Below are 56,738 nucleotides of genomic sequence, written 5' to 3' on the forward strand. Positions count from 1 at the left end.
ATGTTAACATCTTCGTTTTTCGATGTCAACTAAGTTTTTCAATTTCTTTTTTGTCGTTTTCTGCGTTTCCGCATCAGCGACGTTTATTAATTTATCATATACTTATCCTTAACGTCAACACTTTTTAATAAAAAATTCTTTTTCTTACATAACGAATACATTCTTCTGTATTAGCAACTCTCCGAAATAAACAAAAAATGATTTTATATCTTTCTTCCATCGCCTTTTTTACAACGCTATGTATATGCTCATCTTCAAAATCAAATAAAAGTTCCTCTAGCTCTCTCTTCAATATGTATTCCATTTCTTTTTTCTCTTCTTTCGTCAACATAAGCCCAAGCAAATCATCACCCCAATAGTTCCTTACGTAATAATAAAAATTCCGCTCGTTTTCACTTATCAATAACACATCACTGAAAAACCAAAATACTATCATTCATTATATCCATCACTTACGATATTAATCCCTTGTTCTCTTTTTTTAATTTAAAGCATATATGTAACTGAAAAGGATTGGACAAAGGGGCGTAATATTATGTTTTTCTTTTTTATTACGAGTAAAAGAACATTTAAACACATTAGCTTAATAGTCGTACTTTCCTTATTTACAGCATGGCTACTCTTTTTAAAAACATATTCACATGAATCTGCTTTTTCAACTGCTACTGGCCCTAAAGTAATTTACAAAGGGGACACCGCTAAAAAACAAGTTGCATTCACGTTCGACATTAGTTGGGGAGACAAAAAAGCTATTCCAATCCTTGATACACTCAAAGAAAGAGAAATTAAGAATGCAACCTTCTTTCTCTCTGCTGCATGGGCTGAAAGACACCCTGATATTGTCGAACGCATCATGAAAGATGGACATGAGATTGGTAGTATGGGCTATAATTACACGTCCTACACTTCACTAGAAGCAAATGAAATACGAAGAGATCTTTTGCGGGCACAAGATGTTTTTACGAAGCTTGGTGTAAAACAAGTCAAGCTATTGCGTCCACCTAGTGGAGACTTTAACAAAACAACCCTTAAAATAGCAGAATCACTCGGATACACTATCGTCCATTGGAGTAACGATTCAAATGACTGGAAAAATCCCGGCGTAAATAACATCGTTTCCACCGTCTCTAGCAATTTGAAGGGCGGAGATATCGTCTTATTACACGCTTCCGATTCTGCCCTTCAAACAAATAAAGCTTTACCACTACTCTTACAAAAATTAAAGAGTGACGGTTATGAACAAACATCTGTATCACAACTTATATCAAACACTAGTACGAAAAGCGAAGATATAAAGTAGTTCACTTCCAAACAGTTCTTCACGCATAAAAAGCTCTACTATCTTACGTTAAGATAGTAGAGCTTTTTTATTCAGCCAATTAAAACTCTTCGTCCGCTCTTTGAATTAAACGGATTTACTCGTCTGTCCTATTAAACGATGTAATACAAGCAACTGATATGCATTACATAATAGAAGTGGTATAACCATTAAATATAACCAATCTGTATCATTAATCCGAAGCGCTGGTACCCACTCAAGAATTGTTACAACAACCATAAAAAACAGAGCGGGCACAAAAGCTTTTTTGTTCGTTTCTTTACTCTTTACGTAAGCAACAATCGCTCCAAATACAAATAACATGCCAGCAACAAGTATGTTATTCCCCAATGAAACTTCCCCATTTGCAATAAGTACTGACCTTAAATAAACAAAATCAAACAATACGAACGCAATAAAGAAAAGCTGTACTGCATTCCATAAAGAAGATGACCGGAACATCCCTAGTCCAAAACGATGGATTGTTAAATACGCAAAGAATCCCATTTGACTTATAACACTAAAAATAAATCCTATGCCCATCAACCAAAAAGAAATCGCTAAAATTTCTTTACCGTCTAAATTTTGAAAAAATTTAGCGTACTTGTCCCACTCCAAAACAAACCCAATAAAGACTGTGCTAATCCCACCAAGAAACAACGTCGTTAAAAATAGTCGTACCCACTTGCGGCTATTCACAACACATCCCCCATTATTCTTATATTTCTAATTAAATTGTATCAATGACAATTTCAAAAAGCTAGCCATGTTCATGTATAAATTCCTTAAAGATATTTATATTAAAAAAAGAGAACTGTGCTGAAAGGAGCTCCAACTTATGAAACGGATGCTGCTCGTTTCGATTTCTTCTCTTTTACTTTTCGCACTAGTAGCATGTGCACAAGGAAAAGACACGAAATCTGAACTAGATTACGATCAAACAAAGAAAATGATTGTTGATATTTTAAAAACCGATCAAGGAAAAAAAGCAATCCAAGATGTATTAAAGGATGAAAAAATGAAACAAGCACTCATACTAGATGAAACGGTAGTAAAGAAAACGATTGAAGATGCGATGGTATCCGACAAAGGACAACAATTCTGGGAAAAACTCTTTAAAGACCCTGAGTTCTCATCGAAATTTGCTAAAAGTATGGGAAAAGAACAAACAAACTTGATGAAAACTTTACTTAAAGATCCTGAATACCAATCAGGTGTTATAGAGATTATGAAGAATCCTGAAGTAGAAAAAATCATGTTACAAACAATGAAGAGTAAAGAATATCGTCAATATTTACAACAAGTACTAACCGAAACCGCCGAAAGTCCACTCTTCCAAGCTAAAATGATCGATATCATTAGTAAAGGTGTGCAAAAAGCCGAAAAAGGCGGATCTGCTAAAAAAGGCGGTGAAGGTGGTTCTCAAAGTGGGAGTAAAGAGCAAAAGTAAAAATAATAATTATAATAATGAGTGGACAATGTATGTATTGCCCACTCATTATTACTTTACTTTTGTGTAACGGCCGTTTTATCAATAACTGTCTCAGCTATCGCACGATAAATGAGACCCGTTGTATGTGTATCTTCATATACTGACGGCGCAAAGTCTTCTTTATTCCAATCAGGTTGCTGAAGTGGAATTCGGCCAAGTACATCCGTTTGGAGTTCCGTAGCTAGTTTGTCTCCTCCGCCTCTTCCAAACACATACTCTTTCTCACCAGTTGCTTTACTTTCAAAGTATGCCATATTTTCAACGACACCAAGAATGCTATGTTCTGTACGTAAAGCCATCGCTCCAGCGCGCGCTGCTACAAACGCTGCTGTTGGATGCGGCGTTGTTACAATAATCTCTTTACAAGACGGCAACATCGAATGCACATCTAACGCAACGTCACCCGTGCCTGGCGGTAGGTCTAATACTAAGTAATCTAAATCACCCCATTCTACTTCTGTGAAGAAGTGATTTAACATTTTTCCAAGCATAGGTCCTCTCCAAATAACAGGCGCATTATCTTCTACAAAGAATCCCATTGAGATTACTTTCACACCTAGACGCTCCACTGGAATTATCTTATCGCCTCTTACGATTGGACGTTTTTCTATACCCATCATATCCGGTACACTAAAACCGTAAATATCTGCATCAATGATACCGACTTTTTTCCCTAAACGAGCTAAAGCAATTGCAAGGTTAACGGAAACAGTCGATTTTCCTACCCCGCCTTTTCCACTTGCCACTGCTAAAAATGTTGTTTTTGAGTTTGGTGATAATAAAGATTCACTTTTCTCTTCTTCTTGCGGTGGTGCAAACTGAGCTAATTCCTCTTCTGTAAATTCTGCGAAACGAAGTCCAACTGTTGCTGCTCCAAGTTCTTTTACTAACTTTACAATTCCAGACTGCAACTGCATTTGTTCCGCTGTACCTGTTTTTACAATTGCAATTTTAACACTTACATGTTCCTTCTCAGGCTTGACTGTTACCTCTTTAATTGCATTTGTTTCTTTTAACGTTTTATGTAAAAACGGATCTACAATCCCTTCCAACGCTTCCACTACTTGCTCTTTTGTTACCATAATTAGCCCAGCCCCCTGTATGAAAAATAACGTAATGTTAATTGAATTTATCTCTCTTTATTTTTGAAATAAATGCGTTTACATTTCCAGTATAACATATTTTCGGAAAACTTCGTTAACGAGAGAAACTCGAAAAAATCCTCCTTATTCTGGAGGATTTCCCTTTTCCGTAAAATAACGTAATATACCACGATATATTGCAGCTGCTACTTTTTGCTGATATTTCTCCGAATTTAACATATATCTTTCATTCACATTCGATAAAAAGCCAGCCTCAATTAAAGCACCCGGTGTTTTAGCATACTTCAATAAGTACACGTGAGGAATTGTTTTAGCGGAACGATTCGTATTTTCTAAGCTTGTTCTCAATTCAGCTTGTATAAATTTCGCAGCCCGTTCATTTTCAATTAAAGAACGGTAATAGAACGTTTGTGCGCCTTTGGATCCACCACTAGTTAGAGCATTTAAATGGATACTTGCAAAAAAGTCTACATCAGGCTTATTAATGATCTCTACACGCCTTTTTAAATCCTCTGCTTTACGTCTACTATATGACTTTGTATCTTTGTTAGCTAAATCATAATCTCCCTCACGTGTTAAAATAACTAAAGCACCTTGTTCTTGTAAATAATCTTGTACCTTTTTTGTAATCTCAAGTGTAATATCTTTTTCTACAATATCCTTTCCACCAACAGCCCCTCCGTCTGGTCCACCATGTCCAGCATCCAATACAATTACTTTCCCTGATAAGGGTAAATTCCAAGCTCGCCACGATTTTGTAATTTGAAATTCTTGTTTGACTAAAAAAAACAAAACAACCGCAGCGAGCGCAAAAGAGATAATTCGAATTCTCTTCATACCTTTCCTCCTCCAGCTAGTCCCTCTAATTACTTATATGGGACAAGAGGAAAGTTTATGCTTGTCTTAGTGTAGCTTTAATCGATATCTTCTTTCACCTTTTTCATATCCTTCCTGCCACCACAAGCCGATAAACTGCTGGCAAGATTCATAAAGTAATTCCTCATCATTTAATTTAATTTCTCGTATAGTCATACTTGTTAAAAATTGAAATAGTGTTTCAGTTAATTGTTGTTCTTCCTCTAATGCTCTATATTTCACATCAAAGAATGATTCACCATAATAACCAAATTTACTGTATCTCGCTCCTAACAAATAAGATTCTATCCCTAATTCAATACAATAATCTTCATACTGACGATGAAGCTCTTGCATATGAAAAGCATCACGAATATTTGAACGTAATGTTTTTAATGATAATTCTCGCAGCATCTTCCGCTCGTATTTTAACTGCTTTTCTTTTTGTTTTTCTTGTAAGTTGACAATGACATTCATAGTACTTATAAACCTCCCTAATACGTATTAGTCTAAACCTCTAAAGAAGAAGCATACGTAGGACGATAGCACTAAAATATTCCAAACTACAAAAAATACAGAAGAGGAATTAAACATAAAAAACCCCAACCAAAATGGTTGGGGTTTGAAGTTCGCAAAAATTAACGTTTTGAGAACTGAGGTGCACGACGTGCGCCTTTAAGACCGTATTTTTTACGCTCTTTCATACGTGCGTCACGAGTTAATAGACCTGCACGTTTTAGTGTTAGACGGTATTCTGGATCAGCTTTTAATAAAGCGCGAGAAATACCGTGACGAATAGCACCAGCTTGACCAGTGTATCCACCACCATTTACGTTTACAAGTACATCGTAGTTACCTAAAGTTTCTGTTGCAACTAGAGGTTGTTTCACTACTTCACGTAATGCAGCAAATGGGATATAGTTTTCAAAATCACGACCGTTAATGATAACGCGTCCTTCGCCTGGAACTAGGCGTACGCGCGCTACTGAACTCTTACGACGTCCAGTGCCATAGTATTGAACCTGTGCCAAAGTAAGCCCTCCTTTAATTAATTATCCGCGAAGTTCGTAAACTTCTGGTTTTTGTGCTTGGTGTGGATGCTCTGCTCCAGCATACACGTTTAGTTTCTTAGAAACTTGACGTCCTAAACGTCCTTTTGGAAGCATGCCTTTAATTGCAAGCTCTAACATTTGTACAGGGTAGTTTGTACGCATTTCTAGAGCTGTTCTTTGCTTAAGTCCACCTGGGTGGTTAGTGTGACGGTAGTAAATTTTATCGTTTAATTTATTACCTGTTAAATGAATTTTCTCAGCGTTAATAATAATTACATGATCACCCGTGTCAACGTGTGGTGTAAATGTAGGTTTGTTTTTACCACGTAAAATGGATGCTACTTCACTAGCTAGGCGACCTAAAGTTTGACCTTCAGCGTCAACCACATACCATTTACGCTCAACTTCGTTAGCTTTTGCCATAAAAGTCGTACGCATGTGTTTCCCTCCTCGTTATCTTTTCCATAGAAAAAATCTATTGTTTATCTTAAACACGATTTCCTTCCGGGGCTAATCGTGGTTTTAGAAACAATACCATATGTTATGATATACTTTTGAGTTTCTAATGTCAAGCAAATGTTACACCAGGATTAGTTGTTATAGTTTACCTGCCATAAGTAAAGTCCATGACCTGGAGCCATCTTTCCAGCGAACTGGCGATTTTGTTTCGCTAAAATCTCTGGAATGCTACCAGGATCAAGCTTTTCTTGCCCTACGCTAAGTAACGTACCAACAATAATTCTGACCATATTATATAAAAATCCATTACCTACAAAACGAAAAATTAATTCATCGTCTTGCTCAATTAACTCGATTTCATAAATTGTTCGCACTTTATCTACTTTGTCAGTTTTTGCCGAACAAAAAGAAGTAAAATCATGAGTCCCGATAAAATAAGGAATTGCTTTTCTTATCGATTCTATTTCAAGTGGATATGGATATTGATATACGTAATTTCTACGGAATACATCCGCAGTCTTTGATAATAATACACGATAGCGATATTCTTTTTTCTCGACACCGTAACGTGCATGAAATTCTTCTGTTTTCTTCTCTACCTGCCTGATAACAATATCATCTGGCAACATTGTATTTAAAGCATTACTCCATTGCCACTCTTCAAGAGACAAAGGTGTATCAAAGTGTATAACTTGTCCTTTCGCGTGAACGGTAGAATCCGTTCTGCCTGATGCCTGAACACGAACAAGCTCTCCTTTATGCAACTTCTGCAATGCCTTCTCTATTTCTTGTTGAACAGTACGATGCTGTGGCTGAATTTGGTAACCACAAAAGTGAATGCCATCATATGCAACTGTACATTTTATTCTTTCCATTTCTCTATTCTCCATTACGATCGCACCCATGCCAAAATACAAGCTAAACAAAGTAAGCTTATAATCGTTACTGTATCGCTTGTTTTCCAGCGTAGTTGCCTAAATTTAGTGCGTCCTTCGCCATTTTGATATCCACGAGCCTCCATCGCAATCGCTAAGTCCTCAGCACGCTTAAAAGCACTAATAAAAAGTGGAACGAGTAATGAGATAATTGCTTTCATCCTATCTTTTATCGGACCTCCGGCAAAATCAATACCACGTGACGCTTGTGCTTTCATAATTTTACTCGTTTCATCCATTAATGTCGGGATAAAACGAAGAGAAATAGACATCATTAATGCGATTTCATGAACAGGAACCTTTATACGCTTCAATGGTTTTAATAACGTCTCCAAACCATCTGTAATCTCAATTGGTGTCGTTGTTAACGTTAATAATGTCGTCATTAAAATAATAACGAAGAATCGTATAGAAATGTATATCCCTTGCTCTAATCCTTTTTCATGTATTGAAAACCAACCAAGCTGGAATAGTACATCCCCTTCCTTATTTGTAAAAATATGCAGGAAAAATGTAAAAAGAAAAATCCATAAAATTGGTTTTAAGCCCGAAAGTACATAACGAATCGGCACTTTTGCAAAAAATAAAGCAATGAGTGCATATAAAAATAAAAATCCATATGAAATCGCATTATTTGCTAAGAAAACAACAAATACATATAAAAAGACAATCAACAGCTTCGTACGAGGATCAAGTTGATGAATGAGTGACTGACCTGGAATGTATCTCCCAATAATCAACTGCTGCATGATTCATGACCACCTTTTCGTAACACCTGTACAACTTCATGAGTAAGATCCTCTAAAGATAAGGTAGCCTTCGAAATTGAAATACCAAACTTCTCTTCAATTGCACGTTTATACTTTAAAGACATCGGAAGATCCACACCAATTTGTTCTAATTCATCAGCATGTGAAAATACTTCCTCCGCTCTTCCTTGCAAAAAGACCGTTCCTTTATGCATAACCACAATTTGATCTGCATACTTAGCGGCATCCTCCATATTATGGGTAACAAGAATGACTGTAAGCCCTTGTTCCTTATGCAAATTATAAAACATCTCCATAAGCTCGTGCTGTCCTTTCGGATCAAGCCCTGCTGTAGGTTCATCTAATACAAGCACTTCGGGTTCCATTGCAAGTACACCTGCTATTGCAACACGTCTCATTTGCCCACCGCTTAACTCAAATGGAGAACGTGCTAATAACTCTGTGTCCAATCCAACAAGCTGGATTGCATCTTTCGCCTTTTGTTTTGCCATTTCTTCAGACACACCGAAATTAGTGGGTCCAAAACAAATATCCTTCTCAACTGTCTCTTCAAATAGTTGATGTTCTGGGAACTGAAAGACCACCCCTACTTTTTTTCGTAGTGGCTTAAGCTTCTTCTCTTTCTTCCCTGCTGAGATTAAATGTTCACCAATTTGAACCGTACCATTTGTCGGCTGCAATAAACCATTTAAATGTTGAATCATCGTCGACTTACCTGAACCAGTATGACCGATAATGGCATAATAGCCCCCACTTGGAAACGACACGTCTACATCATAAAGTGCGCGTCTTTCAAATGGAGTTTTATATTGATAACGATGTTCTACTTTTTGGAATGTAATCTCCAAAGTTCGTTCACCAAGCTTTCCATTGTAAGATGCGTATTTTGCAAGAGAATTTCATTTCTTTTTAATAATTCTGCTATTTTTACTGAAAACGGTACATCTAATCCAATTTCTTGGAGCATATGAGAGGACCTGAAAATTTGTTCTGGAGTTCCTTCCTCTAATATTTCTCCCTTGTTTAAAATAATGACACGGTCTGACTGTGCCGCTTCTTCTAAATCGTGTGTAATTGATAACACAGTAATACCTTTTTGATTAACAAGTTGTCTAACCGTTTCTACTACTTCACGTCTCCCTTGAGGGTCTAGCATTGACGTTGCTTCATCTAATATTAAAATAGATGGCTGAAGTGCTAAAACGCCTGCTATTGCGACTCGTTGCTTTTGCCCACCAGATAACGAATGAGGTTCATCATTAAGAAAATCTTCCATACGGACAAGTTGCAGAGCCTGTTCTAATCTTTCTACCATCTGCTCTCTTGGCATTCCAATATTCTCTAAGCCAAATACAACATCATCTTGTACTGTCGTTCCAACAAATTGATTATCAGGATTTTGAAATACCATCCCAATTTGTTTTCGAACATCCCATACCGTGTCCTCCGATAAAACCATTGTATCATTTACAGTAATTGTCCCTGATTCCGGCAAAAACAAACCATTCAATAATTTTGCAAGTGTAGACTTCCCTGAACCGTTCTGTCCAATAACAGATACCCATTCTCCTTCATATAAGGAAAATGAAACATCTTTTAATGCATAAGAGGCTGCCCCAGGATATTGAAATGATATATTTTCTGTCCGAAGTTTCTCTTTTTTCAATACAAGGCACCCTTTCCTTCGCCAAGTTAGCCTATTTTTTTTATTTAAAAAAAAAGGGCCATGACCAGTTACTTGAAAAGAACTGTCCTGCCCTTTTAATCATCATTATACTAACTCGATAATTACCATTGGTGCTGCGTCTCCGCGACGTGGACCAATTTTTGCAATACGAGTGTATCCGCCTTGGCGCTCAGCATAGCGTGGAGCTACATCAGCGAATAATTTTTGAAGTGCATCTTGACCAGTCTCAGCGTTAGCAACTTCATTACGGATGAAAGCTGCTGCTTGACGACGAGCATGAAGATCTCCGCGTTTACCTAAAGTGATCATTTTTTCCACTACAGAACGAAGTTCTTTTGCACGAGTTTCTGTCGTTTGGATGCGCTCGTTGATAATTAAATCAGTAGCTAAGTCACGTAACATAGCTTTACGTTGCGCACTTGTACGGCCTAATTTTCTGTATGCCATTCGTAGTTCCCTCCTTTGTTGATGGGTTTAAATCCTCAGTCGTCTTTACGTAAACCTAAACCTAATTCCTCAAGTTTATGTTTAACTTCTTCTAAGGATTTACGTCCTAAGTTACGAACTTTCATCATATCTTCTTCTGTTTTGTTCGCAAGCTCTTGTACAGTATTAATTCCTGCACGTTTTAGGCAATTATAAGAACGAACAGAAAGATCTAGTTCTTCGATAGTCATCTCAAGAACTTTCTCTTTTTGATCTTCTTCCTTCTCGACCATAATCTCAGCATTTTGTGCTTCATCAGTTAAACCAACAAAGATATTTAAATGCTCAGTTAAGATTTTGGCACCTAAAGAGATAGCTTCTTTTGGCCCGATGCTTCCATCCGTCCATACATCAAGCGTAAGCTTATCATAATTAGCCACTTGTCCGACACGTGTCTTTTCCACTTGGTAAGTTACACGTGATACTGGAGTATAAATAGAATCAATAGGAATTACTCCTATTGGTTGATCTTCGCTTTTATTTGCATCAGCTGGCGTATACCCACGGCCACGCTTTGCAGTTAAACGCATGCGGAAATGCGCATTTTTTGCTAACGTCGCAATGTGTAAATCTGGATTTAAGATTTCTACATCACTATCGTGAGTAATATCAGCAGCTGTGACAATACCTTCGCCCTGTACATCGATTTCCAACGTCTTCTCTTCTTCAGAGTAGATTTTAAGAGCTAACTTTTTCAAGTTTAAGATGATCGTCGTAACGTCCTCTACTACGCCCTCAACTGTTGAAAATTCGTGTAAAACGCCATCGATTTGGATGGCAGTTACAGCGGCACCAGGGAGTGAGGATAAAAGAATACGACGTAAGGAGTTACCCAAAGTAGTACCATATCCACGCTCAAGCGGTTCAATCACGAATTTGCCATACTTAGCATCTTCGTTAAGTTCAACCGTTTCGATTTTCGGTTTTTCGATTTCAATCATTAACTAAACCCTCCTTCAAAACGTCGAAACCCCGGTTAAACAAAGGACAAACCCCTGTTTAACCGAAAGTCCCCCTTAGGCAGTTCCCGATTGTGCACAACAAGCGATGTTTCTGTACGAAATTTCTCGATAATGCATCATATCCATTATAGACAAAAGGGAAAATTCTATACAGAAAAATTACACACGACGACGTTTTGGTGGACGACATCCATTATGAGGAACTGGAGTAACATCTCTAATTGCTGTTACTTCTAGACCTGCAGCTTGAAGAGCACGAATTGCAGCTTCACGACCAGCACCAGGACCTTTAACAGTAACCTCTAAAGTTTTTAAACCGTGCTCCATTGCAACTTTAGCAGCAGCTTCAGCAGCCATTTGCGCAGCGAATGGAGTAGATTTACGAGATCCACGGAAACCAAGTGCACCAGCACTAGACCAAGAAAGTGCGTTACCGTGAGTATCTGTAAGTGTTACGATTGTGTTGTTGAAAGTAGAACGAATATGAGCTATACCAGCTTCAATATTCTTTTTCACACGTTTTTTACGAGTGTTTGTTTTACGTGCCATTGTTAGTTCAACCTCCTTTACTTATTATTTCTTTTTATTTGCTACTGTACGACGTGGACCTTTACGTGTACGAGCATTGTTTTTAGAGTTTTGACCACGAACTGGTAAGCCACGACGGTGACGAAGACCACGGTAAGAACCGATCTCCATTAGACGTTTAATGTTAAGAGATACTTCACGACGAAGGTCTCCCTCAACTTTAATACGATCGATGATATCACGGATACGTCCTAATTCGTCTTCCGTTAAGTCACGAACTCGTGTTTCTGAAGAAATACCAGCTTCAGTAAGAATTTTTTCAGCAGTTGTGCGACCAATGCCGAATACGTAAGTTAAAGAAATAACAACGCGCTTGTCACGAGGAATATCTACACCTGCGATACGTGCCATTCCGAATGCACCTCCTTCTGATTAACCTTGTTTTTGTTTATGTTTAGGGTTTTCACAAATAACCATTACTTTTCCACGTCTACGAATAACTTTACATTTTTCGCAGATTGGTTTAACTGACGGTCTTACTTTCATGTCTCGAACCTCCTTAAAGATTACGGAGTGCTATATTATTTAAAACGGTACGTAATACGACCACGATTTAAATCGTACGGAGATAATTCTACCGTAACTTTGTCTCCTGGTAAAATACGAATGAAGTTCATACGAATTTTACCAGAAACGTGAGCCAATACGACATGCCCATTCTCTAATTCTACTTTGAACATAGCATTTGGCAACGTTTCAAGAACGGTACCTTCGACTTCAATTACATCATCTTTAGCCATTCAATAGTTCTCCCTTCTTCAAATCAGTAACATTTTACACTGCTCTGAAATACCGGAGAGCCAGCTACTTATAAAGTGGTAAGGATTTCGTATCCTGCTTCTGTAAGAGCAATCGTGTGCTCAAAGTGGGCACACCATTTACCATCTACCGTTACCACTGTCCAGTCATCAGATAGTGTTTTTACATATCGTCTTCCTTGATTCACCATCGGCTCGACACAGATGACCATTCCCGGCTTTAATCTAGGGCCTCTATTTGGTGGACCATAGTGCGGGATTTGAGGGGCCTCATGTAAGTCTTGCCCGATTCCGTGACCAACATACTCCCTAACGATCGAGAATCCATTCTCTTCAGCATGGGTTTGAACCGCATGTGAGATATTTGATAATCTTTCGCCTGGTTTTACTTGTTCTAGACCAAGATACAACGATTTTTCTGTGACATCAAGTAGCTTTTGAACAGATTCAGAAATGTTTCCAACTGGATACGTCCATGCAGAATCTCCATGGTACCCATTGTATTTTGCACCAATATCGATACTGATGATATCGCCCTCTTCGAGCTTACGCTTCCCTGGAATTCCGTGTACAAGCTCTTCATTTACAGAAGCACATATGCTCCCCGGAAATCCGTTGTATCCTTTAAAAGATGGCGTAGCACCATATTTTCGAATCGTCTTTTCCGCTATTTGATCGAGCTCTTTCGTTGTAATTCCTGGAGTAATATGCTGTTTCAACTCTTGATGAGTTAAAGCAACGATCCTGCCAGCTTCTCGCATGATTTCTATCTCGCGAGGAGTTTTGCAGATGATCATTACGCTAAGCCTCCGATGAGAACATCGATATCAGCAAATACTTTATTGATATCTTGCTCACCATTAATGCTTTGTAAGTAACCAAGCTCCTCGTAGAAATCAAGCAAAGGTTTTGTTTGCTTAATATTTACATCTAGACGATTTGCTACAGTTTCTTCATTGTCATCAGAGCGTTGATATAATTCACCACCACATTTATCGCACACGTCAGCTTTTGCTGGCGGATTGAATTCTAAGTGGTAAGTCGCACCGCACTCTTTACAAATGCGACGGCCTGTAAGGCGTTTTAATAACAACCCTGAATCCACATTAATGTTTAAAACATAGTCGATTTTTTTGCCAAGATCTTTCATAATCTCTTCAAGAGCTGATGCTTGTGCAACAGTTCGTGGGAAACCATCTAGTAAGAATCCTTTAATACAGTCTTCTTGACTTAAACGTTCACGAACAATTCCGATTGTAACTTCATCTGGAACAAGCGCACCTTTATCAATAAAAGATTTCGCTTGTAAACCAAGTTCAGTTTCAGCCTTCATAGCTGCACGGAACATATCTCCTGTTGAGATGTGAGGGATGTTATACTTGGCAACAATCTGTTCGGCTTGTGTACCTTTACCAGCACCAGGAAGCCCCATTAAAATTAAGTTCATCCTTGTTCCCCCTCAGTACATGAGCATGTAGGGAAGATAATTCTTCCCACTTACTCACTGCTTGATAAACCCTTTGTAATGGCGTTTTACTAATTGGCTTTCTAGCTGCTTCATTGTTTCTAAAGCAACGCCGACAACGATTAACATACTCGTTCCACCAATCTGTGCAGATGGAGGAAGATTTCCCAATTTCGTAAAGATAACTGGTAGAATTGCAATCGCTGCTAGGAAAATTGATCCTACAAAGGTCAAACGATACAAGATTTTTGTTAGATATTGTTCCGTATTCTTACCCGGACGAATACCTGGAACATATCCACCTTGCTTATTTAGATTCTCTGACATTTGCTCTGGATTAACCTGAACAAATGCATAGAAATATGTGAAGGCTACAATGAGCGCAACATATATGATCATTCCCACTGGGTGAGAATAGTTAAAGTTTGCAATAATCCACTGCGATACATCATGTTTCGGGAAGAACTGTGCAATAGTTGGAGGCGTAATTAAGAATGAAACAGCAAAAATGACTGGAATAACACCCGCACTATTTACCTTAAGCGGTAAATGTGTGTTTTGTGCTCCAGCATGATTCCCATTCCCTCCTGTTACACGCTTCGCATATTGAATTGGGATCTTTCTAACAGCCTGTTGAATGAAAATAACACCAACAATAACCGCTAGCACAGCTAGTAAAATCAATGCAACTTTAACGATACTCATGAACAATTGATCTCCGATATTTTGAAACTGTTGTTGATACACTTGAGATATAACACTTGGGATCGCTGCGGCAATACCACCAAAGATAAGGATGGAAATACCATTACCTACACCTTTAGCTGTAATCTGTTCACCTAACCACATTAAAAATGCAGTACCAGCAGTCAGTACCGTAGCAATGTATAAATAAGTGCTCCAACCTGGATTCAAAATTAATTGTCCACCTACCATACCGTTAAAACCGATTGACATACCAAACCCCTGAATAAACGCAAGAACAATTGTAAAGTAACGCGTGAATTGCGTTAGTTTACGACGGCCCATTTCACCTTGCTTCGACCATTCCGAAAATTTAGGAACAACATCCATCTGCAATAATTGCACGATGATGGATGCTGTAATATACGGCATGATTCCCATCGCGAAGATGGAGAAGTTTTTCAAGGCGCCACCGCCAAATGTATTTAGGATACCTAAAGCATTTAATTGGTCTTGTGCTTTCAGTACGTCTCCATTTGTAAATGGCACTGGGATAAACGTGCCAATCCTGAATACGATTAACATCGCTAAAGTGAATAATATTTTACGTCTTATCTCAGCAACGCGCATAAAGTTGGAGATTGTACGAAACATTAGATCACCTCAACTGATCCGCCAGCTGCTTCAATTGCTTCTTTAGCACTTGAAGAGAACTTGTGCGCTTTAACAGTTAATTTTTTCTCTACTGCTCCGCTTGCAAGAATTTTAACACCGTCGTTTAACTTGCTGATAACGCCAGTTTCCAGCAATAATTCAGGTGTTACTTCTGTACCATCTTCAAAACGATTTAACGTTGATAAGTTTACAATAGTAAACTCTTTACGGTTAATGTTTGTGAAGCCGCGTTTTGGTAAACGACGGAATAATGGAGTTTGACCACCTTCGAAGCCAAGACGAACACCGCCGCCAGAACGTGCGTTTTGTCCTTTATGACCTTTACCAGCAGTTTTACCGTTACCAGAACCGATACCACGACCGACACGGTTACGTACTTTACGAGAACCTTCTGCAGGTTTTAATTCATGAAGTTTCATTCCCAGGCACCTCCTTATATTAATGAGTTATCCTTAAGCTTCTTTTACAGTTATAAGGTGAGAAACTTTGTTGATCATACCAAGAATAGCAGGAGTTTCTTCCTTAACTACAGTTGAATTCAACTTTTTAAGACCTAAAGCTTCTACCGTCGCACGTTGATCTTGTGGACGACCAATTACACTACGAGTGAGGGTAATTTCTAACTTTTTCGCCATTTGTTTTCCCTCCTTAACCTAGTAGCTCTTCTACAGATTTACCGCGTAATTTTGCAACATCTTCAGCGCGCTTAAGTTCGCTTAATCCGTTCACAGTAGCGCGAATCATGTTGATTGGTGTGTTAGAACCAAGAGATTTCGAAAGAATATCTTGTACACCAGCTAATTCAAGTACCGCACGAACAGGTCCACCAGCAATAACACCAGTACCTTCAGCAGCAGGTTTTAAGAATACTTCACCAGCTCCAAAATGACCGTTGATTGTGTGTGGAATTGTTGTACCAACTAATGGTACAGCGATTAAGTTTTTCTTAGCGTCTTCGATAGCTTTGCGAATTGCGTCTGGTACCTCTTGTGCTTTACCAGTACCGAATCCAACATGACCGTTTTTATCGCCAACTACAACTAGTGCAGCAAAGCGGAAACGACGACCACCCTTAACAACTTTCGCGACACGATTTATCGTAACTACACGTTCTTCAAGTTCTAATTTACTTGGGTCAATGCGATGCATCAATTTTCCCTCCTTTGACCATTAAAATTGTAATCCAGCCTCACGAGCAGCTTCAGCTAGAGCTTTAACACGGCCATGGTATAAGTAACCACCGCGATCAAATACTACTTCTTTAACGCCTTTCTCTACAGCACGCTTAGCAACTGATTCTCCAACTTTCGTAGCAGCTTCAGTATTGCTAGTACCGTTAAGAGCAAGGTCTTTATCAAGAGTAGATGCACTTACTAACGTTACACCATTTACATCATCAATAACTTGAGCGTAAATATGTTGGTTAGAACGGAACACGTTTAAACGTGGACGTTCTGCAGTACCAGTAAGTTTAGCACGTACACGCGCATGTCTTTTCTTACGAGTCGCATTTTTATCAGCTTTAGTGATCATTCTTGTCACTCCTTTCTCTCACCTAACGGGTTTACTTAGCAGTTTTACCTTCTTTACGACGAACAACTTCGCCTTCGTAACGAATACCTTTACCTTTATATGGCTCAGGAGCACGTACAGCACGGATGTTAGCAGCAAATTCGCCAACACGTTGCTTGTCGATACCTTTAATTACGATTTTAGTTGGTGCAGGTACTTCAACTTCAAGACCTGCTTCCGGAGTCATTTCTACTGGATGAGAATAACCTACGCTTAATACAAGTTTATCTCCTTGTTTTTGAGCACGGTAACCAACACCGACTAATTCAAGTCCGCGTGCGAAACCTGCAGTTACACCTTCAACCATGTTTCCGATTAAAGCACGAGTTGTACCGTGTAATGCACGGTGTTCCTTCTGTTCAGATGGACGCTCAACTGTTAGTGTATTTTCTTCAATTTTGATAGACATATCAGCATTGAATGTACGAGTTAATTCACCTTTAGGGCCTTTTACTGTTACAGTATTGTCTTCTGCAATTGTAATAGTAACACCTGCAGGGATTTCAAGAATCTTTTTACCAATACGAGACATGTGGTCACACCTCCGTTCGTTTTAAATATATATTACCAAACGTATGCTACTACTTCTCCACCAGTTTGTAATTGACGAGCGTCTTTGTCTGTCATTACTCCCTTAGATGTAGAAACAAGAGCGATACCTAATCCGTTAAGTACACGAGGTACTTCATCAGCTTTAGCGTAAACGCGTAAGCCAGGTTTACTGATACGTTTTAATCCAGTGATTACACGTTCATTGTTTGCACCATATTTCAGGAAAATACGAAGGATACCTTGTTTGTTATCCTCGATGTATTCTACATCACGAATGAAACCTTCACGTTTTAAAAGTTCAGCGATCTCTTTTTTGATTTTAGAAGCAGGAACCTCTAATTTCTCATGACGTACCATGTTCGCATTACGGATGCGAGTAAGCATGTCTGCAATTGGATCTGTCATCACCATGTGTTTTACCTCCTTCCCATTTGTGGGTTTTACCAACTAGCTTTTTTAACACCAGGAATTTGACCTTTATATGCAAGTTCACGGAAACAAATACGGCAAAGTTTAAATTTGCGGTATACAGAATGCGGACGACCGCAGCGTTCGCAACGTGTATACTCTTGTACTTTAAACTTAGGAGTACGCTTTTGTTTCGCTATCATAGATTTTTTAGCCACGTTTTCGCCTCCTCTACTTAGCGTTGGCTTCCATTATTTTTGGAATGGCATACCGAATTGTGTTAAAAGTTCACGAGCTTCTTCATCAGTTTTCGCTGTAGTAACGATTACGATGTCCATACCGCGGACTTTGCTTACTTTATCATAATCGATCTCAGGGAAAATAAGTTGCTCTTTAACACCTAATGTGTAGTTCCCACGACCATCGAATGATTTCTTAGAAACACCACGGAAATCACGTACACGTGGTAAAGAAACTGACACTAATTTGTCGAAGAACTCATACATTTGTTGTCCGCGTAAAGTTACTTTCGCACCGATTGGCATACCTTCACGAAGACGGAAACCAGCGATTGATTTTTTAGCGCGAGTTACAACAGGTTTTTGACCTGCGATTTGAGTTAATTCTTCTACTGCATTGTCTAAAGCTTTTGAGTTAGATACCGCGTCACCAACACCAGTGTTGATTACGATCTTTTCGATTTTCGGTACTTCCATCACAGATTTATAGTTAAACTTGCTCATTAGAGCAGGAGTAATTTCCTTTTGGAACTTCTCTTTAAGGCGATTCAATGAAGTGACCTCCTTTCTTAAGAAAATTATTTATCTAATAATTCACCAGATTTTTTTGCAATACGAACTTTTTTACCATCTTCTACTTTGAAGCCTACGCGAGTAGGTTCGCCTGTTTTCGGATCTAATATCATAACATTAGAAACGTGAATAGGTGCTTCTTTCGTAATAATTCCACCTTGTGGATTTAATTGAGATGGCTTAGAGTGTTTTTTAACGATGTTAACACCCTCAACGATAACACGGTTTTGCTTTGGGAAAGCCACAAGGATAACACCTTGTTTTCCTTTGTCTTTACCAGTGATTACCTGTACTTTATCACCTTTTTTTACATGCATCTTAATTCTGCACCTCCTTAGCAAGGCAATACCTTAAATTATAGAACTTCTGGAGCTAAAGAAACGATCTTCATGAAGTTGCTATCACGTAATTCACGAGCTACTGGTCCGAAGATACGAGTACCACGTGGGCTCTTATCGTCTTTAATGATAACCGCTGCGTTTTCATCAAATTTGATATAAGAACCGTCCGGACGACGAGCTCCGCTCTTCGTACGTACCACTACTGCCTTAACAACGTCACCTTTTTTAACAACGCCACCTGGTGTTGCTTGTTTTACCGTAGCAACGATAATATCACCAATGTTAGCATATTTACGACCAGAGCCGCCTAATACTTTAATTGTTAAAAGTTCACGTGCACCAGAGTTGTCAGCAACTTTCAAACGAGATTCTTGTTGGATCATGTTATGAAACCTCCCTTCGGACTAAAAATTCCGATTCGTCTATTTAGATAATAACCGCTTCTTCAACGATTTCAACTAAACGGAAACGCTTAGTAGCAGAAAGCGGGCGAGTTTCCATGATTTTAACGATATCGCCAAGTTTCGCTTGGTTTTGCTCATCATGGGCTTTGTACTTTTTAGAATACTTAACACGTTTTCCGTACAAGGAATGAGTTTTGTAAGTTTCAACTAAAACTGTAATCGTTTTGTCCATTTTATCAGACACAACACGACCAGTATAAACTTTGCGTTGGTTACGTTCGCTCACTATGCAAACCTCCCCTCAATTTATCGATTAATTCCGATCTCTCTTTCACGAACTACAGTTTTCATGCGAGCAATCGCTTTACGCACTTCACGGATGCGAGTTGGATTCTCTAATTGTCCTGTAGCAAGTTGGAAGCGAAGATTGAACAATTCTTCCTTTAAAGCTTTAACTTTTGTTTCGATTTCGGCAGTGGTTAATTCACGAATATCATTAGTTTTCATTAGATTCACCACCATTTTCTTCACGTTTTACGAATTTACATTTCACAGGTAACTTGTGAGCTGCAAGACGTAATGCTTCGCGTGCTACCTCTTCAGATACACCCGCGATTTCGAACATAATTTTCCCAGGTTTTACTACTGCTACCCAGCCTTCTGGTGCCCCTTTACCGGAACCCATACGTACTTCTAGAGGTTTTGCAGTGTAAGGCTTAGAAGGGAAAATTTTAATCCATACTTTACCGCCACGTTTCATGTAACGAGTCATTGCACGACGAGCAGCTTCGATTTGACGGTTTGTAATCCATGAAGCAGCTTGTGCTTGTAAACCGAATTCACCGAAAGCAATTTCAGTTCCACCTTTTGCACGACCACGCATTTTACCACGATGCTCTCTACGATATTTTACGCGTTTTGGCATTAACATATTATTTTCCTCCTTCCTCAGAAGCTTTCTTTTTTGTAGGAAGGACTTCTCCACGGTAGATCCATACTTTTACGCCTAATTTACCGTATGTTGTATCAGCTTCAACTGCTGCATAGTCAATATCAGCGCGAAGTGTATGAAGTGGAACAGTTCCTTCACTGTAAGATTCTGCACGAGCGATATCAGCTCCGCCAAGACGACCAGAAACCTGTGTTTTAATACCTTTAGCACCTGCACGCATAGCACGTTGAATAACTTGCTTTTGTGCACGACGGAATGATACACGGTTTTCTAATTGACGAGCGATGTTTTCGCCTACTAATTTAGCGTTAAGATCAGCTCTCTTAACTTCTAAAATGTTGATGTGTACACGCTTGCCTGTTAATTGGTTAAGTGCTTTACGAAGTGCTTCAACTTCAGTACCACCTTTACCAATTACCATACCAGGTTTTGCAGTGTGAATTGTAACATTTACACGATTTGCTGCACGTTCGATTTCTACTTTAGCAACAGCAGAATCTTTTAAGCGTACAGTAATGTACTCACGGATTTTGATGTCTTCATGTAATAATGTAGCGTAATCTTTCTCAGCGAACCAACGAGATTCCCAGTCACGGATAACACCGACACGAAGACCAATTGGATTAACCTTCTGACCCATCGATTATCCCTCCTTCTTTTCTGATACCACAACTGTGATGTGGCTTGTGCGTTTGTTAATTTGGCTTGCACGACCCATTGCACGTGGACGGAAACGTTTCAACGTTGGACCTTCGTCAACGAAGACTTTTTCAACAACTAGGTTGTTAATATCCATCTCATAATTGTGCTCTGCATTTGCGATTGCAGATTTTAAAACTTTTTCTACAACTGGAGAAGCAGTTTTTGGTGTGTGGTTAAGGATAGCAATCGCTTCACCCACTTGCTTACCTCGGATTAAGTCTACTACTAAACGAACTTTACGAGGAGCAATACGAACTGTTCTCGCTACTGCTTTAGCTTGCATTGAAGTGCCTCCTCTCATTATCTTCTAGTTTTCTTATCGTCAGCAAGGTGACCTTTATACGTACGAGTTGGTGCGAATTCACCTAACTTATGGCCAACCATATCCTCAGTGATGTACACAGGTACGTGTTTACGACCATCATATACAGCGATTGTGTGTCCGATGAACTGAGGGAAGATAGTTGAACGGCGAGACCAAGTTTTAACAACTTGTTTTTGCTCAGATGCAACTAATTTTTCCATTTTGCTCATTAAGTGATCATCGACAAATGGTCCTTTTTTTAAGCTACGAGCCATTTTGGTGCCTCCCTTCGTGATTGGCGTACGGTTCTAGAAATGAACCGTACTACAATCCCATTATTTTTTACGACGACGAACGATAAATTTATCAGACGCTTTGTTTTTCTTACGAGTCTTGAATCCAAGAGTTGGTTTACCCCATGGAGACATTGGAGACTTACGTCCGATTGGAGAACGTCCTTCACCACCACCGTGTGGGTGATCAACCGGGTTCATTACAGAACCACGAACTGTTGGGCGTTTACCTAACCAGCGAGAGCGACCAGCTTTACCGATTTTGATAAGCTCGTGTTGTTCGTTACCTACTTGACCGATTGAAGCGCGACAAGCAGATAATACAAGACGTACTTCACCAGAAGTTAAACGTACAAGTACGTATTTACCTTCTTTACCAAGTACTTGAGCAGATGTACCAGCAGAACGAACTAATTGTCCGCCACGACCAGGCTTAAGCTCGATGTTATGAACAACAGTACCTACTGGAATGTTGATTAATGGTAATGCGTTACCGACTTTGATGTCAGCCTCTGGGCCAGACATAACTTCCATACCTACTTCTAAAGTTTTAGGAGCAAGAATGTAACGTTTTTCACCGTCAACGTAGTTAATTAATGCGATATTCGCAGAGCGGTTTGGATCGTATTCGATCGTAGCAACGCGTCCTGGAATTCCATCTTTGTTACGCTTAAAGTCGATGATACGGTATTGACGCTTATGTCCGCCACCTTGATGACGTACAGTAATTTTACCTTGGTTATTACGACCAGCCTTTTTGCTTAAAGGAGCAAGTAAAGACTTTTCCGGTCTGTCAGTCGTGATTTCAGCGAAATCATTCGTAGTCATGTTACGACGACCGTTAGTAGTTGGATTATACTTTTTAATTCCCATCTCAATTTCCCTCCTTCTTTAGTAAGAATTAAACGCCTTGGAAGATTTCGATTTCTTTGCTGTCAGCAGTTAGCTTAACGATTGCTTTACGACGACGGCTAGTAAAACCAGCGTGACGACCAACGCGTTTTGCTTTCGGCTTGTAGTTCATGATGTTTACTTTGTCTACATTAACACCAAAGATCGCTTCTACAGCGTCTTTAACTTCTGTTTTATTAGATTTAACGTCCACGTCGAACGTGTATTTTTTTTCAGCCATCATTTCCATAGAACGTTCAGTGATAACTGGGCGCTTAATGATATCACGAGGATCTCTCATTATGCAAGCACCTCCTCTACTTTTTCCACTGCCGCTTTTGTCATGATTAGCTTATCATGATGAAGCACATCTAGCACGTTTACGCCATCAGCAGTGATTACTGTTACTCCAGGGATATTGCGAGCAGATAACTCTACAGATTCGTTTGCATCAGCAGTTACGATAAGAGCTTTCTTCTCAACAGTTAATCCTTTAAGTACTGCTACCATGTCTTTTGTTTTTGGTGCATTTAACACTAGGTCTTCAAGAACTACAATGTTGTTCTCAACTACTTTAGTAGCTAATGCAGATTTGATTGCTAAACGACGAACTTTCTTAGGAAGTTTGTACGCATAGCTTCTTGGTGTAGGTCCGAATACCGTACCACCACCACGCCATTGAGGAGAGCGGATAGAACCTTGACGAGCACGTCCAGTTCCTTTTTGACGCCATGGTTTACGACCACCACCGCGAACTTCAGAGCGAGTTTTTACTTTGTGTGTACCTTGACGTAAAGATGCACGTTGCATCATTACAGCTTCGAAAAGTACAGCTTCATTTGGTTCGATACCGAAAATAGCTTCAGCTAATTCGATTTCACCAACCTGTGAACCAGTTTGGTTATATACAGTAACTTTTGGCATTGGAATTCCTCCTTCCTATTGTGAATTATTTGCTAACCTTCACAGCGCCTTGAACAACTACAAGAGATTTCTTAGCACCTGGAACGTTACCTTTTACTAGTAATAAGTTGCGCTCAGTGTCAACTTGAACGATTTCTAAGTTTTGGATAGTGACTTGGTCTCCACCCATACGTCCAGCAAGTTTTTTGCCTTTGAATACACGGTTCGGAGCAACTGGGCCCATTGAACCTGGACGACGGTGATAGCGAGAACCATGAGACATAGGTCCGCGAGATTGTCCGTGGCGTTTGATAACACCTTGGAAACCTTTACCTTTAGAAATTCCTGTTACGTCAACGATTTCACCTGCAGCGAAAACTTCAACTTTTACCTCTTGACCAACCTCTAATCCGTCCACGTCTGCATCGCGGATTTCGCGAATGAAGCGCTTAGGAGTTGTAGATGCTTTAGCAGTGTGGCCTTGTTCAGGTTTGTTAGTTAACTTTTCACGTTTGTCTTCAAATCCTAACTGGATTGCATTGTAGCCATCAGTTTCAGTTGTTTTCTTTTGAAGAACAACGTTTGGATTAGCAGCGATTACCGTTACTGGGATTAACTCACCGTTCTCAGCAAATACTTGAGTCATACCGATCTTTCTTCCTAAGATTCCTTTGGTCATGAGTTACACCTCCTACATTTTTAAGTTATATAAATTATAGTTTGATTTCGATATCTACACCAGATGGTAAGTCTAAACGCATTAATGAATCTACTGTTTGTGGAGTAGGACTCACGATATCGATTAAACGTTTGTGTGTGCGCATTTCGAATTGCTCACGAGAATCTTTGTACTTATGAACAGCACGAAGAATTGTGTAAATAGTCTTCTCAGTTGGTAATGGGATCGGACCAGAAACTGTTGCCCCAGAACGCTTAGCTGTTTCTACAATTTTCTCAGCTGATTGATCAAGAATACGGTGATCATAAGCTTTTAAACGGATACGAATTTTTTCTTTTGCCATTATTTTCCCTCCTTCGTTCGCCTATTTCTAAAATAGACCTTCTCCATGGAAATTTCCCCACACCATGCCATGGCAAAGCGGCCGGGTGTGTCAGCAACCTTCCACTTCATCGCAGTCAAAGACCAACATTGTCTATTATACAATGTTATTCGTCTAGATGCAAGCATCTTTTTGTTTGCATCTGCTTTTCTCTACTTTTGCTATTATACATGGCACTTTAAAGAATATCAAGTTTTCATCTAACAGAATTCATTTTACAGTTTTTGGGTTTTGAGTTTGTTGAATTTATATTATTATAGAAGAAACTCGTCAAAACATAAATAAAATGATCTCATTCATTATATAAACACAAACAAAAAACCCAAGGGAAGATCCCTTGGGTTTTATATATCAGTTAAGATTACTCAACGATAGTTGCAACTACACCGTAACCTACTGTACGTCCACCTTCACGAATAGAGAATTTAGTTCCCTCTTCGATAGCGATTGGAGCGATAAGTTCGATAGTCATTTCGATGTTGTCACCAGGCATTACCATTTCAGTACCTTCTGGTAATTGGATGATACCAGTTACGTCAGTTGTACGGAAGTAGAACTGTGGACGGTAGTTAGCGAAGAATGGAGTATGACGTCCACCTTCTTCTTTAGATAATACGAAAACCTCAGCTTTGAATTTAGCGTGTGCTTTTACAGAGCCAGTTTTAGCAAGAACTTGTCCACGTTGGATGTCTTCACGAGCAACCCCACGAAGTAGAGCACCGATGTTGTCTCCAGCTTGAGCTTGGTCAAGAAGTTTACGGAACATTTCTACACCAGTTACAGTTGTAGAAGCATTCTCTTCAGCAAGACCGATAATTTCTACTACGTCACCAACTTTAACGATTCCGCGCTCAACACGACCAGTTGCAACTGTACCACGACCTGTGATAGAGAATACATCCTCGATAGGCATTAAGAATGGTTTGTCAGTTTCACGTTCTGGAGTTGGGATGTAAGCATCAACTTCAGTCATTAATTCGATGATTTTTTCTTCCCACTCAGCTTCTCCTTGAAGAGCTTTAAGAGCAGAACCTTTAATTACAGGAATATCGTCGCCTGGGAATCCGTATTCAGATAATAGGTCGCGAACTTCCATTTCAACTAATTCTAATAATTCTTCGTCGTCTACCATGTCGCATTTGTTTAAGAATACAACGATGTAAGGAACACCTACTTGACGAGAAAGAAGGATGTGCTCACGTGTTTGAGGCATTGGGCCATCAGCAGCAGATACTACTAAGATACCGCCGTCCATTTGAGCAGCACCAGTGATCATGTTTTTAACATAGTCAGCGTGACCTGGGCAGTCAACGTGTGCATAGTGACGAGTTTCAGTTTCGTACTCAACGTGTGCAGTTGAGATTGTGATTCCGCGCTCTCTTTCTTCTGGAGCAGCGTCGATTTGATCGTATCCGCGTGCTTCAGCACCACCAGCTTTTGCAAGAACTGTAGTGATCGCAGCAGTTAATGTAGTTTTACCATGGTCAACGTGGCCGATTGTACCGATGTTAACATGGGGTTTAGAACGTTCGAATTTAGCTTTAGCCATTCTAAATTCCTCCTTAGTTTATATAGGTTATTTTATATTTAGACTAGAAAGCGAGACATAAGCCTCACTTTCTAAGCTTACATAAGTAGTTATACTTGAACAATCGATAAAAATCAATTATTCACCTTTATTTTTTTTAATAATTTCTTCTGAAACAGACTTCGGTACTTCTTCATAATGATCAAATGTCATTGAGAATGTTCCGCGTCCTTGAGTGTTAGAACGTAATGACGTTGCATAACCGAACATTTCAGAAAGTGGAACCATAGCGCGAACAACTTGTGCGTTACCGCGAGCTTCCATACCTTCTACACGTCCACGACGAGATGTTACGTCACCCATAATGTCACCCATGTACTCTTCAGGAATTACAACTTCAACTTTCATCATTGGCTCAAGAATTACTGGGCTACATTTAGAAACCGCAGCTTTAAGCGCCATAGATGCAGCGATTTTGAACGCCATCTCAGATGAATCGACATCATGGTAAGATCCGTCAACTAATGCAGCTTTAATGTCAACTAGTGGATAACCAGCTAGTACACCATTTTTAAGTGCATCTTCAAGACCTGCTCCAACAGCTGGGATGTATTCACGTGGAACTACACCACCGACGATCTTGTTTTGGAATTCGAATCCTTTACCTTCTTCATTAGGTTCAAACTCAATCCAAACGTGACCGAATTGTCCACGACCACCAGATTGACGAGCGAACTTACCTTCAACTTTCGCAGCAGCGCGGAAAGTCTCACGGTATGCTACCTGAGGAGCACCAACGTTTGCTTCCACTTTGAATTCACGGCGCATACGGTCAACGATGATATCAAGGTGAAGTTCACCCATACCAGCGATGATTGTTTGGCCAGTTTCTTGGTCAGTGTGAGCACGGAATGTTGGATCTTCTTCAGAAAGCTTAGATAATGCTGTACCCATTTTATCTTGGTCAGCTTTAGATTTTGGTTCGATAGCTACAGAGATAACTGGTTCTGGGAATTCCATAGACTCAAGGATAACAAGGCTCTTCTCGTCACAAAGAGTATCACCAGTAGTAGTATCTTTTAAACCTACAGCAGCAGCGATATCACCAGCGTAAACTGTTGAAATCTCTTCACGGCTGTTAGCGTGCATTTGTAGGATACGACCTACACGCTCACGCTTACCTTTAGTTGAGTTTTTCACGTATGATCCAGAGTTTAACACACCAGAATACACACGGAAGAACGTTAACTTACCAACATAAGGGTCAGTCATGATTTTGAATGCTAGAGCTGCGAATGGTTCTTCATCGCTAGACTTACGTTCTACAGCTTCATCTGTATCCGGAAGAGTACCTTTAATAGCAGGTACATCTAATGGAGATGGTAAGTAGTCAATAACTGCGTCTAACAGAATTTGAACACCTTTATTTTTGAATGCAGAACCACAGATTACTGGGAAGAATTCAACAGAAGTTGTAGCCTTACGGATACCAGCTTTAAGCTCTTCTATAGTGATTTCTTCACCTTCTAGGTACTTCATCATCATTTCTTCATCAAGCTCAGCTACCGCTTCAATAAGTTTTCCACGGTATTCTTCAGCTAGTTCTTTGTGCTCTTCAGGAATTTCAACACGCTCGATGTCTGTTCCTAAATCGTTACTGTACATGTAAGCACACTCTTCAACAAGGTCAATGATACCATTGAACTCGTCTTCAGCACCGATTGGTAACTGAATTGGATGTGCGTTTGCTTGTAAACGATCGTGGATTGTTCCTACAGAGTATAAGAAATCTGCACCGATCTTATCCATTTTGTTAACGAATACGATACGAGGTACGCCATAAGTAGTAGCCTGACGCCAAACAGTTTCTGTTTGTGGTTCTACACCAGATTGTGCATCAAGTACTGCTACCGCGCCATCAAGTACGCGTAAAGAACGTTCTACTTCTACTGTGAAATCTACGTGTCCTGGAGTGTCAATGATATTTACACGGTGACCCTTCCATTGTGCTGTAGTTGCAGCAGAAGTAATTGTGATACCACGTTCTTGCTCTTGCTCCATCCAGTCCATCTGAGATGCACCTTCATGAGTTTCACCGATTTTATGAATACGTCCTGTGTAATACAGAATACGCTCAGTTGCTGTTGTTTTACCAGCATCGATGTGAGCCATGATACCAATATTACGAGTGTTTTCTAAAGAGAACTCTCTTGTCATTTGGTGTCTTGCTCCTTCCATATATGGATTGGATTATTTTATTTTAAGTAGCAAAAAAGCCACTTTATATTGTTACATATGCCAGTGTCCAGTACCCTCATTATGTAAAACGAGCGCCCAACGAAAGGGAGAGGCATTCTCCCTCTCCACACTTCCATAAGCGACAAATAAAGCGGTTTATGCTTACATTTATTTTACGTTGAATCCTACCAACGGTAATGAGCAAATGCTTTGTTAGCTTCTGCCATTTTATGAGTGTCTTCACGTTTCTTAACAGATGCACCAGCGTTGTTAGCTGCATCTAAGATTTCGTAAGCTAGACGCTCTTCCATAGTTTTTTCACCACGAAGACGAGCATAGTTTACTAACCAGCGAAGACCTAAAGTTGTACGGCGTTCTGGACGAACCTCAACTGGAACTTGGTAGTTAGCACCACCAACACGACGAGCGCGTACTTCAAGAACAGGCATGATGTTCTTAAGAGCTTGCTCGAATACTTCCATAGGTTCTTTATCTGAACGTTCACGAACGATATCGAAAGCGTTATAAAGAATTGTTTGAGATTTACCTTTTTTACCGTCAACCATCATTTTGTTGATTAGGCGCGTTACAAGTTTAGAATTGTACATTGGATCTGGTAACACGTCACGTTTCGCAACAGGTCCTTTACGAGGCATATTGAGTTCCTCCTTTCATTATAAGTTTATTATTTTTTAGCAGGTTTTGGTCGCTTAGTACCATATTTAGAACGTCCTTGCATACGTTTGTCAACACCAGCTGTATCAAGCGCACCACGAACGATGTGGTAACGTACCCCTGGTAAATCCTTTACTCGACCACCGCGAATTAATACTACGCTATGCTCTTGTAGGTTATGACCGATACCTGGGATGTAAGCTGTAACTTCAATACCATTTGTTAAACGTACACGAGCGTATTTACGTAACGCTGAGTTCGGTTTCTTTGGAGTCATTGTACCAACACGAGTACATACACCACGTTTTTGAGGTGCAGAGATATCAGTTGATTTTTTCTTTAAAGAGTTAAAACCTTTGTTTAACGCAGGTGATTTAGATTTCCATACTTTATCAGTACGACCATTTCTCACTAATTGGTTAATAGTAGGCATTTGATTATCCTCCCTTCGCATGTTTGTATGACCACATATCCAGGTGGTTCATTATTAGTTGAAAACAAAGTTTTTGCAAGGGAGAGCAAATGCTCTCTCCTCACAAAAACAGTTTTAACTTATTATTCCTATTGCTGAAGCTCCCACTTGAATCCCCGAAACTTTTCCAAGCTTACGAACTGATTCAACTTTGGTTATGGGTATGTTATGTTGCAAGGCAGTACGAATGATAACATGAGTTAACCTCACATCAGCATCTTCCGCAATGACAACTTCTTTAACTATACCATTTTTGATCGCTTCCAATGTGCGTTTATGACCAACGACTACACTTTCAGCATTTGACACTTTTTGATAAGACATATAAATATCCTCCAAAGCATCGTTCAGGAGCAACCTTGATTATAGTAACATTTTGACTCATACAATGTCAACTAGGATTAGCTGTTTTTATACAAAATTTACGACGGAAAATTTTACTGTTCCACATAAACTTCATCGTTTTCTACATTCATGTTATCTTGTGTTGTTTTTACAAGATCCACTTTGCGATAACGATTCATACCTGTTCCGGCAGGAACAAGCTTACCGATAATAACATTCTCTTTCAATCCTAGAAGCTCATCGCGTTTACCCTTAATTGCTGCATCTGTTAGAACACGAGTTGTTTCTTGGAACGATGCTGCAGATAAGAACGAATCAGTTTCAAGTGAAGCTTTAGTAATACCAAGTAGAACCGGTCTAGCTGTTGCTGGTCGTTTACCTTTCAGTAACACCTTCGCATTCGCATCAGTAAACTGATGGATATCTAGTAATGTTCCTGGTAATACATCTGTTTCACCCGCATCGCTTACACGAACTTTACGTAGCATTTGACGTACCATTACTTCTACGTGTTTGTCACCAATTTCTACCCCTTGCATACGGTATACTTTTTGAACTTCACGTAATAAGTATTCTTGTACTGCTGTAATGTCCGTTACTTTTAGTAATTCTTTCGGATCAATAGAACCTTCTGTTAACTCTTTACCATGGCTAATTGGCTGTCCTGGAGTTACTTTCAGACGAGCACCGTAAGGAATAGCATACGTACGAGCTTCAACTTCACCCTGTACAACTACTTCTTGGCGATCTTTAACATCGTTGATCGCTGCGATAACACCGTCGATTTCACTGATAACTGCCTGACCTTTCGGATTACGAGCTTCGAAGATCTCTTGGATACGAGGTAAACCTTGTGTGATATCATCTCCGGCAACCCCACCTGTATGGAACGTACGCATCGTTAACTGTGTACCTGGCTCACCGATAGATTGAGCTGCGATAATACCTACCGCCTCTCCTACTTCTACGTCTGTACCAGTTGCTAAGTTACGACCGTAACACTTCTTACATACACCGTGGCGAGTATTACACGTAAATGCTGAACGAATGTTTACAGTTTCAACACCCGAATTTTCAACGATATGAGCGATATCTTCAGTAATTAATTGGTTTTCACTAACTAATACTTCACCTGTTTCAGGATGTTTTACAGTTTTTCTTGCAAAACGTCCAACAAGACGATCATATAGTGACTCAATAACTTCATTACCCTCTTTAATCGCACCAATTAGTAAACCGCGATCTGTTCCACAATCATCTTGACGAACAATTACATCTTGTGCAACGTCTACAAGACGACGTGTTAAGTAACCAGAATCGGCAGTTTTAAGTGCTGTATCGGCAAGACCTTTACGTGCACCATGCGTAGAGATGAAGTACTCAAGTACTGTTAAACCTTCACGGAAACTTGATTTGATCGGAAGCTCAATGATACGACCAGATGGATTGGCCATCAGACCACGCATACCAGCAAGCTGAGTAAAGTTCGATGCGTTACCACGGGCACCGGAATCACTCATCATGAAGATTGGGTTGCGTTTATTCAAGGATTTCATCAGCTTTCCTTGGATAACATCTTTTGCATTACTCCAAATAGAGATAACACGATCGTAACGTTCTTCTTCCGTGATTAAACCGCGACGGAATTGTTTAATTACATTATCTACTTTTGCTTGTGCTTCATGGAGAATTTCATCTTTTTCGCCTAATACAAGAATGTCTGATACCCCAACTGTAATACCAGCTTTTGTAGAGTATTTAAATCCTAAGTTTTTCATACGGTCAAGCATGCGAGATGTTTCCGTAATTTGGAAACGCTTGAATACTTCCGCAATAATGTTACCAAGGATCTTCTTGCTAAATGGCGCCACTTCTTCGCGACTAGCAATAATTTCTTTAATGTTCGCACCTTTTTCAACGAAATATTCCGCTGGTGTTTCTTTTTCAAGGTTTGAGTTTGTCGGTTCATTAATATAAGGGAACGACTCTGGTAAGATTTCGTTAAATATTAATTTACCAACTGTTGTTAATAGAAGCTTACCTTTTTGCTCTTCAGTAAATGTTACGTTATTTACTGAACTTGCAGCAACTGCAACACGTGTGTGCAGATGTACATATCCATTTTGGTATGCAAGTATTGCTTCGTTTGCATCTTTGAAGACCATACCTTCACCGATTGCACCCTCGCGCTCAAGTGTTAAGTAATAGTTACCTAATACCATATCCTGAGATGGAGTAACAACTGGTTTTCCGTCTTTTGGATTCAAGATGTTTTGTGCCGCTAACATAAGAATACGAGCTTCCGCTTGTGCCTCTGATGATAACGGAACGTGAACCGCCATTTGGTCACCGTCAAAGTCCGCGTTGTATGCAGTACATACAAGTGGGTGAAGACGGATTGCGCGACCTTCCACTAATGTAGGTTCAAACGCCTGGATACCAAGACGGTGAAGTGTTGGTGCGCGGTTTAGAAGTACTGGATGCTCTTTGATCACAGATTCTAAAACGTCCCAAACTTCAGGTTGTACACGCTCGATTTTACGTTTAGCACTCTTAATGTTGTGTGCTAATCCTTTTCCAACTAACTCTTTCATAACGAAAGGCTTAAACAATTCAAGCGCCATTTCTTTCGGTAATCCACATTGGTACATCTTTAAGTTCGGTCCTACAACGATTACAGAACGGCCAGAGTAGTCAACACGTTTACCTAATAAGTTTTGACGGAAACGTCCTTGTTTACCTTTAAGCATGTGAGATAGTGATTTTAATGGACGGTTACCTGGTCCAGTAACTGGACGGCCACGACGACCATTATCGATTAATGCGTCTACAGCTTCTTGTAGCATACGTTTTTCGTTTTGAACGATGATGCTTGGTGCACCTAAGTCCAATAGACGTTTTAAACGATTGTTACGGTTAATTACACGACGATATAAGTCGTTTAAGTCAGAAGTAGCAAAACGTCCACCATCTAACTGTACCATCGGGCGTAGTTCTGGTGGGATAACTGGAAGAACATCTAAGATCATCCAAGATGGGTGATTTCCAGAGTTACGGAATGCTTCTAATACTTCTAGACGTTTAATAGCACGAGTACGGCGTTGTCCTTGTGCTGTTTTTAATTCTTCTTTTAAGAAGTCTACTTCTTTATCTAAATCGATATCTTGCAGTAGCTTTTTAATCGCTTCTGCACCCATAGCAGCTTGGAATGTGCTGCCATATCGATCACGATATGCACGGTATTCTTTTTCAGAAAGTAATTGCTTCTTATCAAGTGGTGTATCTCCACTTTCTGTTACAACATAAGAAGCGAAATAAATTACTTCTTCAAGCGCGCGAGGGGACATGTCTAAGACAAGTCCCATGCGGCTCGGGATACCTTTGAAATACCAAATATGAGATACAGGAGCAGCTAATTCGATATGGCCCATACGTTCACGACGAACTTTTGCACGCGTTACTTCAACGCCACATCGATCACAAACTACACCTTTATAACGTACACGTTTATATTTTCCGCAATGACATTCCCAGTCCTTTTGTGGTCCGAAAATACGCTCACAGAACAAGCCATCTTTTTCAGGCTTTAACGTACGATAGTTAATTGTTTCTGGTTTCTTAACTTCACCGTATGACCAAGAACGAATCTTGTCAGGTGAAGCAAGTCCAATCTTCATATATTCAAAGTTATTTACATCTATCAAGGGGCCTACCTCCCTTTTAGTCTACAGGTTATCCCAATTATTCCTTAGTTGTCTCAACTTCAACATTCAATTTATCTGCTGATTGATGATCGTCGTCATCTTCCGTATCACGCATTTCAATTTCTGTATCGTCGCTAGACATCATTTTAACGTCCATACCTAAACTTTGCAGTTCTTTAATCAATACTTTGAATGATTCAGGAACGCCTGGTTCTGGAACATTTTCGCCTTTAACAATTGCTTCATACGTCTTAACACGTCCAACAACATCATCAGACTTCACTGTTAAGATTTCTTGAAGAGTATAAGCAGCACCATAAGCTTCAAGTGCCCAAACCTCCATCTCACCGAAACGCTGTCCACCGAACTGAGCTTTACCTCCAAGAGGTTGCTGCGTTACAAGTGAGTATGGTCCAGTAGAACGAGCATGAAGTTTATCGTCAACCATGTGCGCAAGTTTGATCATATACATGACACCAACAGATACGCGGTTATCGAATGGCTCACCAGTACGTCCGTCATACAGGATTGTTTTCGCGTCATTTGCCATACCAGCTTCTTCGATTGTGCCCCATACATCTTCCTCACGAGCACCATCAAATACTGGTGTTGCAATGTGAATGCCAAGGTATCTTGCCGCCATACCAAGATGAAGCTCTAATACCTGACCGATATTCATACGAGATGGTACCCCTAATGGGTTTAACATGATATCGATTGGCGTACCGTCTGGTAAGTAAGGCATATCTTCTTCTGGTAAAATACGAGAGATAACACCTTTGTTACCGTGACGTCCGGCCATCTTGTCACCTTCAGAAATTTTACGTTTTTGAACGATATATGCACGTACAAGTTGATTCACGCCTGGTGGCAATTCATCGCCATCTTCACGGTTGAACACTTTTACGTCTAAGATAATACCGCCACCACCGTGTGGTACACGTAGCGATGTATCACGTACTTCACGTGCTTTTTCACCGAAGATTGCGTGTAATAGACGTTCTTCAGCTGTTAATTCTGTTACACCTTTAGGTGTTACTTTACCAACAAGTAGATCTCCATCTTTTACTTCCGCACCAACGCGAATGATACCGCGCTCGTCAAGGTTGCGTAGTGCATCTTCCCCAACATTCGGGATATCACGTGTAATTTCTTCTGGTCCAAGCTTCGTATCACGAGCTTCTGACTCATATTCTTCAATATGAATAGAAGTGTACACATCATCTTTTACAAGGCGCTCACTCATAATGATCGCATCCTCGTAGTTATAACCGTCCCATGTCATGAAGCCAACAAGCACGTTACGTCCAAGTGCTAGTTCACCTAATTCCATAGAAGGACCATCCGCAAGGATTTCACCTTTCACAACTTGATTTCCAACACTTACGATTGGACGTTGGTTGTAGCAAGTTCCTTGGTTAGAACGAATGAATTTCTGCATTTTGTAGCGATCTAAGTCGCCTTTTACTGTTTGACCGTCAACTTCTACATAGCGACGTACCCAAACTTCACGTGCTTCTACGCGTTCAACAACACCAGGGTGTTTACAGATTACTGCAGCACCTGAGTCTTTTGCTGATACGTACTCCATACCAGTACCTACAATCGGAGATTCCGGATTCATTAACGGAACCGCCTGACGTTGCATGTTCGCTCCCATAAGTGCGCGGTTAGAGTCATCGTTTTCTAAGAACGGAATACAAGCTGTCGCTGCCGACACTACTTGTTTTGGAGATACATCCATGTAGTCGATGCGTTCTTTATTTGTGACAATGTTTTCACCACGGAAACGAGCTACGATATCTTCATCAAGGAATTCCCCTTCTGCAGATAATTTCATATTCGCTTGGGCTACAACATAATTATCTTCTTCATCTGCTGTTAAATAATCAACATGCCCTGTTACAAGACCAGTTTCTGGGTCAACACGACGGTATGGTGTTTCAATGAAACCAAACTCATTTACTTTCGCGAACGAAGATAATGAGTTAATCAAACCGATGTTTGGTCCCTCTGGTGTTTCAATTGGACACATACGACCGTAGTGAGAGTAGTGAACGTCACGCACTTCAAAGCCTGCGCGCTCACGCGTTAAACCACCAGGTCCTAATGCAGATAGTCTTCGTTTGTGAGTTAACTCTGCTAATGGGTTTGTTTGATCCATGAACTGAGATAACTGAGAACTTCCGAAGAACTCTTTAATAGATGCAATAACAGGACGAATATTGATTAATGCCTGTGGTGTAATTGCATTTGTATCTTGAATCGACATTCTCTCACGAACAACACGTTCCATACGAGAAAGACCGATACGGAATTGGTTTTGTAATAGTTCTCCTACAGAACGCAGACGACGATTTCCTAAATGGTCGATATCATCTGTATCCCCTACTTTGTATAGTAAGTTGAAGAAGTAACTAATAGAAGCAAGAATATCACCTGGTGTGATGTGTTTTACATCACGAGTAATATTTGCATTCCCAATTACGTTAATAGTACGTTCGCCTTCTGATTCTGGAGCATAAATCTTAATAGATTGCAGCTCAACATCGCCTTCTACCACTCCACCCATTGGTTTCGCTGTTTTGAATCCAATGTTTTTCTCTAAGTAAGGTAAAATGCGATCCAGTGTACGACGATCTAAGACTGTTCCTTCCGCCGCTAAAATTTCACCAGTTTCTGGATCCACTAATGTTTCAGCTAAACGTTGGTTAAACAATCTGTTTTTCATGTGTAACTTTTTGTTGATCTTATAGCGACCTACATTTGCTAAATCGTAGCGCTTTGGATCGAAGAAACGAGACACAAGTAAGCTCTTTGCATTTTCTACTGTTGGTGGTTCACCAGGACGTAGACGCTCATAAATTTCAAGCAATGCTTTTTCTGTGCTATCTGTATTGTCTTTTTCTAATGTGTTGCTTAAGTATTCGTTATCACCTAAAAGCTCGGTGATTTCTTGATCAGAGCCAAACCCTAATGCGCGTAACAAAACAGTTACAGGAAGTTTACGCGTACGGTCAATACGCACATATACAACATCCTTAGCATCTGTTTCATACTCTAACCAAGCTCCGCGGTTTGGAATTACAGTAGCAGTAAAACCACGTTTTCCGTTTTTATCCACTTTGCCACTATAGTATACGCTTGGAGAGCGAACTAACTGGGAAACGATAACACGTTCTGCACCGTTAATTACGAATGTTCCAGTCTCTGTCATGAGTGGGAAATCTCCCATGAACACATCTTGTTCTTTTACTTCACCAGTTTCCTTGTTGATTAGACGCACTTTTACACGAAGTGGTGCTGCATACGTCACATCACGCTCTTTGCATTCGTCTACAGAGTATTTAGGTTCACCTAAGCTGTAGTCGATAAATTCAAGCGATAGATTTCCCGTAAAGTCTTCAATCGGAGAAATGTCTTGGAACATTTCTCGCAAACCCTCATCAAGAAACCACTGATAAGAAGAGGTTTGAATTTCGATAAGATTTGGTAACTCTAATACTTCACTAATACGGGCATAACTTCTTCGTTGGCGGTGGCGTCCGTATTGAACTAGTTGACCTGTCAACTGCTTCACCCCTCAAATCATGAGTATTATAAATGCACAAAAAAATTTGTGCAAAATCACAAATAAATACAACTACTGCTAATAGCGTAGTCTTTTTCTCTTAAAGATAGATACGTTGAGTCTTTCTACCTGCTCAAAAAGAAAAATGGCTTCTATAAGAAAACCATCATTCTGTTTCATAATCTGCTGATTTTACTATCTTTTCCAAGAGAAACAAAAATATACATCTTTCTCAACGCAGAAAATCATATATTGGCATTGTATAATGTTAACATAGCCAAAAATAACCGTCAACGTTTTTTTGATTTTATGATATAATATCCTTTTTTCTTTTCTACAACTTCAACTTCAGAAAATACTTCCTCTAGTTTTTTCAGCGCAGATGGTGCACCTTGCTTCTTTTGAATAACAATCCACAGCTCTCCACCTGGAACTAAATACTCCACAGCCTTTTCTAAAATCTCATGCACGGTATCTTTACCCGCACGAATTGGAGGATTAGATAGAATAGCAGCATACTTGCCATCTACATTTTCATAGACGCTACTTTGAAAAATACGTACATTCTCGATTCTGTTATTAGCGGCATTTTCTTTTGCAAGCCCAAGTGCTCTTTCGTTCACATCCACCATGTGAACGTCACAACCTTGAAACTCTTTCGCTAACGACAAACCAATCGGACCGTATCCACAACCTACATCTAATATATCACCTTTAATATCTGGCATTTGAAACGCTTCAATTAAAAGACGGGAACCAAAGTCCACCTCGTTTTTCGAGAACACCCCATGGTCAGATACAAAAGTGAATTGAGATCCACGAAGTGTAAATTCCCATCGTTTACGATCACTTTTACTCGTAGGGTCGTTAGAAAAATAATGGTCTGCCATATGGCCACCTCTTTTCTTTACAGTTAAAAAAAAAGCTCGCATGAGAGCGAGCTTTTTTAAAGCATCAAAAGTTAATTACTTAACTTCTACAGCAGCGCCAACTTCTTCAAGTTTAGCTTTCATTTCTTCAGCTTCCTCTTTAGAAACGCCTTCTTTGATTGCTTTTGGAGTGTTGTCAACTAATTCTTTAGCTTCTTTTAAGCCAAGACCAGTGATTTCACGTACAGCTTTGATAACTTTGATTTTTTGAGCGCCAGCACTTGCAAGTACTACGTCAAACTCAGTTTTCTCAGCAGCAGCTTCACCAGCGCCACCAGCTACAGCTACAGGAGCAGCAGCAGTTACGCCGAATTCTTCCTCGATAGCTTTTACTAAGTCGTTAAGTTCTAATACAGTCATAGATTTAACTGCTTCAATGATTTGTTCTTTAGTCATTGTAAATATCCTCCCTTAAATAGGTTTGTATTGTTTTATAGATAACAAGTAATTATCTTTTAAAAAATTAAGCGCCTTGCTCTTCCTTTTGATCTGCAACTGCTTTAGTAGCAAGTGCAAGGTTACGGATTGGAGCTTGAAGAACGCTAAGAAGCATAGAAAGTAAGCCTTCACGTGATGGAAGAGTAGCAATAGCTTTAACCTCATCAAGTGTTACAAGTTTACCTTCGATTACACCAGCTTTAATTTCTAAAGCTTCATGTTTTGTAGCGAAGTCGTTTAATACTTTCGCAGGAGCAACTACATCCTCGTTACTGAACGCGATTGCGTTTGGTCCTGTTAAGAATTCGTTTAACTCAGCCATTTCAGCAGACTCTGCAGCACGACGAGTTAAAGAGTTTTTGTAAACTTTGAACTCAACGCCAGCTTCACGTAAGTTTTTACGTAATTCTGTTGCTTCAGAAACTGTTAAACCACGGTAGTCAACAACGATTGTAGATTTACTCGCGCGAAGTTTTTCAGCGATTTCAGTTACAACTTGTTGTTTAGTTTCGATTACTTTGCTCATGTTATTACACCTCCTGTAGATTATATAGAAGATGTACCGAAAGTGCACTAAAAACCTCCATGCCCAACTTGTAGACATGGAGGCATATAGTCACAGAAAAAAGATTCCGCTTCGTATATTAACACCTAGGTAGGAAATTAAGTCGAATCGACACCTACTGTCTACGGTACACTATTTAAATTCACAACATAAATGATTATATTAAAACTTCTTTATGAAGTCAACTTCCAATTTTTACGCAAGTGTAGAAACATCTACGCGTACGCCAGGTCCCATTGTAGAAGCAACAGTTGCGTTCTTCATGTAAGTACCTTTTGCAGCAGCTGGCTTAGCTTTTTGAAGCGTGTCAGCAATTGTTTTGAAGTTTTCTACTAGTTTAGCATCTTCGAAAGATACTTTACCGATTGGAACGTGGATGTTACCAGCTTTATCAACGCGGTATTCAACTTTACCAGCTTTGATTTCGTTAACAGCTTTAGTTACATCGAAAGTAACCGTTCCAGTTTTAGGGTTTGGCATTAAACCTTTAGGTCCTAATACGCGACCAAGTTTACCAACTTCACCCATCATGTCAGGAGTTGCTACTACTACATCGAAATCGAACCAACCTTGTTGGATTTTACCGATGTAATCAGTATCGCCTACGAATTCAGCGCCAGCAGCTTCAGCTTCTTTTGCTTTTTCGCCTTTAGCGAATACTAATACACGTTGTACTTTACCAGTACCGTGTGGAAGAACAACTGCACCACGAATTTGTTGGTCAGCTTTCTTAGGGTCAACACCTAAACGGAATGCAGCTTCTACAGTTGCATCAAATTTAGCTGTGTTTGTTTTCTTTACTAATTCTACTGCTTCTGTTGCAGAGTAAGCAGCTGCACGATCAACAAGCTTCGCAGCTTCTACGTACTTTTTACCTCTTTTAGCCATTTTTATTTCCTCCTCGAATGTGGTTTTAGCGGAATAACCTCCCACGTTTACGCCTTTTTTCCAGGGATAACCTGAGGATGCGCGCCATCCTTTTATTTAAAAAACGATAATCATTTACGATAATAAAGGTTGCGAATTGGAATTCCAGACCCGCAACCTTTTTTTAAAAACAAATCGAATTAGTCTTCGATAACGATGCCCATACTGCGTGCAGTACCTTCAACCATACGCATTGCAGCTTCTACGCTAGCAGCGTTTAGGTCAGGCATTTTAGTTTCAGCGATTTCGCGTACTTTATCACGCTTAACAGTTGCCACTTTATTACGGTTTGGTTCACCAGAACCAGACTCGATACCAGCTACTTTCTTAAGAAGAACAGCAGCAGGAGGAGTTTTAGTAATGAAAGTGAATGAACGGTCCTCAAATACCGTAATTTCAACAGGGATGATAAGACCAGCTTGATCAGCTGTACGAGCGTTGAACTCTTTACAGAAGCCCATGATGTTAACACCTGCTTGTCCTAATGCTGGACCAACTGGTGGAGCTGGGTTAGCTTTACCTGCAGGAATTTGAAGTTTTACCATTTTAATTACCTTTTTAGCCACGAGACACACCTCCTTAAGTCCGTGATGTGGTCAATTGGACAGTGATTTGCCCTCCCACGTCATATTTTATCTGTAACGATAAAATCTTTCAAAAAACGTCTCCGATAACGAAGACGTACTGACTTAAAAGATATTATCACTTTTTACAATTCATTTCAAGTTTCATTTTATAATTTTTCAATTTGATGGAAGTCAAGTTCAACTGGAGTCTCGCGACCAAACATGTCTACAAGCACACTAACTTTCTTCTTCTCCACATCAATTTCTTCAATAGCACCTGTATAATCTGCGAATGGTCCTTCATTTACACGTACTGTCTCATGAAGTTCAAAGTCGAAATCAACCACTTCGTTGTCCATTCCCATATGCTTCATGATGGTAACAACTTCCTCTTCTAATAGAGGAGATGGTTTAGATCCAGAACCCGAAGAACCGACAAAACCTGTTACACCCGGTGTATTACGAACAACATACCAAGAGTCATCAGTCATGATTAGTTCTACTAATACGTAACCTGGGAACACTTTTCTTTTCATTAATTTTTCTTTACCGTTTTTCATTTCTACTTCTACTTCTTCCGGGACAACAACACGGAAAATTTTATCTTGCATACCCATTGATTCTACACGTTTCTCTAGGTTTGCTTTTACTTTATTTTCATATCCAGAATAAGTATGGACAACATACCAACTTTTTTCCATTCATTTAGGACGAGCGTCCTTCCCTCCCTGACGTACATTTTTTTGCGCAAATGAAAAAACCCGTTCACCGGGCTTTTACACAGTTCTTATAAATAACATTATATCATGGATAAGTGCTTCTTATTCAAGAATTAACCAAGAATTAACCGAATTAAAGAAGAAATGCCCATATCAACTACTGCGAAGAAAATCGCAAAGAAGACAACTGTAGCGATAACAGTCGCTGTTGAGCGGAGTAATTCATCTTTTTTAGGCCAACTTACTTTTTTCATTTCGCGACCTACATCGCCGAAAAAGTTCGTTAAACGCATCTGCGGGACCTCCAGTGTATTATTTCAATTATTTATTTTGTTTCCTTGTGAACTGTATGCTTATTGCATGTTTTACAAAACTTCTTTATCTCAAGTCGCTCTACTGAGCTCGTATCTTTCATCGTAGAGTAGTTTCGATTTTTACACTCTTCACATGAGAGTACAACTTTTTTCCTCATTAGTTACACCAACCTTGTAACATTATGTCCCTAAAAATGTATCATACAACAAAAGATAATGTCAATGTCATGACTTCCACTCTCTCTACAAAAAGAAAACAGGTGAATTATTTTACACCTGCGGTATTTACTACGAATTTAAAGTTGTACTCTCTCTCATCTCCATATATCTTTCCAATTTCCTTTTCACACGCTGTAATGCGTTATCAATAGATTTCACATGTCTGTTTAACTGTTCTGAAATCTCTTGATAGGAACGGCCATCTAAGTATAAAGAAAGTACTTTCCTTTCTAAATCGCTTAATAATTCAGATATTTTAGATTCTATGTCTGTATATTCTTCCTGACTAATAATCATTTCTTCAGGATCAGTCACCTTTGCTTCCGAAATAACATCTAATAGCGTTCGATCAGATTCCTCATCGTAAATCGGTTTATCTAATGACACATACGAATTTAATGGAATATGTTTTTGCCTTGTTGCTGTTTTAATAGCGGTAATAATTTGTCGAGTGATACACAGTTCAGCAAATGCTTTGAACGAAGACAGTTTGTCCTCTTTATAATCACGAATCGCCTTAAACAATCCAATCATACCTTCTTGAACAATATCTTCTCGATCGGCACCCACTAAGAAATAAGATCTTGATTTCGCACGAACAAAGTTCTTATATTTGTGAATTAAATATTCTAGAGCGTCAGTATTACCCTTTCGAACTAACTCAACGATTGCCTCATCCTCTAAATCACGAAATGTAACGTCGCCTACACTTACGAAGCCTGCTTCCACCTTGATCCCTCCGACCGCTATATATTTAGCAATATTATACAGTAAAAAGATAAAGAGCGTCAATGCTTCAACGCTCTCCTCTTCTTAATTTTTCTAATTTTTCTGTAATATCTTTACTAAATATCTTTCTCATGGCGGGTTGCTTGTCTTTCGTGTCTTTTGTACGCCTTCTTACTTGCTGTTCCATCGCTTGCACTTCTAACTCTAATTCACGCGCAGATTTCCGAAGTGCACCTTGCGCAAATACAACCCATTGCTCCGTATAATCTGAAGTTGCAACGTATATTTGTGTATTTATACTTCTAAGTTCAATCGCAAGTTGTTCTATCTTTTCATCTGCAGTTTGATTTTTTCTCGTGAATATTACTTCCACCCGCGATTGTTTCATCTTCTTTTCAATACCATGGACTGTATAGGCATCAAAGACAATCATTACTTTTGTGCCTGTATAACCTTGATAATCCGCCATCTTATCAATAAGCGCGTCTCTTGATGATTGTAAATCTACATCCCGCAGTTTTTTCAAGTCTCCCCAAGCTCCGATAATGTTGTAACCGTCAACGATTAAAATATCGTTCATTTTTTATTTACCAATTTCGTGACGTTTACGATATACCTCATACATTAACAAACTTGCGGCTACTGAAGCATTTAAGGATGTAACTTTACCAACCATCGGTAAAGTAATTAAGAAATCACACTTTTCACCAATAATACGACTCATACCTTTTCCTTCACTACCGATTACTAATCCGATTGGCATTTTACCATCTAAATGACGGTAATCCGTTTTCCCTTTAGCATCTGTACCAGCAATCCAAAGTCCACGCTCTTTTAACTCATCAATTGTACGAGATAAATTTGTTACGCGCGCAACAGGAATATATTCAATTGCTCCAGTCGATGCTTTCGCAACTGATGCTGTAAGTCCCACCGCTCTTCTTTTCGGAATAATAATTCCATGAGCTCCTGTTGCATCAGCGGTACGCATAATAGAACCTAGGTTATGTGGATCTTCAATTTCATCTAAAATTAAGAAGAACGGATCTTCATTACGCTTTTCTGCTACTTTGAATAAATCTTCTAACTCAGCATATTGATATGCAGCCACTTGAGCAATTACGCCTTGATGATTACCCTCAACTAATTGATCTAACTTCTTCTTCGGTGCATGTTGTAAAATAATCTTATTTTCTTTCGCTAATGCTAGTACAATCTGTATTTGCCCTTTGGCAGCACCTTCTGCGATCCAAATTTTATTAATATCTCTCCCTGATCGTAACGCTTCAATTACAGGGTTACGTCCGATAATATATTCACTACTCATGATGATGTGCCCCCTTCCTTTTCTTCTAAAACAGCAATTGCCTTATATACAATTTCGTCTAATCTTTCACGATTATTTAATAAGTGATGATAACCGATTAGTGCTTCAAAGGCTGTACTATGTCGATATGTTTGTACATCCGTATTTTTTGGAACGGTACCTGAATTTGCATTACGCCCTCTTCTTAATACCGCCTCTTCTTCCTCTGTCAAAAATGCCGTCTCTAATAAATGATAAACAACTTTTGCCTGTGCTTTTGCCGAAACAAAGCTCGTCCCTAAGCGATGTAATTGATTAGGGCGAACTTTTCCCTTTTGAAGGAGGTGATAGCGGATATATTGTTCATATACCGCATCACCCATATATGCTAACGCTAAGCTGTTTAATTGCTTTGCATCAATCATTTTTATCCTCTTTTCCATCTTGTACCTTGAGCGGTATCTTCTAAAATAATATTACGTTCTTTTAAATCATCGCGAATTTGATCGGATAATGCGAAATCGCGATTTTTACGAGCTTCAATACGCTTTTGGATAAGTGCTTCAATTTCTTCATCAAGCAACTCTTCTTGCGCTAATTCTAATCCTAAAATATCAAATAATATTTCAAGTTGTTTTACGTATGCTTCAATTACAACTTTAGAAGTATGTTCTTCTAACAAATATTGATTTGCATGATTTGCTACATTATATAATTCAGTAATCGCATTAGCTGTATTGAAATCATCGTCCATTGCTTCTTCAAATGCAACCTGGAATTTTTCCATTTCAGCTAACCATTTCTCATTATGATCTGTTAAATCTGTACTACTTTCCATACGATGCTTTAAATTACCGTAAGCTGTTTTAATTCTTTCTAGCCCATTATTCGTACTTTGTAATAACTCTTCACTAAAGTTAATTGGGTGACGGTAATGTACCGATAACATAAAGAATCTAATCAACTGTGGATCATATTGCTTAATGATGTCGTGCACTAAAATGAAGTTTCCAAGTGACTTAGACATCTTCTCGTTATTAATATTAATATATCCATTATGCATCCAATATCGTGCAAATGTTTTTCCAGTCAACGCCTCGGACTGCGCAATTTCATTTTCATGATGAGGAAACGCTAAATCTTGACCACCAGCATGAATGTCAATTGTATCCCCTAAATATTTACGCGCCATTGCTGAGCATTCAATATGCCATCCTGGGCGTCCTTTCCCCCAAGGGCTTTCCCAGAAGATTTCCCCTTCTTTCGCAGCTTTCCATAAAGCAAAGTCAAGAATGTCTTGTTTCTTTTCTCCTACTTCAATACGTGCACCGTGACGTAAATCTGCGATTGGTTGATGCGATAGTTTACCGTAACCTTCGAACTCTTTCGTTCTAAAGTACACATCACCTTCTGATTCATATGCGTATCCCTTATTCACAAGTTCTTGAATAAATTCAATAATGATATCCATATTTTCCGTTACACGCGGATGAACCGTTGCATGTTTGCAACCTAGCGCCGTTACATCTTCAAAGTACGCTTCAACGAAACGGTCTGCAATCGTCGGTACATCTTCACCCAATTCATTTGCCGCCTTAATTAACTTATCATCCACATCAGTAAAGTTAGATACATACTGCACGTCATATCCCTTATATTCTAAGTAACGGCGTACTGTATCAAATACCATAGGTGGTCTTGCATTCCCAATATGAATATAGTTATAAACTGTAGGTCCGCACACATACATCTTTACCTTATTTTCTTCTAATGGAATAAACTCTTCTTTTTGACGTGTTAACGTATTATAAATGTGAATAGTCATTTTTATCCTTCCTTTCTACCTTTACTTCCAGTTGTTTCTTTAATTTATCAAGCTCCACTTCCATAGCCTTTAATTTATCAAAAATTGGATCCGGAAGATCGGAATGATTTAACTCTTGACCAATCTTTACTCCATTTTGAATTACGACTCGGCCTGGTATACCTACAACTGTAGAATGTGCAGGAACTTCTTTTAATACGACCGATCCTGCTCCGATTTTAGAATTCTCTCCCACAGTAATAGAACCAAGGACTTTAGCACCCGTTGCAATTAATACATTATCCTGAATTGTAGGGTGCCTCTTTCCTTTTTCTTTTCCTGTACCACCTAATGTAACTCCTTGATAAATCGTTACATTATCACCAATTTCACACGTTTCTCCAATTACAACTCCCATTCCATGATCGATGAAAAAGTGCCGACCAATAGTTGCTCCTGGATGAATCTCAATGCCCGTAAAAAAGCGACTCACTTGTGAAACAAAGCGTGCAAGAAAGAAAAAATTCCTTTTGTAAAAAGCATGTGCAATTCGATGGGCCCAAACTGCATGTAATCCAGAGTAAGTTAAAATGACTTCGAAATAACTTCGTGCCGCTGGATCCTGTTCAAAAACGACTTCAATATCTTCCCGAAGCCTCTTAAACATCGATGTTCCCTCCCCTTTATGGGCTGCTTTTTTCGAGTGAACTAACTTCCCTTAACTCCCCACTTATCCCCCTAAACCTTTATACAAGAAGATAAAACTTATGCTCCTACCCATTTACATGGTATAAAAAAAGACGCCTCTGTCATATTGACAGAGACGCCTTATAAGCGCGGTTCCACTCTGTTTAGGCTAAAGAAAGCCTCAAACTCATCCATGATAACGGTTTACACCGCTTCTGTTTACTTTGCGCCCTAAGACGTTCCACGAAATACTTCGCCGTTCAACAGAAGACTCGAAGGGGCATTTCAAAAATCCGCTTATAAACCACTTCCAGCCTAAAGGTGGTTCTCTCTGTAAAAAGCCTGATTTTCTACTTCTCCTTCTCGTCGCTTTTCCTTATTAGGTTTTAGGTATACTTATTATATTTCTAAACCTAGAAAATGTTAACCAATTACTTTTTGAATACGATTTAAAACTTTTTCTTTTCCAAGAAGAGCAATAGCGTTAGGAAGCTCTGGACCATGTGTTTGTCCAGTAGTAGCAACACGGATTGGCATAAATAGATTTTTACCTTTATGTCCTGTTTCCTTTTGAACTGCTTTAATAGCCGCCTTAACTGCTGCTGGCTCCATTGCTTCTAGAGCTTCTAATTGATCGGCAAATGTACGAAGTACTTCAGGTACTTGTTCACCTTTCAATACTTCTTGTCCCTCTTCTTCATGATCAACATGATCTTTAAAGAACATTTCAGAAAGCTCTACAATTTCAGCCCCAAAGCTCATTTGGTCATGATATAAAGCAATTACATCACGAACCCAAGCTTGTTCTTGCTCACTTAAGTTTTCACCTACGCGACCCGCTTTCACTAAATGCGGTAAGCTTAGTTCAACAACCGTATCTAAATCTTGTTTTTTCATATATTGGTTGTTCATCCATTTTAGTTTTTGAGAATCAAATAATGCAGGTGATTTTGATAAACGAGCTGCATCAAACATTTTGATAAACTCATCTTGAGAGAAGATTTCTTCTTCACCTACTGGTGACCAACCTAGTAATGCAATAAAGTTAAAGATTGCTTCTGGAAGATATCCAAGCTCTTTATATTGCTCAATAAATTGAATAATAGATTCGTCACGCTTACTTAGCTTTTTACGACTTTCGTTTACAATTAAAGTCATATGACCGAATTGCGGGATATCCCAACCGAAAGCTTCATAAATCATCATTTGTTTTGGCGTATTTGAAATATGATCATCACCACGAAGTACGTGTGTAATTTCCATTAAGTGATCATCTACTGCTACCGCAAAGTTATAAGTTGGAATTCCATCTTTTTTCACGATAACGAAATCGCCAAAATCATTTGAATGGAATGCAACTTCGTCTTTTACGATATCTTTAAACGTGTAGTCGCGATCAGCCGGTACACGGAAGCGAATACTTGGAATGCGGCCTTCAGCCTCAAAACCTTTCATTTGCTCCTCAGTTAAATCACGGTGATTTCCTGCATAACGCGGTGTTTCACCACGAGCGATTTGACCTTCACGCTCTGCTTCTAGCTCTTCTTCTGTCATATAACATTTGTAAGCTAAACCACGCTCTAATAAATCTTCATATAGTTTTTTATAAATATCTAAACGCTCTGTTTGACGATATGGTCCAAATTCACCACCAACATCAACACCTTCATCCCAGTCCATACCGAGCCATTTCAAGTATTTTAATTGGCTTTCTTCTCCACCAGCAACATTACGTTTTACATCAGTATCTTCAATACGAATAATAAACTTACCATCTTGATGACGAGCAAATAAATAATTAAATAATGCCGTACGCGCATTTCCGATATGTAAGTGTCCTGTTGGACTTGGCGCATAGCGCACTCTCACTTGCTTTTCCATAATTGGTACACCTTCCAATCTTAATGTCAACACATTCTATAATTGTACACCAAAAAAACGTGATTATCCATCTTACGAATTAAAAACCATTATTTTTTCTGTAATAAAACAACCGCTTGAGAAGCAATTCCTTCTTCTCTACCTGTAAATCCTAATTTTTCTGTTGTTGTTGCCTTTACATTAATATTATCAATAGACGTTTCTAATAGTTCACTAATACGTTTACGCATGCTTTCAATATGCGGTGCCATTTTTGGTTTTTGTGCAATAATTGTACAATCAAGGTTCCCTAGCTCGTAACCTTGTTCACGCACAAATCCCCAAACTTTTTGTAACAATACAGCTGAATCTGCATCTTTAAAGGCAGGATCGGTATCAGGAAAATGCTTGCCAATATCCCCTGCTGCAATTGCTCCTAAACATGCGTCAGCAATCGTATGTAACAATACGTCAGCATCCGAGTGACCAATTAATCCTTTCTCATGAGGAATTGTAATTCCACCGATAATTAACGGTCTACCTTCCGCAAATTCATGTACATCAAAACCTTGTCCAATTCGAAACATTCTTTACATCCTCCTCAAGCTAAACTACTGAGCTTTATGCCTCTATATTATATCGCTATCCCTATAAAGAAAAGCCCGGCCGTTGCCGAGCTTTTCTTTACTATGATACCATCACTTCTATTTCTTCTGAACATGAAGGAAACTTTCAGCAATTAATAAATCCTCTGGGGTTGTCACTTTAATATTATAGTAACTCCCATCTACTACACCTACTTGCTTTCCGATACGTTCTACGAGACTTGCATCATCTGTACCAAGGAAACAACTCTGTTTTGCACTTCTATGAGCTTCTAATAAAAGAGGAACAGAGAATCCTTGCGGTGTTTGAACAGCTTTAAGCAGAGAACGTTCTATCGTTTCAACAACAACATTCTGTTCTACTTTCTTAACTGTATCCTTCACTGGTACCGCACAAATGGAAGCACCATGTTTTTCTGCCGAAGTTAATACATCTTGAACCATTTTATTCGTTACGAACGGGCGCGCACCATCGTGTACAAGAACATATCCAACTCCGCTCACATGATGAAGCGCATTATATACGCTATCTTGTCTTTCAGCTCCGCCCTGAATAAATTGCACCTGTTTTTCAACCGGGTACTTCTGCATTAGCTCCTCAAAATATGGACGTTCCTCTTCGTTAATTGCCATAATAATACTTTTACACGCTTTATCTTTTTCAAAAGCACGTAATGTATGTACAATAATCGGTACTTCATTTATAAGTAAGAACAACTTATTTTTGCCAGCACCCATTCGTTTTCCTTGACCCGCTGCTGGAATAATTAATGTATACATATTAATAATCCTCTACTTATAATGCTTTTTCTAATAATTTACGTTTTGCGAAAATCATACGACCAGCTGATGTTTGCAACACACTCGTAACAAGTACATTGAGTTGCGAACCAACATATTCTCTACCATCTTCTACTACAATCATCGTGCCATCATCTAAGTATGCAACACCTTGATTTTGCTCTTTACCATCTTTCACAACATAAACACTTAGTTCTTCGCCAGGGAGTACAACTGGTTTAATTGCATTTGCTAAATCGTTAATGTTTAACACTGTTACTCCTTGTAATTCAGAAACTTTGTTTAAGTTGAAATCATTTGTTACAACAGTTCCACCAGTGACTTTCGCTAACTTTACAAGCTTGCTATCCACTTCTTGGATATCCTCAAAATCGCCTTCATAAATTTCTACCGGAATTGGCATCTCTTTTTGAATACGATTTAAAATGTCTAATCCTCTTCGGCCACGATTACGCTTTAACGCATCAGAAGAATCGGCAATATGCTGTAGCTCTTCTAATACGAATTGTGGAATCACAATTGTTCCTTCTAAAAACTTCGTTTGGCAAATATCAGCAATACGTCCATCAATAATTACACTCGTATCGAGAATTTTCCAATGAACTGTAGATTTTTCTACCTCTACCTCTTCGTTCTCACTATTGTTTTTCTTCTTACCTCCGCGTTGGGGTAATGTAAATAATCCTAACAATTCATTTCTCTTTTTAAACCCTACTTGGAATCCTAAATAACCAAGTAAAAGGGTAAAGAACACTTGTAATACTGTACTAATGACTGGAATCGTGAATTCACGAATTGGTATTAAAATTAAATATGCAACAATAAGACCAGAGATCAATCCTAATGTACCAAATAAAACATCTGCTACAGGTGCCTTTACAAGGGCTTCTTCGATATGCTTAATAAGTTGGACAATATAATCTACAAGCCAAAATGTTGTTAAAAATAAAATAATTGCACCAATAATCGCACGAACATACGATCCCTCGAGCCATGGAACAGCACCGATGTCCAATACATTAATAACTTTTGGGATAAAGAAAATCCCTAATGCTCCCCCGATTACTAAAAAGAAGAGCTGTACGATCCGTTTTAACATCCAACCACCTCCTACTCATTATTAACCATTGTTTCGCTAATCAAAACGCCGAATGCAAAAGCGGATGTGTTTTTTTGTAAATAGTTTTATTTACCAATATACCATATCATATACCAAAAGTGTTCTAGTGTCGTTATATTATGGAATCAATGTAATATTCTTAATTGTGTCTACTCATGTAGAGATGCTCTTGAATTCTTTTTAAACCTTCTCGTATTTTCTTCGCCCTGACTTCTCCAATTCCTTCCACATCGTCCAATTCATTAATAGTTGCACGACAGACACCTTGTAACGTTTTAAATCGATTAATTAAATTTTCAATGATAAGTGGTGGAACACGAGAAATTTTACTTGTGATTCGGTATCCTCTTGGTGTCACGCTTGCTTCTAAGCTTGTTTGTCCTGGATAGCCAAGCAATTTAACTAAATCGCTATCCTCTAGAAGTTGTGTATTTGCAAGATCTTGTAACTTTTTCAAAATTTGATGGTGATCTTGCGTTTTTTCTTGATAATAGTCTTTAATTAATAACGCTGCCTCTGCTTCTAAGTCGGCTAGTAATTCTGTAAGCTGTAAACGAATTAACCTTCCTTCTGTTCCTAACTCATGAATATAGCTCAATATTTCATTTTTAATACGCAGTACCATTTCAACACTATGTAAAACATGAACGACCTCGGACATTGTAACGACCTCTTCAAATTCTAGAATGCCCAAATTCGTAATACCATCATTCCATACAGCTTTATATTTTTCTAACGTTTGAATAGCTTGATTTGCCTTCGTTAAAATAACACCTATATCCTTTAGTGTATAACGTAAGCTCCCTTGATATAGTGTAATTACGTTACGTCTTTGTGAAATAGCCACAACAAGGCTGCCCGTCTGCTTGGCTACACGCTCTGCCGTTCGGTGGCGCATACCCGTTTCAATAGAATCAATGGCTGACTCTGGAACTAATTGTGCATTTGCAATTAAAATTTTACTCCCAGTTTCATTTAAAATAAGTGCCCCATCCATTTTTGCTAATTCATATAAACTAGCAGGTGAGAATGCACAATTAATGTGAAACCCTCCATCAACAATACTTTTAATCTGCTCATTATACCCAAGAACAATTAGTCCCCCTGTTTGCGCACGAAGTACGTTATCTATCCCTTCGCGCAGTGGTGTTCCTGGGGCAACGAGCTGTAGAATGTTAATCATACTTTTGACACGTTGCTTGTTTTCCTCCATAGCCTAGCCTCCTAATGTCAAACGAAGCGCTTCTCCTAAATTAGAAACACCCACTACCTCAATCCCATCCGGAATTGTCCATCCCCCTAAATTTTTTCTAGGAATAATAGCACGTTGAAATCCTAATTTCGCTGCTTCTTGTACACGTTGTTCAATTCTTGATACTCTTCTTATTTCTCCAGTTAGTCCTACTTCTCCTATTACCGCATCAGTTGGTGCAGTAGATTTATCCTTGAAACTTGAAGCGATACTTAATGCGACAGCTAAATCAATTGCTGGTTCATCTAATTTCAAACCACCTGCGACTTTTAAATACGCATCTTGATTTTGCAACAATAAACCTGTTCTTTTTTCTAGTACTGCCATAATAAGTGAAACGCGGTTATGATCAATTCCCGTCGCCATTCTTCGAGGATTTCCAAAACTAGTAGGGGAGATTAATGCTTGTATTTCTACTAAAACCGGTCTTGTTCCTTCCATTGAAGCAACCACTGTGGATCCTGCGACTCCAACCGGCCTTTCCTCAAGGAAAATTTCAGAAGGGTTTAAGACTTCCGCAAGACCAAGTTCCTTCATTTCAAAGATACCCATTTCATTCGTGGAACCAAAACGGTTCTTAACAGCCCGCAAAATACGATATGTATGGTGGCGATCTCCTTCAAAGTAAAGAACTGCATCAACCATATGTTCTAACATACGCGGCCCTGCAATTGCACCCTCTTTTGTCACATGCCCGACGATAAAAATAGGGATCCCCTTTGTCTTTGCAAGTTTCATTAGTTCTGCTGTACATTCACGTACTTGTGCCACACTTCCAGGAGCTGACGTCACTTCGGGTAAATGTATCGTTTGAATAGAGTCAATAACAACAAAGGCTGGATTCATCTCTTCAATATGTGCTGCAATTCGTTGTAAGTCAGTCTCTGATACAACGAATAAATTACTACCCTTTACATGCAAACGATCTGCACGAAGCTTTATCTGCTTTGCCGACTCCTCACCCGATATATATAATACATCATATGAAGAATCTGCTAATTGCGATGAAATCTGTAATAGCAATGTCGATTTCCCAATCCCAGGGTCTCCACCAATGAGTACTAAAGATCCATCTACAATGCCTCCACCAAGTACACGGTTAAACTCCTGAAATTTCGTTTCAATACGCGCCTCAGACTTTGTTTCTACTTCTGTTAGGCGTCTTGGTTTTGTTACTTCTGATTGAATTGCATTTGCATAATTAAGGCGCCTTGATGATACAACTGGTTCCATCTCTTCAACAAGCGTATTCCATTGACCACATCCAGGACATTTTCCCATATATTTTGGTGACTGATAACCACATTCTTGACATGTAAATTTTGTTTTCTTTTTAGCCATATCTTTTTATAGTTCACTTCACTTTCATCTATAAACGTTTATCCTTCTCGTACAAGAAAGAGGGCTATCACGTAGCCCTCTTTGTTTGTCTATACTTATTTTACCTTTTCCGCACTATGAATGACAAATGATTCTCCTTCTACATCAAAGATAACTTTTTGTCCTTTCTCAATAGCACCTTTTAAAAGCTCTTCTGATAGTCTATCTTCTACATGTTTCTGAATTGCTCTACGAAGCGGACGAGCACCGTACTCACGATCAAATCCTTTATCAGCAATTGCTGAAATTGCTCCTTCTGTTAAGTGCAATTCAATTTCTTGTTCTTTTAAGCGATTCACTAACTGATTTACCATAAGTGTTACAATTTCTTGAATATGTTTTTTCTCAAGCATATGGAACACGATAATTTCATCGATACGGTTTAAGAATTCTGGACGAAATGCTTTTTTCAATTCATCCATTACTTTACCTTTCATATCCGAATAATCACGGCTCTCATCTTGTACGTTAAATCCAAGATGTTTATTACGTTTTAATGCCTCTGCACCAACATTAGACGTCATAATAACAATTGTATTACGGAAATCAACTGTACGTCCTTTAGAATCTGTTAAACGGCCGTCTTCTAATACTTGTAATAAAATATTAAACACATCAGGATGAGCTTTCTCTACTTCATCTAATAAGACAACTGAATATGGCTTACGACGAACTTTCTCTGTTAATTGTCCACCTTCTTCATATCCAACATATCCTGGAGGAGATCCAACTAAACGAGAAGTAGAATGCTTTTCCATGTACTCAGACATATCGATGCGGATCATTGCATCCTCATCACCGAACATAGATTCCGCTAATGCCCTTGCTAGTTCCGTTTTACCTACACCAGTCGGCCCTAAGAAAATAAATGAGCCAATCGGGCGTTTCGGATCTTTTAATCCCGCTCTCGCACGACGAACAGCTTTTGCTACAGCTACGACTGCTTCCTCCTGCCCAATTAAACGATCGTGTAAAATTGATTCTAAGTTTAATAATTTATCCGTCTCTGTTTGTGCAAGTTTAGAAACCGGAATACGTGTCCATGTGGAAACGACATTTGCAATATCTTCTACTGTTACTTCTGAGTTTTCTTTTCCTTGTTGCTCTTTCCACTGACGCTTTGTATCTTCTAACTTTTCACGTAAACGTTGTTCCATATCACGTAAGGAAGCAGCTTTTTCAAATTCTTGGCTTTGTACAGCTGCATCTTTTTCTTTTCGAATTTCCTCAAGCTTCACTTCAAGCTCTTTTAAGTTTGGCGGTGTTGTATAAGAACGTAAGCGCACTTTTGATGCAGCCTCATCAATTAAATCGATTGCTTTATCAGGTAAGAAACGATCTGTAATGTAACGATCTGAAAGTTTTACAGCCGCATCGATTGCATCGTCTGTAATAGATACGCGGTGATGCGCCTCATAACGGTCACGCAAACCTTTTAAAATTTGAATTGATTCTTCTAAGTTTGGTTCATCAACATGAATTGGTTGGAAACGTCTTTCTAATGCCGCATCTTTTTCAATATATTTGCGATACTCATCTAAAGTTGTTGCACCAATACATTGTAATTCACCACGTGCTAAAGATGGTTTTAAAATATTCGATGCATCAATTGCACCTTCCGCCCCTCCTGCACCAATTAACGTATGAAGCTCATCAATAAATAGAATAATGTTACCAGCTTGGCGAATCTCATCCATCACTTTCTTTAAACGATCCTCAAATTCACCACGATATTTTGTACCAGCAACAACTGTACCCATATCTAATGTCATAACACGCTTATCTCTTAACGTTTCAGGAACTTCATTATTTACAATTTGTTGCGCTAACCCTTCTGCAATTGCCGTTTTACCTACACCAGGCTCTCCAATTAATACTGGATTGTTTTTTGTTCTACGACTTAACACTTCAATTACGCGTTGAATTTCTTTACTACGTCCAATAACAGGATCTAGTCTGCTTTCACGTGCAACAACTGTTAAATCACGTGCTAAACTGTCAAGTGTAGGTGTATTCGCATTTGTTGATGAACCACCTTGATGACCTGAACTAGCTTCATTACTTCCAAGGAGTTGTAACACTTGTTGTCTTGCTTTATTTAGGCTTACACCTAAATTATTTAAAACACGTGCTGCTACACCTTCACCTTCACGGATTAAACCAAGTAAAATATGTTCTGTTCCAACGTAGGAATGGCCCAATTTACGAGCTTCGTCCATAGACAACTCAATAACTTTTTTAGCACGAGGTGTGTAATGTACTGTTTGAGAAGCTTCCGTTCCACGTCCAATTAATGCTTCTACCTCTTTTTGAACTTTCTCTGGACTTAATCCAAGAGCAATTAACGCTTTTGCTGCAATTCCTTCCCCTTCGCGTACAAGCCCAAGTAAAATATGTTCTGTTCCAATATTATTATGCCCAATGCGAATTGCTTCCTCTTGAGATAAAGCTAATACTTTCTGTGCTCGTTCTGTAAATCTTCCAAACATCATAGAAATCGCCTCCTACTTGCGCTTAATTTTGTTCAATTCGTAATCGCTCACGGATTAAGGTTGCTCTTCGATAATCTCTTTCTTCTGGTCCTAAAGGTCCTCCTGCATATTGTTGCAAAATGCCTGGCTGAGTAAGAACCATTAATTCAGTCAAAATATTTCTCGATATACCTTGTATATATCCTAGGTCAATACCAAGTCGTACATCTGATAAGCAAGTGGCTGCTTCCGCAGATTGAATTAAACGACTGTTAGCTAGTATGCCGTAAGAACGATATACTTTATCTTCAAGCTCAATACTTGAATTTTGTACAATTAATTCTCTAGCCATTTTTTCTTGTTGTATGATTTGTTGGATGACACTCTTTAAATCTGCAATAATATCTTCTTCTGATTTCCCTAGTGTCATTTGATTTGACACTTGAAATATATTACCTAACGCTTCGCTACCTTCACCGTATATTCCTCTTACTACTAGCCCTAATTTTTGAATTACTTGTATAATACGGTTAATTCTTTTCGTTAAAACCAGTCCCGGTAAATGAATCATTACCGAAGCCCTTAATCCTGTACCGACGTTAGTGGGACAACTCGTAATATATCCAAGCGATTCATCAAAAGCATATTCAACCTCTTCCTCGATCCAATTATCTATTTGATTGGCACTTTGAAGCGCCTCTGATAACTGTAATCCTGAAAATAGGCACTGAATCCTAACATGATCTTCTTCATTAAGCATGATACTTATATGTTCACTTTCTGATAGTAGGCATGCTCCGTATTCTGTTCCTGCAAGATTTGGACTAATTAAATGCTTCTCAACTAAAACTCTCCTTTGAAGAGGATTTAATTCATTCATTTTTAATAGTTCAAACTCTCCAAAAGGTTCTACTGGTTTATTTATAAACTTCTTCTTAAATAATTCATGAATCTGTTTAGCTTCTTCCTCGTTTTGCATAGTAGAGAATTGATATTTTTTTAAATTACGAGCCAAACGAATTCGACTAC

Annotated in this window: 72 protein-coding genes and 2 other annotated features (1 of these 74 running past the window's edge); of the genes, 2 read left to right on the forward strand and 70 right to left on the reverse strand. The window is 39.1% G+C overall.

The annotated features are described in order from the left end of the window. Positions 1-124: 124 nt before the first annotated feature. Complete coding sequence (locus tag MR109_RS23870) at positions 125-343, reverse strand: hypothetical protein (RefSeq protein WP_025149617.1); 219 nt, start codon at positions 341-343, stop codon at positions 125-127. 192 nt (positions 344-535) lie between these two features. Between MR109_RS23870 and pdaB the strand changes: the two genes are divergently transcribed. After that, the gene (gene pdaB / locus MR109_RS23875; protein ID WP_098473825.1) at positions 536-1,300 is read left to right on the forward strand and encodes a polysaccharide deacetylase family sporulation protein PdaB; all 765 of its coding nucleotides are present in this window, start codon (positions 536-538) and stop codon (positions 1,298-1,300) included. Positions 1,301-1,405: 105 nt separating this feature from the next. Here the strand turns inward: pdaB and kbaA are convergent, their stop codons facing one another. Next, positions 1,406-2,017, reverse strand: a complete 612-nt coding sequence (kbaA, locus tag MR109_RS23880) for a KinB signaling pathway activation protein KbaA (RefSeq protein ID WP_242274109.1) — start codon at positions 2,015-2,017, stop codon at positions 1,406-1,408. 139 nt (positions 2,018-2,156) lie between these two features. Between kbaA and gerD the strand changes: the two genes are divergently transcribed. Further along, positions 2,157-2,768 (forward strand): spore germination lipoprotein GerD, encoded by a 612-nt coding sequence (gene gerD, locus MR109_RS23885; protein WP_071717881.1) that lies wholly within the window; start codon positions 2,157-2,159, stop codon positions 2,766-2,768. Between the two features lie 56 nt (positions 2,769-2,824). Here gerD and MR109_RS23890 read toward each other — a convergent pair whose 3' ends face one another. From MR109_RS23890 to MR109_RS24225, 68 genes are all read right to left on the reverse strand, one after another. Continuing rightward, complete coding sequence (locus tag MR109_RS23890; protein WP_002175423.1) at positions 2,825-3,892, reverse strand: Mrp/NBP35 family ATP-binding protein; 1,068 nt, start codon at positions 3,890-3,892, stop codon at positions 2,825-2,827. A 144-nt stretch (positions 3,893-4,036) separates the two neighbouring features. Beyond that, entirely contained in the window at positions 4,037-4,750 is a 714-nt protein-coding gene (cwlD, locus tag MR109_RS23895) for an N-acetylmuramoyl-L-alanine amidase CwlD (protein WP_002175424.1), read from the reverse strand. A gap of 66 nt (positions 4,751-4,816) precedes the next feature. Then, a complete protein-coding gene (locus MR109_RS23900) occupies positions 4,817-5,245 on the reverse strand; it encodes a DUF2521 family protein (RefSeq protein ID WP_002175425.1) in 429 nt (142 codons plus the stop codon). 161 nt (positions 5,246-5,406) lie between these two features. Beyond that, complete coding sequence (gene rpsI / locus MR109_RS23905; protein WP_000079986.1) at positions 5,407-5,799, reverse strand: 30S ribosomal protein S9; 393 nt, start codon at positions 5,797-5,799, stop codon at positions 5,407-5,409. Between the two features lie 21 nt (positions 5,800-5,820). Continuing rightward, complete coding sequence (gene rplM, locus MR109_RS23910) at positions 5,821-6,258, reverse strand: 50S ribosomal protein L13 (RefSeq protein WP_001260793.1); 438 nt, start codon at positions 6,256-6,258, stop codon at positions 5,821-5,823. A 152-nt stretch (positions 6,259-6,410) separates the two neighbouring features. Continuing rightward, positions 6,411-7,154, reverse strand: a complete 744-nt coding sequence (gene truA, locus MR109_RS23915; RefSeq protein WP_098473826.1) for a tRNA pseudouridine(38-40) synthase TruA — start codon at positions 7,152-7,154, stop codon at positions 6,411-6,413. A gap of 14 nt (positions 7,155-7,168) precedes the next feature. After that, the gene (locus MR109_RS23920) at positions 7,169-7,963 is read right to left on the reverse strand and encodes an energy-coupling factor transporter transmembrane component T family protein (protein ID WP_002175427.1); all 795 of its coding nucleotides are present in this window, start codon (positions 7,961-7,963) and stop codon (positions 7,169-7,171) included. Continuing rightward, on the reverse strand, positions 7,951-8,832 hold the full coding sequence (locus MR109_RS23925) for an energy-coupling factor ABC transporter ATP-binding protein (RefSeq protein WP_071717883.1): 882 nt from the start codon (positions 8,830-8,832) through the stop codon (positions 7,951-7,953). Before MR109_RS23925 ends, MR109_RS23920 begins: the two co-directional genes overlap by 13 nt. Beyond that, on the reverse strand, positions 8,808-9,650 hold the full coding sequence (locus MR109_RS23930) for an energy-coupling factor ABC transporter ATP-binding protein (protein WP_071717884.1): 843 nt from the start codon (positions 9,648-9,650) through the stop codon (positions 8,808-8,810). The genes MR109_RS23925 and MR109_RS23930 overlap by 25 nt, the downstream gene beginning before the upstream one ends. Before the next feature lie 105 nt (positions 9,651-9,755). Beyond that, positions 9,756-10,118 carry a 50S ribosomal protein L17 gene (gene rplQ / locus MR109_RS23935; protein WP_000331490.1) on the reverse strand — a complete coding sequence of 121 codons (363 nt, stop codon included), beginning with the start codon at positions 10,116-10,118 and terminating at the stop codon, positions 9,756-9,758. A gap of 35 nt (positions 10,119-10,153) precedes the next feature. Beyond that, the gene (locus tag MR109_RS23940; RefSeq protein WP_000569644.1) at positions 10,154-11,098 is read right to left on the reverse strand and encodes a DNA-directed RNA polymerase subunit alpha; all 945 of its coding nucleotides are present in this window, start codon (positions 11,096-11,098) and stop codon (positions 10,154-10,156) included. 180 nt (positions 11,099-11,278) lie between these two features. Beyond that, entirely contained in the window at positions 11,279-11,668 is a 390-nt protein-coding gene (rpsK, locus tag MR109_RS23945; protein ID WP_000101797.1) for a 30S ribosomal protein S11, read from the reverse strand. Between the two features lie 24 nt (positions 11,669-11,692). Further along, entirely contained in the window at positions 11,693-12,058 is a 366-nt protein-coding gene (rpsM, locus tag MR109_RS23950; protein WP_000090790.1) for a 30S ribosomal protein S13, read from the reverse strand. A 21-nt stretch (positions 12,059-12,079) separates the two neighbouring features. Beyond that, the gene (gene rpmJ / locus MR109_RS23955) at positions 12,080-12,193 is read right to left on the reverse strand and encodes a 50S ribosomal protein L36 (RefSeq protein WP_000868344.1); all 114 of its coding nucleotides are present in this window, start codon (positions 12,191-12,193) and stop codon (positions 12,080-12,082) included. A 35-nt stretch (positions 12,194-12,228) separates the two neighbouring features. Next, on the reverse strand, positions 12,229-12,447 hold the full coding sequence (gene infA, locus MR109_RS23960; protein ID WP_001029884.1) for a translation initiation factor IF-1: 219 nt from the start codon (positions 12,445-12,447) through the stop codon (positions 12,229-12,231). A 68-nt stretch (positions 12,448-12,515) separates the two neighbouring features. Beyond that, on the reverse strand, positions 12,516-13,262 hold the full coding sequence (gene map / locus MR109_RS23965; protein ID WP_071717885.1) for a type I methionyl aminopeptidase: 747 nt from the start codon (positions 13,260-13,262) through the stop codon (positions 12,516-12,518). Continuing rightward, positions 13,262-13,912 (reverse strand): adenylate kinase, encoded by a 651-nt coding sequence (locus MR109_RS23970; RefSeq protein WP_025149623.1) that lies wholly within the window; start codon positions 13,910-13,912, stop codon positions 13,262-13,264. Before MR109_RS23970 ends, map begins: the two co-directional genes overlap by 1 nt. A 54-nt stretch (positions 13,913-13,966) precedes the next feature. Continuing rightward, positions 13,967-15,268, reverse strand: a complete 1,302-nt coding sequence (secY, locus tag MR109_RS23975) for a preprotein translocase subunit SecY (RefSeq protein WP_000490118.1) — start codon at positions 15,266-15,268, stop codon at positions 13,967-13,969. Next, on the reverse strand, positions 15,268-15,708 hold the full coding sequence (gene rplO, locus MR109_RS23980; RefSeq protein ID WP_000766083.1) for a 50S ribosomal protein L15: 441 nt from the start codon (positions 15,706-15,708) through the stop codon (positions 15,268-15,270). The genes secY and rplO overlap by 1 nt, the downstream gene beginning before the upstream one ends. A 33-nt stretch (positions 15,709-15,741) precedes the next feature. Continuing rightward, positions 15,742-15,924: a 50S ribosomal protein L30 gene (rpmD, locus tag MR109_RS23985; RefSeq protein WP_001085231.1), complete on the reverse strand. Its 183-nt coding sequence runs from the start codon at positions 15,922-15,924 to the stop codon at positions 15,742-15,744. Between the two features lie 13 nt (positions 15,925-15,937). Continuing rightward, the gene (gene rpsE / locus MR109_RS23990; RefSeq protein ID WP_000554646.1) at positions 15,938-16,438 is read right to left on the reverse strand and encodes a 30S ribosomal protein S5; all 501 of its coding nucleotides are present in this window, start codon (positions 16,436-16,438) and stop codon (positions 15,938-15,940) included. A 21-nt stretch (positions 16,439-16,459) separates the two neighbouring features. Next, positions 16,460-16,822 carry a 50S ribosomal protein L18 gene (gene rplR, locus MR109_RS23995; protein ID WP_000628818.1) on the reverse strand — a complete coding sequence of 121 codons (363 nt, stop codon included), beginning with the start codon at positions 16,820-16,822 and terminating at the stop codon, positions 16,460-16,462. 31 nt (positions 16,823-16,853) lie between these two features. Beyond that, the gene (gene rplF, locus MR109_RS24000) at positions 16,854-17,393 is read right to left on the reverse strand and encodes a 50S ribosomal protein L6 (RefSeq protein ID WP_002115328.1); all 540 of its coding nucleotides are present in this window, start codon (positions 17,391-17,393) and stop codon (positions 16,854-16,856) included. 32 nt (positions 17,394-17,425) lie between these two features. Further along, complete coding sequence (gene rpsH, locus MR109_RS24005; RefSeq protein WP_000245511.1) at positions 17,426-17,824, reverse strand: 30S ribosomal protein S8; 399 nt, start codon at positions 17,822-17,824, stop codon at positions 17,426-17,428. A 29-nt stretch (positions 17,825-17,853) separates the two neighbouring features. Then, a complete protein-coding gene (gene rpsN, locus MR109_RS24010; RefSeq protein WP_001085700.1) occupies positions 17,854-18,039 on the reverse strand; it encodes a 30S ribosomal protein S14 in 186 nt (61 codons plus the stop codon). A 33-nt stretch (positions 18,040-18,072) separates the two neighbouring features. Continuing rightward, on the reverse strand, positions 18,073-18,612 hold the full coding sequence (rplE, locus tag MR109_RS24015) for a 50S ribosomal protein L5 (protein ID WP_002091528.1): 540 nt from the start codon (positions 18,610-18,612) through the stop codon (positions 18,073-18,075). A 26-nt stretch (positions 18,613-18,638) separates the two neighbouring features. Next, a complete protein-coding gene (rplX, locus tag MR109_RS24020; RefSeq protein WP_000558200.1) occupies positions 18,639-18,950 on the reverse strand; it encodes a 50S ribosomal protein L24 in 312 nt (103 codons plus the stop codon). Positions 18,951-18,988: 38 nt separating this feature from the next. Then, complete coding sequence (gene rplN, locus MR109_RS24025; protein WP_000615912.1) at positions 18,989-19,357, reverse strand: 50S ribosomal protein L14; 369 nt, start codon at positions 19,355-19,357, stop codon at positions 18,989-18,991. A 43-nt stretch (positions 19,358-19,400) separates the two neighbouring features. Further along, the gene (gene rpsQ / locus MR109_RS24030) at positions 19,401-19,664 is read right to left on the reverse strand and encodes a 30S ribosomal protein S17 (RefSeq protein WP_000004106.1); all 264 of its coding nucleotides are present in this window, start codon (positions 19,662-19,664) and stop codon (positions 19,401-19,403) included. A 20-nt stretch (positions 19,665-19,684) separates the two neighbouring features. After that, on the reverse strand, positions 19,685-19,885 hold the full coding sequence (gene rpmC, locus MR109_RS24035; RefSeq protein WP_000855718.1) for a 50S ribosomal protein L29: 201 nt from the start codon (positions 19,883-19,885) through the stop codon (positions 19,685-19,687). Continuing rightward, the gene (gene rplP / locus MR109_RS24040) at positions 19,875-20,309 is read right to left on the reverse strand and encodes a 50S ribosomal protein L16 (RefSeq protein WP_000928969.1); all 435 of its coding nucleotides are present in this window, start codon (positions 20,307-20,309) and stop codon (positions 19,875-19,877) included. Before rplP ends, rpmC begins: the two co-directional genes overlap by 11 nt. A 1-nt stretch (position 20,310) precedes the next feature. Next, complete coding sequence (gene rpsC / locus MR109_RS24045) at positions 20,311-20,970, reverse strand: 30S ribosomal protein S3 (protein WP_000529958.1); 660 nt, start codon at positions 20,968-20,970, stop codon at positions 20,311-20,313. A gap of 3 nt (positions 20,971-20,973) precedes the next feature. Then, on the reverse strand, positions 20,974-21,315 hold the full coding sequence (gene rplV / locus MR109_RS24050) for a 50S ribosomal protein L22 (RefSeq protein ID WP_001148024.1): 342 nt from the start codon (positions 21,313-21,315) through the stop codon (positions 20,974-20,976). A 17-nt stretch (positions 21,316-21,332) separates the two neighbouring features. Then, on the reverse strand, positions 21,333-21,611 hold the full coding sequence (rpsS, locus tag MR109_RS24055) for a 30S ribosomal protein S19 (RefSeq protein ID WP_000124454.1): 279 nt from the start codon (positions 21,609-21,611) through the stop codon (positions 21,333-21,335). Between the two features lie 60 nt (positions 21,612-21,671). Continuing rightward, positions 21,672-22,502 carry a 50S ribosomal protein L2 gene (gene rplB, locus MR109_RS24060; RefSeq protein ID WP_000511585.1) on the reverse strand — a complete coding sequence of 277 codons (831 nt, stop codon included), beginning with the start codon at positions 22,500-22,502 and terminating at the stop codon, positions 21,672-21,674. 28 nt (positions 22,503-22,530) lie between these two features. Further along, on the reverse strand, positions 22,531-22,821 hold the full coding sequence (rplW, locus tag MR109_RS24065; protein ID WP_001205559.1) for a 50S ribosomal protein L23: 291 nt from the start codon (positions 22,819-22,821) through the stop codon (positions 22,531-22,533). Continuing rightward, positions 22,821-23,444 (reverse strand): 50S ribosomal protein L4, encoded by a 624-nt coding sequence (rplD, locus tag MR109_RS24070; protein WP_001127261.1) that lies wholly within the window; start codon positions 23,442-23,444, stop codon positions 22,821-22,823. The genes rplW and rplD overlap by 1 nt, the downstream gene beginning before the upstream one ends. A gap of 25 nt (positions 23,445-23,469) precedes the next feature. Continuing rightward, positions 23,470-24,102 (reverse strand): 50S ribosomal protein L3, encoded by a 633-nt coding sequence (gene rplC / locus MR109_RS24075; RefSeq protein WP_000160209.1) that lies wholly within the window; start codon positions 24,100-24,102, stop codon positions 23,470-23,472. Positions 24,103-24,136: 34 nt separating this feature from the next. Beyond that, positions 24,137-24,445 (reverse strand): 30S ribosomal protein S10, encoded by a 309-nt coding sequence (gene rpsJ, locus MR109_RS24080; RefSeq protein WP_001040595.1) that lies wholly within the window; start codon positions 24,443-24,445, stop codon positions 24,137-24,139. 400 nt (positions 24,446-24,845) lie between these two features. Next, entirely contained in the window at positions 24,846-26,033 is a 1,188-nt protein-coding gene (gene tuf / locus MR109_RS24085) for an elongation factor Tu (RefSeq protein WP_048374300.1), read from the reverse strand. 117 nt (positions 26,034-26,150) lie between these two features. Beyond that, the gene (gene fusA / locus MR109_RS24090) at positions 26,151-28,229 is read right to left on the reverse strand and encodes an elongation factor G (protein WP_242274110.1); all 2,079 of its coding nucleotides are present in this window, start codon (positions 28,227-28,229) and stop codon (positions 26,151-26,153) included. A gap of 206 nt (positions 28,230-28,435) precedes the next feature. Next, positions 28,436-28,906 (reverse strand): 30S ribosomal protein S7, encoded by a 471-nt coding sequence (gene rpsG, locus MR109_RS24095; RefSeq protein ID WP_001137492.1) that lies wholly within the window; start codon positions 28,904-28,906, stop codon positions 28,436-28,438. A 29-nt stretch (positions 28,907-28,935) separates the two neighbouring features. Beyond that, entirely contained in the window at positions 28,936-29,358 is a 423-nt protein-coding gene (gene rpsL / locus MR109_RS24100) for a 30S ribosomal protein S12 (protein ID WP_001142341.1), read from the reverse strand. A gap of 114 nt (positions 29,359-29,472) precedes the next feature. Next, complete coding sequence (locus tag MR109_RS24105; RefSeq protein ID WP_025149626.1) at positions 29,473-29,721, reverse strand: ribosomal L7Ae/L30e/S12e/Gadd45 family protein; 249 nt, start codon at positions 29,719-29,721, stop codon at positions 29,473-29,475. A 113-nt stretch (positions 29,722-29,834) separates the two neighbouring features. Then, positions 29,835-33,446 carry a DNA-directed RNA polymerase subunit beta' gene (rpoC, locus tag MR109_RS24110; RefSeq protein WP_242274111.1) on the reverse strand — a complete coding sequence of 1,204 codons (3,612 nt, stop codon included), beginning with the start codon at positions 33,444-33,446 and terminating at the stop codon, positions 29,835-29,837. A 37-nt stretch (positions 33,447-33,483) separates the two neighbouring features. Next, entirely contained in the window at positions 33,484-37,017 is a 3,534-nt protein-coding gene (gene rpoB, locus MR109_RS24115; protein ID WP_025149628.1) for a DNA-directed RNA polymerase subunit beta, read from the reverse strand. A 290-nt stretch (positions 37,018-37,307) separates the two neighbouring features. Then, on the reverse strand, positions 37,308-37,907 hold the full coding sequence (locus MR109_RS24120) for a class I SAM-dependent methyltransferase (protein ID WP_025149629.1): 600 nt from the start codon (positions 37,905-37,907) through the stop codon (positions 37,308-37,310). Positions 37,908-37,982: 75 nt separating this feature from the next. Then, positions 37,983-38,342 (reverse strand): 50S ribosomal protein L7/L12, encoded by a 360-nt coding sequence (rplL, locus tag MR109_RS24125; RefSeq protein WP_000159737.1) that lies wholly within the window; start codon positions 38,340-38,342, stop codon positions 37,983-37,985. Between the two features lie 67 nt (positions 38,343-38,409). Beyond that, positions 38,410-38,910, reverse strand: coding sequence for a 50S ribosomal protein L10 (gene rplJ, locus MR109_RS24130; RefSeq protein WP_048374302.1), 501 nt, complete (start codon positions 38,908-38,910; stop codon positions 38,410-38,412). 39 nt (positions 38,911-38,949) lie between these two features. Continuing rightward, positions 38,950-39,095: a sequence feature (ribosomal protein L10 leader region), on the reverse strand. A gap of 49 nt (positions 39,096-39,144) precedes the next feature. Next, the gene (gene rplA / locus MR109_RS24135; protein ID WP_002175435.1) at positions 39,145-39,837 is read right to left on the reverse strand and encodes a 50S ribosomal protein L1; all 693 of its coding nucleotides are present in this window, start codon (positions 39,835-39,837) and stop codon (positions 39,145-39,147) included. Positions 39,838-40,016: 179 nt separating this feature from the next. After that, positions 40,017-40,442, reverse strand: a complete 426-nt coding sequence (gene rplK / locus MR109_RS24140) for a 50S ribosomal protein L11 (protein ID WP_001085872.1) — start codon at positions 40,440-40,442, stop codon at positions 40,017-40,019. Between the two features lie 167 nt (positions 40,443-40,609). Further along, complete coding sequence (nusG, locus tag MR109_RS24145) at positions 40,610-41,143, reverse strand: transcription termination/antitermination protein NusG (RefSeq protein WP_000415794.1); 534 nt, start codon at positions 41,141-41,143, stop codon at positions 40,610-40,612. A 131-nt stretch (positions 41,144-41,274) separates the two neighbouring features. After that, positions 41,275-41,454: a preprotein translocase subunit SecE gene (gene secE / locus MR109_RS24150; protein ID WP_001241321.1), complete on the reverse strand. Its 180-nt coding sequence runs from the start codon at positions 41,452-41,454 to the stop codon at positions 41,275-41,277. A 32-nt stretch (positions 41,455-41,486) separates the two neighbouring features. Then, complete coding sequence (gene rpmG / locus MR109_RS24155) at positions 41,487-41,633, reverse strand: 50S ribosomal protein L33 (protein ID WP_012260172.1); 147 nt, start codon at positions 41,631-41,633, stop codon at positions 41,487-41,489. 130 nt (positions 41,634-41,763) lie between these two features. Further along, positions 41,764-42,423 carry an RNA polymerase factor sigma-70 gene (locus MR109_RS24160; RefSeq protein ID WP_000387198.1) on the reverse strand — a complete coding sequence of 220 codons (660 nt, stop codon included), beginning with the start codon at positions 42,421-42,423 and terminating at the stop codon, positions 41,764-41,766. A gap of 67 nt (positions 42,424-42,490) precedes the next feature. Then, a complete protein-coding gene (locus MR109_RS24165) occupies positions 42,491-43,003 on the reverse strand; it encodes an NYN domain-containing protein (RefSeq protein WP_002175437.1) in 513 nt (170 codons plus the stop codon). Between the two features lie 3 nt (positions 43,004-43,006). Beyond that, positions 43,007-43,750 carry a 23S rRNA (guanosine(2251)-2'-O)-methyltransferase RlmB gene (rlmB, locus tag MR109_RS24170; RefSeq protein WP_071717887.1) on the reverse strand — a complete coding sequence of 248 codons (744 nt, stop codon included), beginning with the start codon at positions 43,748-43,750 and terminating at the stop codon, positions 43,007-43,009. Then, positions 43,747-44,154 carry a Mini-ribonuclease 3 gene (locus MR109_RS24175; protein WP_000564261.1) on the reverse strand — a complete coding sequence of 136 codons (408 nt, stop codon included), beginning with the start codon at positions 44,152-44,154 and terminating at the stop codon, positions 43,747-43,749. The genes rlmB and MR109_RS24175 overlap by 4 nt, the downstream gene beginning before the upstream one ends. 2 nt (positions 44,155-44,156) lie before the next feature. Further along, on the reverse strand, positions 44,157-45,554 hold the full coding sequence (cysS, locus tag MR109_RS24180) for a cysteine--tRNA ligase (protein WP_002175439.1): 1,398 nt from the start codon (positions 45,552-45,554) through the stop codon (positions 44,157-44,159). Continuing rightward, complete coding sequence (gene cysE, locus MR109_RS24185) at positions 45,535-46,200, reverse strand: serine O-acetyltransferase (protein WP_071717888.1); 666 nt, start codon at positions 46,198-46,200, stop codon at positions 45,535-45,537. Before cysE ends, cysS begins: the two co-directional genes overlap by 20 nt. A gap of 149 nt (positions 46,201-46,349) precedes the next feature. Then, positions 46,350-46,596 (reverse strand) — a binding site (T-box leader). A gap of 47 nt (positions 46,597-46,643) precedes the next feature. Beyond that, positions 46,644-48,101, reverse strand: coding sequence for a glutamate--tRNA ligase (gltX, locus tag MR109_RS24190; protein WP_242274112.1), 1,458 nt, complete (start codon positions 48,099-48,101; stop codon positions 46,644-46,646). Between the two features lie 89 nt (positions 48,102-48,190). Then, the gene (gene ispF, locus MR109_RS24195) at positions 48,191-48,667 is read right to left on the reverse strand and encodes a 2-C-methyl-D-erythritol 2,4-cyclodiphosphate synthase (protein ID WP_000488392.1); all 477 of its coding nucleotides are present in this window, start codon (positions 48,665-48,667) and stop codon (positions 48,191-48,193) included. A gap of 117 nt (positions 48,668-48,784) precedes the next feature. Then, on the reverse strand, positions 48,785-49,465 hold the full coding sequence (gene ispD / locus MR109_RS24200) for a 2-C-methyl-D-erythritol 4-phosphate cytidylyltransferase (RefSeq protein WP_071717890.1): 681 nt from the start codon (positions 49,463-49,465) through the stop codon (positions 48,785-48,787). A gap of 16 nt (positions 49,466-49,481) precedes the next feature. Further along, entirely contained in the window at positions 49,482-50,585 is a 1,104-nt protein-coding gene (locus tag MR109_RS24205; RefSeq protein WP_242274113.1) for a PIN/TRAM domain-containing protein, read from the reverse strand. Positions 50,586-50,745: 160 nt separating this feature from the next. Further along, positions 50,746-51,819, reverse strand: coding sequence for a DNA integrity scanning diadenylate cyclase DisA (disA, locus tag MR109_RS24210; RefSeq protein WP_025149635.1), 1,074 nt, complete (start codon positions 51,817-51,819; stop codon positions 50,746-50,748). Positions 51,820-51,822: 3 nt separating this feature from the next. Continuing rightward, entirely contained in the window at positions 51,823-53,199 is a 1,377-nt protein-coding gene (gene radA, locus MR109_RS24215) for a DNA repair protein RadA (protein ID WP_071717892.1), read from the reverse strand. A gap of 95 nt (positions 53,200-53,294) precedes the next feature. Then, positions 53,295-55,730: an ATP-dependent protease ATP-binding subunit ClpC gene (clpC, locus tag MR109_RS24220; RefSeq protein WP_025149637.1), complete on the reverse strand. Its 2,436-nt coding sequence runs from the start codon at positions 55,728-55,730 to the stop codon at positions 53,295-53,297. Positions 55,731-55,752: 22 nt separating this feature from the next. After that, positions 55,753-56,738, reverse strand: partial view of a protein-arginine kinase McsB gene (locus tag MR109_RS24225; RefSeq protein WP_048374310.1) — the 3' portion only. Its footprint extends 79 nt past the window's final position; 986 of the gene's 1,065 nt are visible here — the last part of the coding sequence; its start codon lies off the right edge, out of view — the gene reads right to left on this strand; it ends in the stop codon at positions 55,753-55,755.

The sequence above is a fragment of the Bacillus cereus group sp. BfR-BA-01310 genome (assembly GCF_022664325.1).
GTDB classification, from domain to species: Bacteria; Bacillota; Bacilli; order Bacillales; family Bacillaceae_G; genus Bacillus_A; species Bacillus_A paramycoides.

Bases quoted from the DNA above. Each gene is read 5' to 3' on its own strand.
- secE (WP_001241321.1), bottom strand. From the start codon at position 41,454: ATGCGTTTAACGAACTTTTTCGGCGATGTAGGTCGCGAAATGAAAAAA.
- MR109_RS24120 (WP_025149629.1), bottom strand. From the start codon at position 37,907: ATGGCAGACCATTATTTTTCTAACGACCCTACGAGTAAAAGTGATCGT.
- MR109_RS23890 (WP_002175423.1), bottom strand. From the start codon at position 3,892: ATGGTAACAAAAGAGCAAGTAGTGGAAGCGTTGGAAGGGATTGTAGAT.
- rplJ (WP_048374302.1), bottom strand. From the start codon at position 38,910: ATGAGCAAAGTAATCGAAACTAAACAACAAGTTGTAACTGAAATCGCT.
- rplR (WP_000628818.1), bottom strand. From the start codon at position 16,822: ATGATCACTAAAGCTGATAAAAATGCGACTCGTAAGAAAAGACATGCG.
- rplQ (WP_000331490.1), bottom strand. From the start codon at position 10,118: ATGGCATACAGAAAATTAGGCCGTACAAGTGCGCAACGTAAAGCTATG.
- rpsM (WP_000090790.1), bottom strand. From the start codon at position 12,058: ATGGCACGTATCGCAGGTGTAGATATTCCTCGTGACAAGCGCGTTGTT.
- MR109_RS24105 (WP_025149626.1), bottom strand. From the start codon at position 29,721: ATGTCTTATCAAAAAGTGTCAAATGCTGAAAGTGTAGTCGTTGGTCAT.
- clpC (WP_025149637.1), bottom strand. From the start codon at position 55,730: ATGATGTTTGGAAGATTTACAGAACGAGCACAGAAAGTATTAGCTTTA.
- MR109_RS24175 (WP_000564261.1), bottom strand. From the start codon at position 44,154: ATGATTGATGCAAAGCAATTAAACAGCTTAGCGTTAGCATATATGGGT.
- MR109_RS23900 (WP_002175425.1), bottom strand. From the start codon at position 5,245: ATGAATGTCATTGTCAACTTACAAGAAAAACAAAAAGAAAAGCAGTTA.
- rpsG (WP_001137492.1), bottom strand. From the start codon at position 28,906: ATGCCTCGTAAAGGACCTGTTGCGAAACGTGACGTGTTACCAGATCCA.
- rplX (WP_000558200.1), bottom strand. From the start codon at position 18,950: ATGCATGTAAAAAAAGGTGATAAAGTACAGGTAATCACTGGTAAAGAC.
- cwlD (WP_002175424.1), bottom strand. From the start codon at position 4,750: ATGAAGAGAATTCGAATTATCTCTTTTGCGCTCGCTGCGGTTGTTTTG.
- truA (WP_098473826.1), bottom strand. From the start codon at position 7,154: ATGGAAAGAATAAAATGTACAGTTGCATATGATGGCATTCACTTTTGT.
- rpsJ (WP_001040595.1), bottom strand. From the start codon at position 24,445: ATGGCAAAAGAAAAAATTCGTATCCGTTTAAAAGCTTATGATCACCGT.
- gltX (WP_242274112.1), bottom strand. From the start codon at position 48,101: ATGGAAAAGCAAGTGAGAGTGCGCTATGCGCCAAGTCCAACAGGACAC.
- secY (WP_000490118.1), bottom strand. From the start codon at position 15,268: ATGTTTCGTACAATCTCCAACTTTATGCGCGTTGCTGAGATAAGACGT.
- rpsK (WP_000101797.1), bottom strand. From the start codon at position 11,668: ATGGCACGTAAAACAAACACTCGTAAAAAACGTGTGAAAAAGAATATT.
- rplF (WP_002115328.1), bottom strand. From the start codon at position 17,393: ATGTCTCGTATTGGTAAAAAGATTCTTGAAATCCCTGCAGGTGTTACT.
- tuf (WP_048374300.1), bottom strand. From the start codon at position 26,033: ATGGCTAAAGCTAAATTCGAACGTTCTAAACCCCATGTTAACATCGGT.
- gerD (WP_071717881.1), top strand. From the start codon at position 2,157: ATGAAACGGATGCTGCTCGTTTCGATTTCTTCTCTTTTACTTTTCGCA.
- rpsS (WP_000124454.1), bottom strand. From the start codon at position 21,611: ATGGCTCGTAGCTTAAAAAAAGGACCATTTGTCGATGATCACTTAATG.
- rplA (WP_002175435.1), bottom strand. From the start codon at position 39,837: ATGGCTAAAAGAGGTAAAAAGTACGTAGAAGCTGCGAAGCTTGTTGAT.
- rplM (WP_001260793.1), bottom strand. From the start codon at position 6,258: ATGCGTACGACTTTTATGGCAAAAGCTAACGAAGTTGAGCGTAAATGG.
- fusA (WP_242274110.1), bottom strand. From the start codon at position 28,229: ATGACAAGAGAGTTCTCTTTAGAAAACACTCGTAATATTGGTATCATG.
- cysS (WP_002175439.1), bottom strand. From the start codon at position 45,554: ATGACTATTCACATTTATAATACGTTAACACGTCAAAAAGAAGAGTTT.
- rplP (WP_000928969.1), bottom strand. From the start codon at position 20,309: ATGTTAATGCCAAAACGCGTAAAATATCGTAGAGAGCATCGTGGTAAA.
- rpsC (WP_000529958.1), bottom strand. From the start codon at position 20,970: ATGGGTCAGAAGGTTAATCCAATTGGTCTTCGTGTCGGTGTTATCCGT.
- nusG (WP_000415794.1), bottom strand. From the start codon at position 41,143: ATGGAAAAAAGTTGGTATGTTGTCCATACTTATTCTGGATATGAAAAT.
- MR109_RS23970 (WP_025149623.1), bottom strand. From the start codon at position 13,912: ATGAACTTAATTTTAATGGGGCTTCCTGGTGCTGGTAAAGGTACACAA.
- pdaB (WP_098473825.1), top strand. From the start codon at position 536: ATGTTTTTCTTTTTTATTACGAGTAAAAGAACATTTAAACACATTAGC.
- infA (WP_001029884.1), bottom strand. From the start codon at position 12,447: ATGGCTAAAGATGATGTAATTGAAGTCGAAGGTACCGTTCTTGAAACG.
- rplD (WP_001127261.1), bottom strand. From the start codon at position 23,444: ATGCCAAAAGTTACTGTATATAACCAAACTGGTTCACAGGTTGGTGAA.
- rplN (WP_000615912.1), bottom strand. From the start codon at position 19,357: ATGATCCAACAAGAATCTCGTTTGAAAGTTGCTGACAACTCTGGTGCA.
- rpmJ (WP_000868344.1), bottom strand. From the start codon at position 12,193: ATGAAAGTAAGACCGTCAGTTAAACCAATCTGCGAAAAATGTAAAGTT.
- rpmD (WP_001085231.1), bottom strand. From the start codon at position 15,924: ATGGCGAAAAAGTTAGAAATTACCCTCACTCGTAGTGTAATTGGTCGT.
- disA (WP_025149635.1), bottom strand. From the start codon at position 51,819: ATGGAGGAAAACAAGCAACGTGTCAAAAGTATGATTAACATTCTACAG.
- ispF (WP_000488392.1), bottom strand. From the start codon at position 48,667: ATGTTTCGAATTGGACAAGGTTTTGATGTACATGAATTTGCGGAAGGT.
- MR109_RS24205 (WP_242274113.1), bottom strand. From the start codon at position 50,585: ATGTTAAAACGGATCGTACAGCTCTTCTTTTTAGTAATCGGGGGAGCA.
- map (WP_071717885.1), bottom strand. From the start codon at position 13,262: ATGATCATCTGCAAAACTCCTCGCGAGATAGAAATCATGCGAGAAGCT.
- rpsH (WP_000245511.1), bottom strand. From the start codon at position 17,824: ATGGTGATGACAGATCCAATTGCAGACATGCTTACTCGCATCCGTAAT.
- MR109_RS24165 (WP_002175437.1), bottom strand. From the start codon at position 43,003: ATGAACGATATTTTAATCGTTGACGGTTACAACATTATCGGAGCTTGG.
- radA (WP_071717892.1), bottom strand. From the start codon at position 53,199: ATGGCTAAAAAGAAAACAAAATTTACATGTCAAGAATGTGGTTATCAG.
- rplV (WP_001148024.1), bottom strand. From the start codon at position 21,315: ATGCAAGCTAAAGCAGTAGCGAGAACAGTTCGTATTGCTCCTCGTAAA.
- rpsL (WP_001142341.1), bottom strand. From the start codon at position 29,358: ATGCCTACTATTAACCAATTAGTGAGAAATGGTCGTACTGATAAAGTA.
- MR109_RS23940 (WP_000569644.1), bottom strand. From the start codon at position 11,098: ATGATTGAAATCGAAAAACCGAAAATCGAAACGGTTGAACTTAACGAA.
- rplW (WP_001205559.1), bottom strand. From the start codon at position 22,821: ATGAGAGATCCTCGTGATATCATTAAGCGCCCAGTTATCACTGAACGT.
- rplB (WP_000511585.1), bottom strand. From the start codon at position 22,502: ATGGGAATTAAAAAGTATAATCCAACTACTAACGGTCGTCGTAACATG.
- rpmG (WP_012260172.1), bottom strand. From the start codon at position 41,633: ATGAGGAAAAAAGTTGTACTCTCATGTGAAGAGTGTAAAAATCGAAAC.
- ispD (WP_071717890.1), bottom strand. From the start codon at position 49,465: ATGTATACATTAATTATTCCAGCAGCGGGTCAAGGAAAACGAATGGGT.
- rpmC (WP_000855718.1), bottom strand. From the start codon at position 19,885: ATGAAAACTAATGATATTCGTGAATTAACCACTGCCGAAATCGAAACA.
- MR109_RS23920 (WP_002175427.1), bottom strand. From the start codon at position 7,963: ATGCAGCAGTTGATTATTGGGAGATACATTCCAGGTCAGTCACTCATT.
- rlmB (WP_071717887.1), bottom strand. From the start codon at position 43,750: ATGAGTAGTGAATATATTATCGGACGTAACCCTGTAATTGAAGCGTTA.
- rplO (WP_000766083.1), bottom strand. From the start codon at position 15,708: ATGAAACTTCATGAATTAAAACCTGCAGAAGGTTCTCGTAAAGTACGT.
- rplC (WP_000160209.1), bottom strand. From the start codon at position 24,102: ATGACCAAAGGAATCTTAGGAAGAAAGATCGGTATGACTCAAGTATTT.
- cysE (WP_071717888.1), bottom strand. From the start codon at position 46,200: ATGTTTAAGAGGCTTCGGGAAGATATTGAAGTCGTTTTTGAACAGGAT.
- rplL (WP_000159737.1), bottom strand. From the start codon at position 38,342: ATGACTAAAGAACAAATCATTGAAGCAGTTAAATCTATGACTGTATTA.
- rpsE (WP_000554646.1), bottom strand. From the start codon at position 16,438: ATGCATCGCATTGACCCAAGTAAATTAGAACTTGAAGAACGTGTAGTT.